The sequence below is a fragment of the Myxococcus eversor genome (assembly GCF_010894455.1).
GTDB lineage: Bacteria > Myxococcota > Myxococcia > Myxococcales > Myxococcaceae > Myxococcus > Myxococcus eversor.
Genome location: NZ_JAAIXY010000002.1, coordinates 610,633 through 667,073 on the forward strand (window position 1 = coordinate 610,633; position 56,441 = coordinate 667,073).

General features: G+C 69.5%; 51 protein-coding genes (2 of these 51 only partly in view). 26 read left to right on the plus strand and 25 right to left on the minus strand.

Features of this window, described 5'->3' with window-relative positions:
* The 5 genes from G4D83_RS05925 to G4D83_RS05945 all read right to left on the minus strand — a co-directional run.
* A protein-coding gene (locus G4D83_RS05925) for an ADYC domain-containing protein (RefSeq protein WP_163863631.1) crosses the window boundary here: on the minus strand, positions 1 to 683 show its 5' portion. Its footprint begins 298 nt before the window's first position; the window shows 683 of its 981 coding nt (coding positions 1-683); it begins with the start codon at positions 681 to 683; its stop codon lies off the left edge, out of view.
* Between the two features lie 197 nt (positions 684 to 880).
* Entirely contained in the window at positions 881 to 4,687 is a 3,807-nt protein-coding gene (locus tag G4D83_RS05930; protein WP_163863633.1) for an nSTAND1 domain-containing NTPase, read from the minus strand.
* Between the two features lie 120 nt (positions 4,688 to 4,807).
* On the minus strand, positions 4,808 to 5,278 hold the full coding sequence (locus tag G4D83_RS05935) for a response regulator (protein ID WP_163863636.1): 471 nt from the start codon (positions 5,276 to 5,278) through the stop codon (positions 4,808 to 4,810).
* 155 nt (positions 5,279 to 5,433) lie between these two features.
* The gene (locus G4D83_RS05940; protein WP_163863638.1) at positions 5,434 to 7,230 is read right to left on the minus strand and encodes an Ig-like domain-containing domain; all 1,797 of its coding nucleotides are present in this window, start codon (positions 7,228 to 7,230) and stop codon (positions 5,434 to 5,436) included.
* Positions 7,231 to 7,467: 237 nt separating this feature from the next.
* A complete protein-coding gene (locus G4D83_RS05945; RefSeq protein ID WP_163863640.1) occupies positions 7,468 to 9,132 on the minus strand; it encodes a carboxypeptidase-like regulatory domain-containing protein in 1,665 nt (554 codons plus the stop codon).
* A 266-nt stretch (positions 9,133 to 9,398) separates the two neighbouring features.
* On the opposite strand from G4D83_RS05945, the gene G4D83_RS05950 reads away from it, so the two are divergent.
* Both G4D83_RS05950 and G4D83_RS05955 read left to right on the plus strand, forming a co-directional pair.
* On the plus strand, positions 9,399 to 9,842 hold the full coding sequence (locus G4D83_RS05950; RefSeq protein ID WP_163863642.1) for an HIT family protein: 444 nt from the start codon (positions 9,399 to 9,401) through the stop codon (positions 9,840 to 9,842).
* Between the two features lie 60 nt (positions 9,843 to 9,902).
* Positions 9,903 to 14,426, plus strand: a complete 4,524-nt coding sequence (locus G4D83_RS05955) for an AAA domain-containing protein (RefSeq protein WP_163863644.1) — start codon at positions 9,903 to 9,905, stop codon at positions 14,424 to 14,426.
* 3 nt (positions 14,427 to 14,429) lie between these two features.
* On the opposite strand, the gene G4D83_RS05960 is transcribed toward G4D83_RS05955, so the two are convergent.
* On the minus strand, positions 14,430 to 15,011 hold the full coding sequence (locus G4D83_RS05960; protein ID WP_163863646.1) for a Uma2 family endonuclease: 582 nt from the start codon (positions 15,009 to 15,011) through the stop codon (positions 14,430 to 14,432).
* A gap of 181 nt (positions 15,012 to 15,192) precedes the next feature.
* On the opposite strand from G4D83_RS05960, the gene G4D83_RS05965 reads away from it, so the two are divergent.
* The 9 genes from G4D83_RS05965 (at position 15,193) to G4D83_RS06005 (ending at position 26,023) form a co-directional block, all read left to right on the plus strand.
* The gene (locus tag G4D83_RS05965) at positions 15,193 to 18,042 is read left to right on the plus strand and encodes a TonB-dependent receptor domain-containing protein (RefSeq protein ID WP_163863648.1); all 2,850 of its coding nucleotides are present in this window, start codon (positions 15,193 to 15,195) and stop codon (positions 18,040 to 18,042) included.
* A 3-nt stretch (positions 18,043 to 18,045) separates the two neighbouring features.
* Positions 18,046 to 18,495, plus strand: coding sequence for a GNAT family N-acetyltransferase (locus G4D83_RS05970; RefSeq protein WP_163863650.1), 450 nt, complete (start codon positions 18,046 to 18,048; stop codon positions 18,493 to 18,495).
* A gap of 146 nt (positions 18,496 to 18,641) precedes the next feature.
* The gene (locus G4D83_RS05975) at positions 18,642 to 19,868 is read left to right on the plus strand and encodes an NAD(P)H-dependent flavin oxidoreductase (protein WP_240356181.1); all 1,227 of its coding nucleotides are present in this window, start codon (positions 18,642 to 18,644) and stop codon (positions 19,866 to 19,868) included.
* Between the two features lie 115 nt (positions 19,869 to 19,983).
* A complete protein-coding gene (locus G4D83_RS05980) occupies positions 19,984 to 20,394 on the plus strand; it encodes a hypothetical protein (RefSeq protein WP_163863652.1) in 411 nt (136 codons plus the stop codon).
* A 40-nt stretch (positions 20,395 to 20,434) separates the two neighbouring features.
* A complete protein-coding gene (locus tag G4D83_RS05985) occupies positions 20,435 to 22,759 on the plus strand; it encodes a hypothetical protein (RefSeq protein ID WP_163863654.1) in 2,325 nt (774 codons plus the stop codon).
* 56 nt (positions 22,760 to 22,815) lie between these two features.
* Positions 22,816 to 23,202, plus strand: a complete 387-nt coding sequence (gene gloA, locus G4D83_RS05990; RefSeq protein ID WP_163863655.1) for a lactoylglutathione lyase — start codon at positions 22,816 to 22,818, stop codon at positions 23,200 to 23,202.
* A 98-nt stretch (positions 23,203 to 23,300) separates the two neighbouring features.
* The gene (nudC, locus tag G4D83_RS05995) at positions 23,301 to 24,140 is read left to right on the plus strand and encodes an NAD(+) diphosphatase (RefSeq protein ID WP_163863657.1); all 840 of its coding nucleotides are present in this window, start codon (positions 23,301 to 23,303) and stop codon (positions 24,138 to 24,140) included.
* Between the two features lie 81 nt (positions 24,141 to 24,221).
* Positions 24,222 to 25,154, plus strand: coding sequence for an oxygenase MpaB family protein (locus G4D83_RS06000; protein WP_163863659.1), 933 nt, complete (start codon positions 24,222 to 24,224; stop codon positions 25,152 to 25,154).
* Positions 25,155 to 25,330: 176 nt separating this feature from the next.
* Complete coding sequence (locus G4D83_RS06005; protein WP_163863661.1) at positions 25,331 to 26,023, plus strand: radical SAM protein; 693 nt, start codon at positions 25,331 to 25,333, stop codon at positions 26,021 to 26,023.
* Positions 26,024 to 26,034: 11 nt separating this feature from the next.
* Here G4D83_RS06005 and G4D83_RS06010 read toward each other — a convergent pair whose 3' ends face one another.
* Positions 26,035 to 26,481 (minus strand): hypothetical protein, encoded by a 447-nt coding sequence (locus G4D83_RS06010; protein WP_240356182.1) that lies wholly within the window; start codon positions 26,479 to 26,481, stop codon positions 26,035 to 26,037.
* Positions 26,482 to 26,524: 43 nt separating this feature from the next.
* Complete coding sequence (locus tag G4D83_RS06015) at positions 26,525 to 26,797, minus strand: hypothetical protein (protein WP_163863663.1); 273 nt, start codon at positions 26,795 to 26,797, stop codon at positions 26,525 to 26,527.
* Between the two features lie 88 nt (positions 26,798 to 26,885).
* On the opposite strand from G4D83_RS06015, the gene G4D83_RS06020 reads away from it, so the two are divergent.
* Positions 26,886 to 27,203: a hypothetical protein gene (locus G4D83_RS06020; RefSeq protein WP_163863665.1), complete on the plus strand. Its 318-nt coding sequence runs from the start codon at positions 26,886 to 26,888 to the stop codon at positions 27,201 to 27,203.
* A gap of 21 nt (positions 27,204 to 27,224) precedes the next feature.
* Here the strand turns inward: G4D83_RS06020 and G4D83_RS06025 are convergent, their stop codons facing one another.
* The 3 genes from G4D83_RS06025 to G4D83_RS06035 all read right to left on the minus strand — a co-directional run bounded on the left by G4D83_RS06025 (position 27,225) and on the right by G4D83_RS06035 (position 28,410).
* On the minus strand, positions 27,225 to 27,596 hold the full coding sequence (locus tag G4D83_RS06025) for a hypothetical protein (protein ID WP_176438174.1): 372 nt from the start codon (positions 27,594 to 27,596) through the stop codon (positions 27,225 to 27,227).
* Positions 27,597 to 27,762: 166 nt separating this feature from the next.
* Entirely contained in the window at positions 27,763 to 28,014 is a 252-nt protein-coding gene (locus tag G4D83_RS06030; RefSeq protein WP_163863667.1) for a GIY-YIG nuclease family protein, read from the minus strand.
* Between the two features lie 84 nt (positions 28,015 to 28,098).
* Entirely contained in the window at positions 28,099 to 28,410 is a 312-nt protein-coding gene (locus G4D83_RS06035; protein ID WP_163863669.1) for a CBS domain-containing protein, read from the minus strand.
* A gap of 146 nt (positions 28,411 to 28,556) precedes the next feature.
* On the opposite strand from G4D83_RS06035, the gene G4D83_RS06040 reads away from it, so the two are divergent.
* The 5 genes from G4D83_RS06040 (at position 28,557) to pdxA (ending at position 33,818) form a co-directional block, all read left to right on the plus strand.
* Positions 28,557 to 29,576 (plus strand): alpha/beta fold hydrolase, encoded by a 1,020-nt coding sequence (locus tag G4D83_RS06040; RefSeq protein ID WP_163863852.1) that lies wholly within the window; start codon positions 28,557 to 28,559, stop codon positions 29,574 to 29,576.
* Between the two features lie 70 nt (positions 29,577 to 29,646).
* Complete coding sequence (locus G4D83_RS06045; RefSeq protein ID WP_163863671.1) at positions 29,647 to 30,663, plus strand: peptidylprolyl isomerase; 1,017 nt, start codon at positions 29,647 to 29,649, stop codon at positions 30,661 to 30,663.
* A gap of 74 nt (positions 30,664 to 30,737) precedes the next feature.
* Positions 30,738 to 31,727 (plus strand): peptidylprolyl isomerase, encoded by a 990-nt coding sequence (locus G4D83_RS06050; RefSeq protein WP_163863673.1) that lies wholly within the window; start codon positions 30,738 to 30,740, stop codon positions 31,725 to 31,727.
* A 66-nt stretch (positions 31,728 to 31,793) separates the two neighbouring features.
* Positions 31,794 to 32,762 carry a peptidylprolyl isomerase gene (locus G4D83_RS06055; protein WP_176437312.1) on the plus strand — a complete coding sequence of 323 codons (969 nt, stop codon included), beginning with the start codon at positions 31,794 to 31,796 and terminating at the stop codon, positions 32,760 to 32,762.
* A gap of 33 nt (positions 32,763 to 32,795) precedes the next feature.
* Positions 32,796 to 33,818, plus strand: a complete 1,023-nt coding sequence (gene pdxA, locus G4D83_RS06060) for a 4-hydroxythreonine-4-phosphate dehydrogenase PdxA (protein WP_163863677.1) — start codon at positions 32,796 to 32,798, stop codon at positions 33,816 to 33,818.
* Here the strand turns inward: pdxA and G4D83_RS06065 are convergent.
* Complete coding sequence (locus G4D83_RS06065; protein WP_163863679.1) at positions 33,742 to 34,074, minus strand: hypothetical protein; 333 nt, start codon at positions 34,072 to 34,074, stop codon at positions 33,742 to 33,744. The genes pdxA and G4D83_RS06065 overlap by 77 nt on opposite strands.
* Positions 34,075 to 34,283: 209 nt before the next feature.
* On the opposite strand from G4D83_RS06065, the gene G4D83_RS06070 reads away from it, so the two are divergent.
* Positions 34,284 to 35,708 carry an MATE family efflux transporter gene (locus G4D83_RS06070; protein ID WP_163863681.1) on the plus strand — a complete coding sequence of 475 codons (1,425 nt, stop codon included), beginning with the start codon at positions 34,284 to 34,286 and terminating at the stop codon, positions 35,706 to 35,708.
* Between the two features lie 26 nt (positions 35,709 to 35,734).
* Here G4D83_RS06070 and G4D83_RS06075 read toward each other — a convergent pair whose 3' ends face one another.
* Complete coding sequence (locus G4D83_RS06075; protein ID WP_163863682.1) at positions 35,735 to 37,450, minus strand: AgmX/PglI C-terminal domain-containing protein; 1,716 nt, start codon at positions 37,448 to 37,450, stop codon at positions 35,735 to 35,737.
* Positions 37,451 to 37,799: 349 nt separating this feature from the next.
* Positions 37,800 to 38,885, minus strand: coding sequence for an aldo/keto reductase (locus G4D83_RS06080; RefSeq protein ID WP_163863683.1), 1,086 nt, complete (start codon positions 38,883 to 38,885; stop codon positions 37,800 to 37,802).
* A 191-nt stretch (positions 38,886 to 39,076) separates the two neighbouring features.
* On the opposite strand from G4D83_RS06080, the gene G4D83_RS06085 reads away from it, so the two are divergent.
* Positions 39,077 to 39,496, plus strand: coding sequence for a nuclear transport factor 2 family protein (locus tag G4D83_RS06085; RefSeq protein ID WP_163863684.1), 420 nt, complete (start codon positions 39,077 to 39,079; stop codon positions 39,494 to 39,496).
* Between the two features lie 124 nt (positions 39,497 to 39,620).
* The gene (locus G4D83_RS06090) at positions 39,621 to 40,199 is read left to right on the plus strand and encodes a carboxypeptidase-like regulatory domain-containing protein (protein WP_163863688.1); all 579 of its coding nucleotides are present in this window, start codon (positions 39,621 to 39,623) and stop codon (positions 40,197 to 40,199) included.
* Between the two features lie 7 nt (positions 40,200 to 40,206).
* Here G4D83_RS06090 and G4D83_RS06095 read toward each other — a convergent pair whose 3' ends face one another.
* From G4D83_RS06095 to G4D83_RS06140, 10 genes are all read right to left on the minus strand, one after another.
* Positions 40,207 to 40,617, minus strand: coding sequence for a response regulator (locus G4D83_RS06095; protein ID WP_174456961.1), 411 nt, complete (start codon positions 40,615 to 40,617; stop codon positions 40,207 to 40,209).
* Positions 40,617 to 41,366 carry an ATP-binding protein gene (locus G4D83_RS06100; RefSeq protein ID WP_163863690.1) on the minus strand — a complete coding sequence of 250 codons (750 nt, stop codon included), beginning with the start codon at positions 41,364 to 41,366 and terminating at the stop codon, positions 40,617 to 40,619. The genes G4D83_RS06095 and G4D83_RS06100 overlap by 1 nt, the downstream gene beginning before the upstream one ends.
* A 3-nt stretch (positions 41,367 to 41,369) precedes the next feature.
* Positions 41,370 to 42,146 carry a response regulator gene (locus tag G4D83_RS06105; RefSeq protein ID WP_240356194.1) on the minus strand — a complete coding sequence of 259 codons (777 nt, stop codon included), beginning with the start codon at positions 42,144 to 42,146 and terminating at the stop codon, positions 41,370 to 41,372.
* Positions 42,146 to 43,567, minus strand: coding sequence for a sensor histidine kinase (locus G4D83_RS06110; RefSeq protein WP_163863692.1), 1,422 nt, complete (start codon positions 43,565 to 43,567; stop codon positions 42,146 to 42,148). The genes G4D83_RS06105 and G4D83_RS06110 overlap by 1 nt, the downstream gene beginning before the upstream one ends.
* On the minus strand, positions 43,564 to 44,193 hold the full coding sequence (locus G4D83_RS06115; protein ID WP_163863693.1) for a thioredoxin domain-containing protein: 630 nt from the start codon (positions 44,191 to 44,193) through the stop codon (positions 43,564 to 43,566). Before G4D83_RS06115 ends, G4D83_RS06110 begins: the two co-directional genes overlap by 4 nt.
* On the minus strand, positions 44,190 to 44,627 hold the full coding sequence (locus G4D83_RS06120; RefSeq protein ID WP_163863694.1) for a response regulator: 438 nt from the start codon (positions 44,625 to 44,627) through the stop codon (positions 44,190 to 44,192). The genes G4D83_RS06115 and G4D83_RS06120 overlap by 4 nt, the downstream gene beginning before the upstream one ends.
* Before the next feature lie 284 nt (positions 44,628 to 44,911).
* Positions 44,912 to 46,300 (minus strand): DUF2079 domain-containing protein, encoded by a 1,389-nt coding sequence (locus tag G4D83_RS06125; RefSeq protein WP_240356183.1) that lies wholly within the window; start codon positions 46,298 to 46,300, stop codon positions 44,912 to 44,914.
* A 218-nt stretch (positions 46,301 to 46,518) separates the two neighbouring features.
* Positions 46,519 to 46,857: an HPF/RaiA family ribosome-associated protein gene (locus tag G4D83_RS06130; RefSeq protein WP_163863695.1), complete on the minus strand. Its 339-nt coding sequence runs from the start codon at positions 46,855 to 46,857 to the stop codon at positions 46,519 to 46,521.
* Between the two features lie 176 nt (positions 46,858 to 47,033).
* Positions 47,034 to 48,035 (minus strand): zinc-dependent alcohol dehydrogenase family protein, encoded by a 1,002-nt coding sequence (locus G4D83_RS06135; RefSeq protein WP_163863696.1) that lies wholly within the window; start codon positions 48,033 to 48,035, stop codon positions 47,034 to 47,036.
* Between the two features lie 101 nt (positions 48,036 to 48,136).
* Positions 48,137 to 49,630, minus strand: a complete 1,494-nt coding sequence (locus tag G4D83_RS06140; protein WP_176437961.1) for an LA_2272 family surface repeat-containing protein — start codon at positions 49,628 to 49,630, stop codon at positions 48,137 to 48,139.
* Between the two features lie 165 nt (positions 49,631 to 49,795).
* On the opposite strand from G4D83_RS06140, the gene G4D83_RS06145 reads away from it, so the two are divergent.
* Positions 49,796 to 50,755, plus strand: a complete 960-nt coding sequence (locus tag G4D83_RS06145; RefSeq protein WP_240356184.1) for an aldo/keto reductase — start codon at positions 49,796 to 49,798, stop codon at positions 50,753 to 50,755.
* Between the two features lie 22 nt (positions 50,756 to 50,777).
* Here G4D83_RS06145 and G4D83_RS06150 read toward each other — a convergent pair whose 3' ends face one another.
* A complete protein-coding gene (locus tag G4D83_RS06150; protein ID WP_163863698.1) occupies positions 50,778 to 51,272 on the minus strand; it encodes a hypothetical protein in 495 nt (164 codons plus the stop codon).
* A gap of 124 nt (positions 51,273 to 51,396) precedes the next feature.
* On the opposite strand from G4D83_RS06150, the gene G4D83_RS06155 reads away from it, so the two are divergent.
* The 5 genes from G4D83_RS06155 to G4D83_RS06175 form a co-directional block, all read left to right on the plus strand.
* Positions 51,397 to 51,936 (plus strand): pyridoxamine 5'-phosphate oxidase family protein, encoded by a 540-nt coding sequence (locus tag G4D83_RS06155; protein ID WP_163863699.1) that lies wholly within the window; start codon positions 51,397 to 51,399, stop codon positions 51,934 to 51,936.
* 488 nt (positions 51,937 to 52,424) lie between these two features.
* A complete protein-coding gene (locus G4D83_RS06160; RefSeq protein WP_163863700.1) occupies positions 52,425 to 53,759 on the plus strand; it encodes an inositol-3-phosphate synthase in 1,335 nt (444 codons plus the stop codon).
* Positions 53,737 to 54,663, plus strand: coding sequence for a phosphatase PAP2 family protein (locus tag G4D83_RS06165; protein WP_163863701.1), 927 nt, complete (start codon positions 53,737 to 53,739; stop codon positions 54,661 to 54,663). The genes G4D83_RS06160 and G4D83_RS06165 overlap by 23 nt, the downstream gene beginning before the upstream one ends.
* Positions 54,656 to 55,900: a GtrA family protein gene (locus G4D83_RS06170; protein WP_163863702.1), complete on the plus strand. Its 1,245-nt coding sequence runs from the start codon at positions 54,656 to 54,658 to the stop codon at positions 55,898 to 55,900. Before G4D83_RS06165 ends, G4D83_RS06170 begins: the two co-directional genes overlap by 8 nt.
* Positions 55,890 to 56,441, plus strand: partial view of a hypothetical protein gene (locus G4D83_RS06175; protein ID WP_163863703.1) — the 5' portion only. Its footprint extends 438 nt past the window's final position; only the first 552 of its 990 coding nucleotides appear in the window; the start codon lies at positions 55,890 to 55,892; its stop codon lies off the right edge, out of view. Before G4D83_RS06170 ends, G4D83_RS06175 begins: the two co-directional genes overlap by 11 nt.

Genomic DNA, 56,441 nt, shown 5'->3' on the forward strand with positions numbered 1-56,441 from the left:
CAGGCCTGGTGCAGCGGCGCCATGCTGTGTCCCGTCGTCGTGGTGGCCCACGGGCGGTAGCCGAAGCGCACGCACTTGGCGATGGCCGCGCCCTCGCACGCGAAGGTGAAGGTCTGCGTGTCCTCGATTTTCGCGCCGCCGCCCGCGACCCCCTCGCGGTAGTCCCAGCGCCCCACCATCGGAATGGCGTTGAGCGCGGAGCCATCCGCGGCCTGACACGCGGGCTTCCACGTGTTGTCCGCCAGCGAGTAGTACGAGACGCGGTAGGTCCAGACGTCGTCGCTCCCCGGCTGGATGTCGTCCACGCGCAGCGCGACGGTGTCGCCACTGCCCAGCTCACCGACGAAGCGCGCGCCCACGAAGTCCACGCCGGACAGCACCGAGCCGTCCTGCGCATCGGCGCGGAACACGCTGCCGTCCAGCCACGTCCGCATCAGTGAGGGAGCGCCCGGGTCCGCGCGCTCGACGCCCGCGAAGCGCACCGCCACCAGCATCTGCCCCAGCTCGTCTCCGTTGAGATTGCGCCCGTTGAGATTGCGTCCATTCAGGTTGCGCCCGTTTGGAGAGGACAGCTCGGCCACCTGGGTTCCCAGCGTGTCCTGTGCGCCCTCATCCACCGAGTTCCCACACCCCACCAGCCCGCAGGCGATGACCATCGCCCCCACCATCCGCCACGCCACCATGCCCCGTACCTCCCCGACCCCGCCCGACTCCGACTGGACTCAAGGTTCGCAGGAGCCTGCCCGCTCGCAAGCCGGAGTGATGACCGAACGACACACGCATCGTCCGCGGGGAGCCAGCGTGCAAGCACGCTTGGACAGTCGGGCGGTTCCAACGTCCGGTAGCTGGGATGCTCCCTCTGCGTGCGAGCGAGCATCCCTCAGGGTGCGGGCGAGGGCAGGTCCGCGCACACGCGCAGGCCCATCGTCACGTCGCGCAGCGAGGGCTCTGGCAGCTCCCGGTTCGTCGCGCGCGCGGAGGTCGCCGCGAAGGAGAAGCTCCCACCGCGCGCCACCGCACGGCCTGGCTCCAGCCATGAGCGCGTCCACTCCCAGACATTGCCGGCCATGTCGTCCACGCCGAAGGGACTGCGCGACGCGGGGTGACTGCCCACCTCGTCCGGGCCGAAGCCTCCCGGCTGCTTGCCGTACGTGGCGTCGATGTTGGCGTCGTCCGCGCCCAGCCGGTCGCCATGAGGGAACTCGCGTCCGTCCACGCCGCGCGCCGCGCGCTCCCACTCCAGCTCCGAGCACAACCTCGCGCCCGGCACCCGGTCGCTGAACGACAGCCACGACACGTACTTCTCCGCGTCCGCGAAGGAGATGCCGCTCACCGGGAAGCGGCGCCAGTCCTGCTCGCCCCGCCGCGTGCGATTCGCATAGCGCACGGGCTCTCCCGCGCGCGCCTCGTATGGCACGTTGCCGGGCTGGAAGCGCAGCCGCCAGACCCCGTCCACCTGGTCGAGCGAGAGGTGTCCCGCGTACCCGCCCGTGCCCACGTGGGGCCGGTGCGAGGCGCGCGGCTCGACAGACATCGACTCCAGGAAGGCGAGCCAGTCGGCATACGTCACCTCATGGCGCGCGATGAGGAAGCCGGGCACCTGCACCGCGTGCTGCGGCACCGCGTTGAAGAACTCGCGGACGCTCGCATCTGCGGCGCTGCCGAAGCGCACCTCTCCCGGCGGCACGAAGACGTAGTCCGTGGGAATCGCACCCACGCGAGGCAGCCGAAGCTCCAGCCGCCGAGCCTCTCCGCGTCTCAGCAACAAGGGCTGCGTCACCGGCTCGTGGTCCGGCGCGCGCAACGTGAGCTGGTAGAGCCCGGGCGGGACGGAGACGTCCATCCACGGCTCCGACTCCAGCGGCAGCGGAGCACCTGGCTGCTCGTCGCCGAGCGCATCGCGCATCAACGGACGCAGCTCCACCTCGACGTCGTGCGCGGCGACGTCCAGGGTGAGGCGCGCGGGCGCGGTCCACCGCGTCCAGCGCTCGCCCCGCGAGTCATAGAGCCGCAGGCGTTGCAGGAGCGTGGGCAGCGCCGAGACTTCGCCTTCCTGCTCGGCCCACAGGGCCCGCTCGAAGAGGAAGTCCGCGAGCGCGTCGCGAACGTCCGGTCGCTCCGGCGCCAGGGCCAGGGCCCGCTCCAGTCGACCGGAGACTCCGTCGAAGCGGTGCCGCAGTTGCGCGGCCCGGGCCACGCTCTTGCTCCACAGCCGGTCCGCGTCGGGCTTCTGGCCGCTGCCATAGAGACGGAAGGCCTCGGCGCGCTCGGAGTGGAGCAGGTCCTTCGTCTCCACCACCGTCTCCAGGGAGTGCTGGGCTTCGTCCAGTTCGGCGCGCACCTGACGCTCCAGGCTCCAGCGCTCGCGCAGCTTCAGGCCGCCGTAGACCAGGCCCAGCGACAGGATGAAGCCCACGGTCAGCGCATGTCGCACGCCCCGGCTGCGCACGAGCGTGCGTCGCGAGGCGCGCAGGAAGTCCTGCTCGCGGCGCGTCAGCTCGCCCGAGTCCAGCACCGCCGCCTCGGCGAGCTGGCGCGGCCCCCACAGCAGCTCGCGCGAGTGGTTCAGCTTCTCCCAGTGCGCGGCGGCGGTCTCCAGCAGGGCCTGCACCTCCCGGCGCTCGGCGGCCTCCGCGAGCCAGCGCGCCAGGGAGTTCCAACCGGACAGCAGCGCCTCGTGGGCGAGCTCGTAGGACGTTCCTTCCGGCGCCTCGCGCGCCACCAGCAGCCGGGCCCGGACGAGTGCCTCCAGCGCGGCGCGATAGCGCACGTCCTCTCCCGCGAGCTCCCGGTCCGTCTTGCGCGCGCGGGTGCCGTCGGCGGTGACGAGCCGCAGCAGCACGCCTCTCGCCGCGACGCGCTGGTCTGGCAGGAGCCGCTCCACCGCGGCGTCCGCGTGTTTCGCCAGCGCGCCCGCCACGCCGCCCAGCGAGTCCAGCGCGGCCTGGGTAATCACCTGCGCCTTCGCGTCGCGAGCCTCCCACAGCTCCGCGAGCGCGAACTGGAGCAGCGGGAGCCCGCCCTCGGCCGCGGCCGTGACGAGCGAGTCCACCAGCGCCTCCGACTCGAAGCGCACGCCCTTCACGCGCGCGGGGCCGGTGACGGCCTCCCGGGTCTCCTCGGCGGTGAGCGCGCGCAGCAGGTACAGCGCGCGAGGGACTTCCGCGCCCAGGCCCGGCACGGAGGTGAGCCGGGTGAGGAAGTCGCTGCGACTGGAGGCCAGCAGGCGCACGCCACTGGCGCCTTCCGCGAGCCCGCCCAGGGCCTGTCCCGCCAGCGCAGCTTCGAGGGGCTCGGCCAGGGTCGCCAGTTCCTCGAGTTGATCCACGTAGACGAGCAGGCCCTCGCGCGCGCCCAGGCGGGCCCGGAGCCTGCGCACCAGGCCCGAGGGCTCCGAGCGGAGTGCCTCGGCCAGCGGCTCCTCTTCCATCGACAGGAGAGGCGCGAGCGCCGCGGCGAGGGCGGCGACGGGCTTGCGGCCCGGCACCAGTCGGACGGAGTGCCAGCGCCGCCCGTCCTCCAGTCCGCCTTCGGCCACGGAGGGGAGGATGCCGGCCAGACAGAGGGAGGACTTGCCCACGCCGGAGTCACCGGTGATGAGCAGGAAGGACTCGGAGCGCAGCCGCTCCAGGACGGCGCGGCACTCGCGGCGACGGCCGAAGAAGAGGGCGCGGTGCTCGGCTTCGAAGGCACGCAGGCCCCGGTAGGGATTGCCCTCGGGCACGTGCGTGGGGGCGTCCTCGCGCGACAGGGCCTCGAGCGCCTCCAGCAGCAGCGCGGCGGAGCCGAAGCGCTCGGAGGGCTCGCGACGCAGGCACCGGTCGATGACCCCGGCGAAGGTGGCGTCGACATGGGGCGCGACGGTGGCCAGGGGCAGCGCGTCCTGGGTGCGGACCACGTGGGGCAGCTCGCGCCAGACGACGTCGCGGAAGGGCCCGCGGCCGACGCACAGCTCGTAGAGGACGACGCCCAGCGAGTACACGTCGCTGCGCGCCGTCAGGTCCTCGCCCGCCCAGGCCTCGGGGGACATGTAGTAGGGCGTGCCCACCAGCGCGCCCTGCGGCAGCGAGGGCAGGAAGACACCGTCCAGCGAGCGCGCGGAGAAGTGCGGGTTGGCCTCCGGGTCCAGGTCCGCCGGCAGTTCTGGCGGGGGAGCGTTCCGGGGCGGCGCGGCGTCGTCCGGGCCGGCGGCGCTGTCCAGGAGCTTGGCGAGCCCGAAGTCGAGCAGCTTCACGGCGCCGCTCTCGGTGAGCACGGCGTTGCCGGGTTTGATATCGCGGTGGAGCACGCCTCGACGGTGGGCGGCGCTCAGGCCCCTAGCCAAATCCCGGCCGATGGTGAGCACGCGCTCCCAGCGCAGGGGCTTCACCAACCGGTCCAGGCTCACGCCCCGGATGAACTCCGAGACGAGGTAGGGCTGCTCGTCGAGCTGTCCCACCCGGTAGAGCGTGACGACATTGGGGTGCTGGATGCGCGCGGCGGCACGGGCCTCGACGAGGAAGCGGGCCAGGGCATTGGGGCCGAGCGAGGGGATGAACTTCACCGCCACCGGGCGTTCGAGGAGCGTGTCCTGGGCCAGGTACACGCGGCCGGTCCGCCCTCGACCGATGGGCCGCACGATTCGGTACTCGTCGAACTCCAGGGGCGGCGCCCACGCGTCTGGCGGCGAGGCTGCAGGGATTCCCACCAGGAGGGCGTATGCATCCCCGCTGGGAACGGCAACCCTCCCCGGCGTGGAACACCTCCGGGCGCGGTAGAGGGGCTCTGGGAAGTGTCAGGTGGTGGGCATTCACCCTTCGCTACGGACTCAGCCCTCCTGGCCTTCCCGCTTACGCGCCTTGCTCGGCTTGAGCATGTTGCGGATCTTGTTTTCCAGGTCCTGAGGCAGGCACGGCTTGGCGACGAACTCGTCGGCGCCGGCTTCACGTGCGTGCTCCGCGTTGCCGGCGAGGACGTGTCCCGTCAGGGCCATCACTGGGATGTCGCGAGTACGCAGGTCCTGCTTGATGCGCCGGGTGGCTTCCCAGCCGTCCATGACGGGCAGGGACAGGTCCATGAGGATGATGTCCGGCTCGTTCGACTGGGCCTTCTCCACCGCCTCCATGCCATCGCGGGCGGTATCCACCTCGAAGCCGACGAACTCCAGATACTCCGCATACATCTCGCGGGCATCGTCGAAGTCATCGACGACCAGGACCCGCCTGCGTCCCCCCTGGGACGCGTCCGGGCTTGTGCCCGGCACCAGCTCTTCGGAAGTGGGGGTGGCCGTGCGCGTCATGGAACAGGCGCCTCGTGTGTAGGGGAACAGCGGTGGACAATCTATGCACGCATCCACCCTGGCGCCCACCCCACCGCGACTCGGGAACCCCCTGCCCACCGTTCAATGGAGAACGGTGGGGGACACATCACCACCGCACAGGCACGCGGATCAGCTCACTCGTTGGAGATGTAGACCCGGATGGGCCACACGTTCGGCGCGGTGGATTCGGCCCGAACCATGAGGACGCGGCCCGAAGGCATGACCGCGAACAAGGGATACTTGCTTCGGGCTCCCTCAGGAAGGGGCCGGAGCAGCCCTCCCCAATCCTCCCAGGCCCCATCACGCAAGCGGCGGACATAAAACGACTCTGCCTGCTCCGGGACTTCCGCCTCTCGCAACAGGACCACCGGGTTTCCTGCCGGGTCCAAGGACAATCCCAAGGCGGCAACCTGCGTCGCTCCCGCGAAGCGGCCCGCCATCGGTGCCCCAAGCTGAACCCAATCCAATCCATCCCATGCGCGAAGCCGGACCTCATCCCCAGAAGAAGCCAGGAGGTTGAGGGGACGCTCCAAGGCATCCAACCCCCATACACCCCCGGGATTCTGGGAAGGAAGGGGAATGGCCTGCCAGCTTCCCGCCTGCCACCGTCGCATGTATCCCCAATCATCTCCCGTGGTGCTCCACTCGGTCCACCTCACGAGAGGGCCCTGCGCACCACGAAAGTCCATGCGCGGCCCTATCATCGACGCTGTCGGGACCACCTTGAGCGCCGCTCCCAACTGAGACCAGTGGTCGCTCTCCCATCTCCAGACCAAGAGCTGAGATCCCTCAAAGTTCCCCGAGGCGAAGCCCAGATACCACTGCCCTGCCGCGCTCCTACCCAGGGCGACACTCCAGGGATTGAGTGGGCTTGGAACGGGCGCACCCATGGCTTCCCAACCTGTTCCGTTCCAACGATGCACATAGACCACCGAGCCGTGAAATTCGCTCCAGGCCACGACGGGCTCATCGTTGGCATCCAATGCAAGGGCAAGGCCCGTAGGAAGCTGAGAGGGAGAGTCCGTGCGCAACCCGGCTCCCAACAACTCCCAGGTCTCTCCGGTCCACCGGCGCACGTACACCCCGTTTCGGAGCTCATCGACCCAGGCCACGACCGGCCGTCCAGCAGTGTCCAACTGGAGCGCCTCATAGAGCGCTGACGTGTCTGTCCTCGACTCCGTGAACAAGAAATCGCCGAGCGGCAAGAAGCCAGGCAGGGACCAACTCCACGCCTCCCCGGCCGGCACTGAGTTGCCCGCCACGTCCGTCACCGAGTCAGCGAACATCACCTTCACGAGCACATCGAGTGGAGGACGTGAAAGCGGACTCACGGTCACCGTCGTTCCATCGACGGAGAGGGACACGTCCGCGGCGATGATGTTCGCGCCCGCGAACATCCGAACGGAAGTCGAATGGACGGTCGCCGAATCCAACCGCTCCGAGAAGACGGCCTGGACCACATGATTCACGGGAACCAAGGCAGCACCTGTCGAAGGAGTGCGCGAAACCCATGACGGAGCAGACCGGTCCACGGTGAGCGGTTGCGGCGCGCTAAGAAACACCTTGGAACCAAGAGTCGCGCGAATGTGCAGCACGTGTTGTCCCTCCGCGAGGCCTTGGGTATCCAACTGCTTCATGTACGGGGGGAGGAGCGTCGCCACGCTCTCGCCATCGACCAACAGCTCCACCAACTCTGGAGTGGGGCCATTCAACTCAACCGACACACCGAGGGAACCATTCGTGGCGGTCCTCGACGTGACGAGCACCAACTGCAGAGAGGGCACACCTGAATCGGGCGTCGAGGCATCTCCTGGCGCGACAGGCCCTGCGTCCGTGTCTTCAGCGACGGGTTGGACTTCAGGAATGTCGATGCAGGCTCCCGCCATGAGCCCCAGGAAGATGAAAGAGACGCGAAGAAAGGAAAGGGACATGGTGTGAAGCCGTGGCAAGCCCTGTTCCAGCTCAAGGCAGGCGCCGAAAGCCCCTCATGCCAGGAAGCAGGTGCGCGCCTGGGTGTGGAGCGCCAGGAATGCGTATCCCGGAACATGGACTCGCGTCTACGCACCAGGATTTGGACCCAGAAACACCAACGCCTCCGTGAGCAAGCTCACGGAGGCGCGGTCATGATTCATTGAAGCAATGTCGAAGGGCTCAAGCCCTGTCGGATGTTACGGAGCAGGCACCGGAACCGGCTGGGTCGCGATGCTATTGACCGTCAGGTCCACGGTGAGCGGCTGGCCCCAGATGCTCTGGTAGGTCTCGGTGACACCACGCTCCGCCAGCTTCGAGAACGCGACCTGCATCGACGTGGTGCTCGGGATGATTCCCACGCCAGAGTAGACGAACGAGTAACGGGTGCTGTACCCCGAGGTGGTGATGGGGAAGACAGGCAACTCGGGCTGCTGCACACGAGTCTGGTAGGGAGCCGTGGGCTCGTTGATGCTCAGCACGAAACCCTGACCACTGTAGTTGCCCACTTCGCCAAACGACCCACGACCCACGGTCCCGTTGTTGTCGATGTCGACGTTGAAGAAGACCTGCACCTTCGAACCGTCAGCGAACACGGGCGGAGTGAAGAGGGGGGAGCTGAAGTTGATGTAGACGAGCTCACCCGTGTTGAGCTGCTGCGAGGTGGGCGCCGTCAACGACGTCTCCTGATAACGCGCCTCCGCGATGGTCACCGGCGTCACGGTGCCGGTCTCGCCACCGAAGAAGAAGCCGGTGCGGGAGTAGAGGTTGCCGGTCTCCGCGGAGACAGCGCGCAGGTCCAGGTTGTACTCCTTGCCCGTCTGCACCACGCCGTTGCCCGGCGTGACAGTGGCGCTGTAGCCACCATTGCCCAGAGCCACGGTGACGGGCAGCGCCTCCTTGGCGTACTCGTCCGTCAGACGCACCAGCAAGGAGCTCGGCTGCACGGGGTGGTTGAAGTACAGGTAGATGGGCTCGCCCGGCCGCACCATGTTGCGCAGCGGATGCGGATCCGCGGCACCCCGCAGCATCGCCACGTTGCTGCCCTCGACGGTCAGCGTCGCGTTCGTCGGCCGCGAGTTGGGCAGGTTGATGAGGCGCGTGGTCCCAGAGGCCACCACGTCGCTGGCGAAGTAGCTGCTCACGTAGCCGTTGGTCTCCGGCACGCCGTCACTGTTGGAGTCCACCGCGGACACCCACAGCCGGTACTGGCCCTGGTTCAGGCGCGCCAGTTCCTGCGCGGCCGGGATGCCCTGGAACACCAGCGCGCCCTGGTCGTCGGACGTCGCCTCGACGACCACCGTGCTCACCACGCGCGTGGTGCTGTCGTTGTTCGCCAGGATGATGGTGCCCGCGGGCGAGGCCTCGAGCGTCGCGCGCACGTTCGCCGCGGGACGGCCCTGCGGCGTCACCAGCAGGAAGCGCAGCGAGCCGTCGAGTCGCGTCAGCGTCACGGGGCCGAAGCTCACGTTCGCGTTGTTGATGGGCACGTTGCCCGCCGACGACGGAATCGTCGACGTGGCCCGCAGCGTGGCATAGCCCGCCTTGGTGAAGGTCAGCAGCACCTGGGAGCCGGCCGGGACGTCCTTGAACTCGAAGTTGCCCTTCGCATCCGTCGTCCCAGCGAGCGGATCCGCGGAGCTGCCGATGGTGATTTCCACCGAGGCCTCGGCGAGCGGCTTCAGGTCCGTGCTCAACACCTGGCCCGACACCGTCCCCTTCGGCGTCGCGGGCGTCACCACCGTCACGCTGTCCGGCTCACGGATACCGTCGGCGATGCCGTCACCGTTCTCGTCCTTGAAATCATCACCGCACCCCAGCGCCAAGAACGGCACCACGGCCATGACCAGATGCTTCTTCATCATCCCCACCTTGAAAAGATTTGCTTGAGCTCTCACGCCCCCAACCATGAAAGAGCGTGGGGCGGACACTCTCCGACCCGGCCCCTTCACGTCAAGCAGGCGACAGTCGCACTCCCCCTCGCCCCAAACCGCGAACACCACGCCCTGGGGCGATCACAACACACCCCTCCCATTCTCTTAGTTTCCAGAGGGTCTGACGAGACCCTCCCTTGCGCGATGCGTCTTCAGAGCGCCCTGCCCTGGCGAAAAACGACTGCTACGGTGGCCCCATGGTGGATGTGAATGAGCCGTGTCTCGGCTGTGCCATCACACGCGGCGAGCACCGCCCCGTGGGGGGCATCCTGGCCCGGGCTCCAGGGCTGGTGCTGCATGGCGTCGCGGGCCCCAGTCCCGTTCCCGGCTGGGTCGTCATCTCCAGCGAGCAACATGCACGTGCCTGGTACGAGTTGGATGACGCCACGGCGCGGGAGCTGGGTGGGTTCGCCGCTCGGGTGATGCGCGCCCAACGCGAGGTGCTGGGCGCCGAGCACGCATACGCCTTCGCCATCGGCGACGTGCTCCGCCACTGCCACCTGCACCTGGTGCCGCGCTTCCGGGAGACTCCGCGGCGACTGTGGGGCCGCGCGGTGTTCGACGCGGCCCCGGTGGATCATCTCCCCTCGGAGGCGCTGGAGGCCGCCGCTCGCTCGCTCGCCGCCGCACTGGCGGACTGAGGTCACCCTCCAGGCCCCATGGTAGACAGCGACCTCCCTCCCCTGGAGAGAGGTACCGCCGTGTCGTCCGAGTCCCGCAGCCGCGTCCTCGCGAAGATGCTCGAGCGGCTCTACGCCGCGCTCGCGTCCGGACCCAGCCTCAACTGCCGCCCCCACCACAGTCGCCAGCGCCTGGACCTCTCCGTGCTGAGCCGACTGGACGGCACTCCACCTCACGCGGTGCTGGCCGCGCTGCTCGGAGACAAGGCCTCGGCCCGGCTCACCGTGAAGCCGCTCCCCAAGTCGGGCTCGTCCGGACTCTCGACGTCACTCGAAGGCACTCGGGCCAGCGCGGACGACATGCGCGCGCCTCGCGTGGAACTCGAGGCCGACGACGATGAAACAGTCTCAACGTCGACGCGAGCCGAGGAGGAACAACAGGCCCTGCTGCGCAAGCTCGCGGCCATCGTCGAGGACGCCCGCATCTTCGAGCAGGACACCGGCGCGCATGTCCTCCACGTCGGCTTCCCCTTGCTGCACCTGCCCCCGAGCACCAAGGACAAGCGCGGCTTCGGCACCCGGCGCATCCTCGCGCCCATCGCCTTCGTCCCCGTGCGCATCACCGTGAAGAAGGGACGCGCGACGGCGGTCGAGCTGGAAGGCGCCGAAGAAGGCGTGGACCGCGTCGCACCCAACACCGCGTTGCTCGCGTGGCTCGAACAACAGACGGGGGAGCGCTTCGGCGAGCTGTTCGCCGATGAGGAGGGTGTAGACCCCTGGCGCGAGGTCAACGAACTGGCGGCCCTCGTCTCCAAGGCGTTGGAGCTGCCTGCTCCAGCGACCTTCTCGCCCGAGACGCTCCTGGCTCCCGTGCCCCGCTCGGACGAGGAAGGCGCCACGGCCTCCATCATCCCCAGCGCCGTGCTCGGCTTGTATCCGTTGTCGAATCAGAGCCTCGTGGATGACATGCGCGCGCTCGTGGACGGCGAGCCCATCTCCGGTCCGCTGGAGAGCTTCCTGCGAGTGGATGTGTCGCTCGGGCAGGTCGCTCACTCGGGCGGCGGTGAGCGGAACCTGGAGGGGCTCAAGCTCGCCGCCGAGGAACGGCTCGTCACCATCGCGGACCCTTGTCAGGCCCGTGCGGTGCGACTGGCGCGCAGCCGTCGAGGGCTCGTCATCCATGGGCCTCCTGGCACCGGCAAGTCGCAGACCATCGCCAATGCCATCGGCGACCACCTCGCCCGAGGTGAGCGGGTGCTGTTCGTCTGCGACAAACGCACGGCGCTCGACGTCGTGAAGCACCGGCTGGACCACCTGGGCCTGGGCAATCTGTGCGCCGTCGTGCACGACGCACAGAGAGATCAGCGGGACCTCTATATGGGCATCCGCGAACAGCTCGACACCCTGCCCGAAGCGCGGACCCACGCCGCCGTGACGAAGGAGCTGTCCAGCGTGGACGAGGAGATCCAAACCCTCCACGACGAGCTCAGCACCGCCGAGCGCGCCCTCTCCGAGCGCCCCGCCGGCGGCACCGCTCCCTCCTTCCACGAGTTGGTGGGCCAGTGGCTCTCCCTGGAGACTCCCGCCGCGCTCAGTCCCGCCACGTCGTCCCTCGCCTCCGCGCGGCTGGGTGATGTCATCCCGCGCGAGCGCGAGACACGCGAAGTCCTGGAGCGCGCGCTCAAGGAAGGCTACCCGGACAATCCCTGGCGCGAAGCCCTGGGCGTGGACCTGGCCACGTACCTCGCCACGCCGCTGGCCACCTGGCGCGAGCGCCTGAGCACCACGGTCGACGCGGCCCGTGACGCCGACTCCCTCGCATCCCCGAACATCCCCTCCTTTGGCGCGGAGCCCGAAGCCGAGGGCACCGCTCGCGCCCACTTCGCCGGGCAGCTTGCTCCGTTGCTGGAGACCGCGAGCCCTGAAGCGCTCGCGCGCTGGAGCGTCGCTTCCACGGACGCCGTGCGGACCGCGAAGGCCCAGCTCGATGGGCTCGCGCCCCAGGTGAAGGTGCTCTCCGAGGGGCCACTCGATACGGAACTCGCGTTGATTCAGCGTGAGCAGCCCCAGTCACTGGGCGCGCTGTCCACGGCGCTCGCCACGCTGGGCGCGTATCTGGGCATCGCCAGCAAGTGGTACGCCTTCTTCTGCTTTGCTCGGAAGGCGGGCGCTCGCAAGGTGCTCCAGCAGTTCGGCCTCACGCTGGGTGCCGCCGCCGCTGACCGTGTCAGTCGATTCCTCACTGGCGCTCGTGCCCGCGCGCTGCTGAGCGAGTTCCACCGCTCCACGCTGGCTCCGATTTCCACCAGGACGCAGAGCTCGGCCGTGGGCCTGACCTACCCCGGTGAGGCTCCGAGCTCCGCCGGAGGCCTCTCCACCTTCGCGAGCCTTCCCGATGAGCTGCTGTCGCGGGACCTGCGCACTCACAGCGCCCTCTTCGACGTACTGGGCACGCTGGACAACACGCCTCTGCTCGCCTCGTGCCGCGACGCCGTGCGCCGGGCCCTGACGGGAGACGCCTCCGCTCGCGCCGCGCTGCTCACGGCCCTCCGTCAATCTCCCGCCCGAGGCGCGGCGGTGGCGAAACTGGAGAAGCGCCTCTCCGAAACAGGACTCCTCTCCTCGACGTGGCTCGCCACCCGCTCGCGCGAGCTGCGCGCTGGCGCCCAACTGCTCCCCATCACCTCCGCTTTCCATGCACGTCTGTCCACCGTGGAGGGAATGCTGCGCCTGCGCTCGTTGCTGTCCGGCATGCCGCCCACGCTGGAGACCGCGGTGGAAGCCCTGGCACGCCAGGGCGTGGACGCGGACACGGGATGGACGTCCGTCCTCAAGGCCACGCTCGCCGCGGAGGCGTCCTCACGCCTGCGTGAAGACCCCGCCCTCCAGCACGTCGACGCCGAGCGCGCCCAGGCCACCCAGGCCCGATACCGCGTGCTCGAGGAGAAGAAGCGCGGACTCGTCCGCGACGCCATCCTCCACCGGTGGACGCAGCGCCAGCGCGAGCGCCTGCTCGCCAGCACCGGAGGACGACTCAACACCCAGGGCGCGGAGCTGCGCCGCCGCCTCATGCTCCGAGGCGAGCGCGCCATGCGCGTGCGGCAGGTCATCGCCACCGGCCTCGAACTCGAAGGCGGAGACCCGCTCTTCGACGCCCGCCCCGTGTGGATGGCCAGCCCCCAGACGGTGGCGCAAATCTTCCCGCGCCGCCCCATCTTCGATGTCGTCATCTTCGACGAGTCCTCCCAGTGCCGACTCGAGGAGGCCCTGCCCGTCCTCACCCGCGCCAGGCGCGTCGTCATCGCCGGAGACCCGAAGCAACTCCCGCCCACCCGCTTCTTCGAGTCCGCCGTGGTGCAGAGCCAGGACACCGAAGCTGAAACGGAGCAGGGCCTCTTCGAGGACCAGCAGTCCGAGGTGGAAGACCTGCTCTCCGCCGCGCTCAATCTGGACATCGACCAGTGCTACCTCGACGTCCACTACCGCTCGCGGGATGCGGACCTCATCGCCTTCAGCAACGAGCACTTCTACGACAAGCGGCTCCAGGCCATCCCCGCGCATCCCTCGCACCGCGCACCCCACGCGCCCCTGAGCCTGCTCCCCGTGGGCGGCACCTACGAGAAGCGGGTGAATCTCACCGAGGCCCGCGCCGTGGGCCAGCTCGTGAAGGAACTGCTCGCCCGCCCCGAGCCTCCCTCCATCGGCATCGCCTGCTTCAACCTCTCACAGCGCGACGCCATCACCGACGTCCTCGATGAACTGTCCGCGGAGGACTCCATCTTCGCCGCCCGGCTCGCCGCCGCTCGCACCCGCCGTGGCGCCGGCTCCTTCGAGGGCCTCTTCGTCAAGAACCTCGAGAACGTCCAGGGCGACGAGCGAGACCACCTCATCATCAGCACCACCTACGGGCCCGACCGACAGGGACGTTTCTACCGACGCTTCGGCCCGCTCGGCAGCGCGGGCGGAGGGCGGCGCCTCAACGTGCTCGTCACCCGCGCCCGCCAGCAGGTGCACCTGGTCACCTCCATTCCTCGCGACGCGTACACCGCCCTGCCGCCCGTGGAGTCCGGCCGCCAACCCAACGGAGGCTGGCTCCTCTTCGCCTACCTCCAGTTCGCTGAACGCATCGCCCACGCCCACGCGGAGGCCACTCGCGACGACGCGCTCCCCATCTCCGAGCCCTCCACTCCGCGCGAACTCGTCGTGCGCGAGCGGGAGACCGAGGCGGACTCCGTGTTCGCCCGCGCACTGGCGTCACACCTCGCGCGACGCCACCACGTGTCCTCCGACGTGAACTGGGGCAATGACGGCTTCTGCGTGGACCTCGCCCTGCACCACCCCACCGTCCCGGGCGACGTCACCGTCGGCCTGCTCTGCGACGGCACGCGCTACCCCAAGGCCGCCGACCGTGTGGAGTGGGACCTCTTCCGCACCGCCGTGCTCGAAGGCCAGGGCTGGAAGCTCGTCCGACTCTGGACGCCCCACTTCTTCAGGGACCCGGAAGGAGCCACCACCCACGTGCTCCAGACGGTGGGCGACCTCCTCATGCGCCAGCCCGCGACGGCGCAGGCCACGGAGACCTCCGGCAAGCGCGTCATGCACTGAGCTTCAGGGCGTCTTCGGCGTCGACTCCGGAAGCCACAGGATGCCCAGCTCCAGCTCCACCGCCTCGAAGGGCTCGGCACGCACACGCTCGTCCCCTGTATACGTGCCCAGCTCCACCCAGCGGCCGCCCTCCAGGCGAAACACCTCCAGCGTCCGCTCCTTGGGGTCCACCAGCCAGACATGGCGCACGCCTTCTCGGGCGTAGATGCGCTTCTTCCGCACCCGGTCCAGTGACGCCGTGGACGGAGAGAGCACCTCGCAGACCCAGTCCGGCGCCAGGGTGAAGTACGGCGCGTTCGGCATCTCCGGCATCCGCTCCCGACGCCAGCCCGCCAGGTCCGGCACCAGCACGTCCTGACCGAAGTGCAGCTCCGGCTCCACCAGCAACAGCCAACCTCCAGGCCCTCCCCGGCCCCGCTCGAAGGGTCCGTAGAGCTCGCCCTGAAGGCGGGAATTCGCTCTCGCATGCGGGCTCGCCGGCCGGGGCATGGCGATGAGCTCCCCGTCGATTATCTGCCCGACCATGTTCTCCGGCAGTGCGAGCAGGTCCTCGTACGTCGCCGGCCGCTTCGGTCCCTCACCCATTCCCTCGCTCCTCTCCCCTCTGACTTCCCACCCCTCCAACATCCCCGCCACCTCCCCGAAGTGGAACCCCACCCCATACCGCGTGTCCACTCCTTCCTACCCAGAGGGTCTGACATTCGGCGGCCCACCCAAAGGCCCCCATGGACCTGCCATTCCATAGAAGGAAGAATGTCACCGCCCCATGCTTCCTTCTCGCTCTGGCCTTCTCGTCTTGTCACTCCTGCTCCTGTCCGTGCCCGCGTACGCGGACAACAACGCCGACGAGGCGGACATCGCCTTCGAGCTGGGCAACGACGCCTACGCCAAGGGCCAGTACACCGAGGCCCTGCGCTCCTACTTCACCAGCTACCGGCTGGTGCCCAACCGCAACGTGCTCTTCAACATCGCCCGCTGCTTCGAGGCGCTGGGCAAGTTCAACGAGGCGTACCGCTACTACAACGACCTGCTCACCGAGGACCTGCCCACGGAGGACGCCTCGGAAGTCTCGCGCTCGTTGGACCGACTGCGCCCCAAGGTGGCGCTCGTCAAGGTCACCACCGTCCCCAAGGGCGCGGACGTCTACGTGGACCGCATGGACCTGGGCAGCCGGGGCCGCTCGCCACAGACGCTCGCGCTGTCACCCGGCCGTCACAAAATCATGGTGAAGAAGGACGGCTACCGTCCCACCGAGGCCACCGTCACCGTGGCGCGCGGCCGTGAGACGGAGCAGACCTTCGACCTGTTCCTCATCACCGGCGGCGTCGAACTGACCGGCACCCCCGAGGGAGCCGAGGTGCGCGACGCCCCCAACGGCCCCGTCATCACCAGGCTGCCCGGCCGCGCCCGCCTCCCTCCCGGTCAGCGCATCCTCTACGTGCGCGCCCCCGGCTACTCCCCCGGCCAGTACGTGGTGGACGTGCCCGCCGACGGCAGCGTCCCGCTCTCCGTGGCCCTGCGCGTCCAGGACCGTCCCTCCGGCCGGCTCGTCGTCACCGCCAACCGCGACGGCGCCACCGTGCGCGTGGACGGCAAGCCCGCCGGCTTCACTCCCACCGTCGTCACCCTGCCCGAGGGCGAGCACGCGCTGGAGGTGGAGAGCCGCGAGGTGCGTCCGCTGCGCCAGAAGGTGACCGTCGTGGCCGACCAGGAAGTGAAGATTCACGCGGAGCTGCGCTACGCGCCCCCGCCCGTGCGCGCCGCGTCCAAGAGCCTGGTCGCCGTGGACGACGCTCCCGCCTCCACCACCGTGCTCACCCAGGAGGAACTGCGCGCGTTCGGCTGGCGCACCCTCGCGGAGGCGCTCGCCGGCGTGCGCGGCTTCTACCTCACCGACGACCGGACCTATACGTACCTGGGCGTGCGCGGCTTCTCGCCCCCCGGAGACCTCAACACCCGCGTCCTCATCCTCTGGGACGGCCACGCCATGAACGACGTGTGGGCCGGCCAGGGCTACGCCGCCCACGACCTCAACGTGGACCTGATGGAGGTCGAGCGCATCGAAGTCGTGCGCGGCCCGGGCAGCGCCCTGTACGGCACCGGCGCCTTCTTCGCCGTCATCAACGTGGTGCCCCGCGAGTCGCTCGGCCCGGACAACCACCTGGAAGTCACCGGCGCGGTGGGCGCGCTGAACACCACGCGCGGACACGCCACCGCGTCCTGGGAGGACGGCAATCGCTCCATCCTGGTGAGCGCCGCGGCGCTGACGGCCTCCGGCGCGGACACCACGCTGCTGCGACGCGCGGACCCCGCGCTGGGCGACCTGCTCGTCACCGGGCTGGACGCGGAGCGGGCCGCCACCGCCTCCGTGCGCGCCCGGCTGGGAGACTTCTCCTTCCAGGGCCAGCTCAACGTCCGCTCGAAGGAGCTGCCCACCGCCCCCTACGGCACCGTGCCGGGCGCGGAGGGCAACACCGTGGAGGACCTGCGCGCCTTCGTCGAAGCGCGCTACGAGCGTGAGTTCACCGAGCGCTTCAGCCTGTCCGGGCGCGCCTCGTTCGACCTCAGTCGCTACGAGGGCCTCTATGTGTACCCGGAGAGCGCCGGCGGCTCCAACAAGGAGGGCGGCGCGGCGGACTGGGTCAGCGGCGAGCTTCGCGCGCGCGTGGGCATCTTCGAGGGCAACCGCCTCACGCTCGGCGTGGAGGCGCAAGGGCAGCTCAGCGTGCGCCAGACGGCGAGCGACATCCCCCTGGAGACGAAGGCGCGCACGCTCCTGTCCGCGTACCTGCTCGACGAGTGGAAGGTGCACCCGCGCCTGAGCCTCTCCGCGGGCCTGCGTCTGGACAAGTACCTGGACCTGGACACCACCCCCATCACCCCGCGACTGGCCATCATCGCGAGGCCCTACGACGCGGGCCTCACCAAGCTGGTCGCCGGCCGGGCCTTCCGCGCGCCCAACGTCTACGAACTCTACTACGCGGACGGCATCACCCAGGCGCCGCCCGCGTCCCTGGAGCCGGAGACCATCACCACCTTCGAGCTGGAGCACTCGCACGACCTCACGGACGAGCTGCGCCTGTCGGTGGCCGGCTACCACAACCGCATCTCCAGCCTGGTGCAGCTGCGCACGGACGACGCCCCCTCGGCGGATTGCGGCGGCTCTCCGTGTCTGCGCTTCGTCAACGACGGCGGCACCACGCTGGCGTGGGGCGCGGAGGCGGGCGTGCACTGGCAGCCGGGACGCTGGCTGCTGGTGGACGTGAGCTACTCATACGTGACGCTTCGCAACGCCGCGGACGTGGTGGCCTCCGCGTCACCCGCGCACCTGGTCTCCGGGCGACTGCTGATGCCCGTGGGCAACGGCGACATGCGGCTGGCCACCCAGGCCACCTACCAGAGCGCTCGGCCCACCGGCGCCGGCGGCGCGGACAGCGGCGAGGCCCTGCTCGTCGGCTTCGGCCTCTCCGGTGACTACGGCCCGCTGCGCTACTTCGCCGGCGTCCACAACCTGCTCGACTCCGACTACCAGATTCCCGTGTCGGACGAGAATTCCATCGCCCCCGTGCCCCAGTACGGACGCACCTTCACCCTCCAGCTCACGGGGACCTTCTGACGCATGAGCGAGCCCGAGCTCGAGTTCACCTTCATCCAGCCCGGACACGCGCTCTACGAGGCGGAGCTGGAGCTGCGCTTCCGCGTGCTGCGTGAGCCCCTGGGCCACACGCGGGACGCGGTGAAGTTTCCATTCGAGGCACAGAGCCTCCACCTGGTCGCCCACCGGGGTGACAGCGTGCTCGGCTGCGTCCTCTTCAACCCCGAGGACTCGCACGGAGGACGTCTGTTCCAGATGGCGGTGACGCCCCACCTGCAGGGGCAGCGCCTGGGTGCCCGTCTGGTCGAAACGTTGGAGGCGGAGCTGGTGCGACGGGGCATCACCCACGTCCACCTCCACGCCCGGCAGCCGGTCGTGCCGTTCTACGAACGCCTGGGCTATTCCGTGTATGCGGAAGCGTTCACGGAAGTGGGGATACCCCACCGACACATGAAGAAGTCACTCGCGACGTAGACGCGGCCCGGGTGCTCACCACCCGACACCGGCGAATGTCTTCGAGCACCCGGGGGGCCCTCCGCCACCTCGTCCCCTGACCTCAACGGCCAGGGGATGCTGGTAACCTTTGCGAGAGGTCAGCGGGCCAGCGACACCGAGGAGACATGATGAACGGAACGAACGACGGACGCGCCGCGCCCCCTTCCCACCGGGCCGGCCCCTCGGGGGGTCCTGGGGACAGCGAGCTGGATGACGAGGGCTCTCCTTCCGAGTCGGACGAAAGCCGCGCGCCTCGACGTCCTCCCATCCACGTCCTCGAGGACAACACGCTGCACACGCGGCTGACGCGGGACCTGGGCGTGCACTACCCCTTCGTCAGCGCGGGCATGGCCTTCGTGGCGCTGCCGCCGCTGGTCATCGCCGTGTCGGAAGCGGGAGGCATCGGCATGCTCGGCTCCGCGCCGGAGCCCGCGCCCTTCCTGCGCTCGCGCATCCAGGCCATCCGCGCCGGCACGCAGCGCCCGTTCGGCGTGGACTTCATCCTCGACCGCGCGCGGGCGGGGGACTTCACCACGCGCGAGCACATCGACACGTGCATCGCCGAGCGTGTTCCGGTGGTCGCCTTCCACTGGGCCCTGCCGCCCGCGGAGTGGGTGAAGGACCTGAGGGCCGCGGGGACGAAGGTCTGGGTGCAGGCCAGCTCGGTGGAGTTCGCGAAGGAGGCGCTGGCGCTGGGCATCAACGGGCTCATCGCGCAGGGCCGCCAGGCGGCGGGCTACAACAAGGGCACCACGCCCACGCTGCAGCTCGTGCGGGAGCTGCGCGCGCTGGTGGGGGAATTGCCGCTGCTCGCCGCCGGTGGCATCGCGGACGGGTTGAGCGCGGCGCGGGCGCTGTTCCACGGCGCCGACGGCGTCTGGGTGGGAACGCGCATGGTGGCCTCCGTGGAGGCGTACGCGCACCCGGGCTACAAGCAGCGCCTGGTGGACGGCGACGCGCGCGACTCCGACTTCACCACCCTCTTCGGCCCCGAGTGGTCCGGTCCGCGTCAGCGCGTGCTGCGCAACCGCGTGGTGCGTGAGTGGGCGGGCCGTGAGGCACGCGCGCCGACGAACTCCACCGACTCCATTGGAACCACGCGGCTGTACCCGGGGCTGACGGGCGGCGATGCGCTCTACACGATGCCGCGCTTCAGCGCCTTCGTGCCCACGCCCGACACGCAGGGCGACCTGGAGGAGATGGTGCTGCCCGCCAGCGGCTCCAGCATGGCGCGCATCGAGAGCGTGCAGCCCGCCGGACAAATCGTGGTGGAGATGATGGAGGGCGCGCATCGGCTGCTGGCGAACCCGTACGAGTTGGAAGCCGACGCCGACGAGAACGACCGCTCCTGAGTCGAGGTGCCCGGCGGACGGCGCCCTGGTGCTCCGCCCGCCGCCCTTCCGGCTGAATCGGGTGAAGCGCTCGGGGAAGTTGGAGTAGGAACCCACGGCAGGACAGGTGGGTGCCATGACGATGACGACGACACAGGCGCGCTGGAAGCGCGTGGCGGTTTCGGGCTGGGTGGCCCTCGCGCTGTGTGGCGGAGTGGCGGTGGCGCGGGCGGTGACTTCGGAGGTGAGGACGCCCTCGCGGCGCCTGTCCGCCGACGAGCGCGTCCTGCTGGGCCGGGCCGCCGCCGAGGCGGAGCCCCACTGGCGTCGGCGTTCCATGCACTCATTCCCCGGAGACCACTGGTCCCAGGACGACGACTTCGGCGCATCGGAGCGTGGCTGGGTGATGAGCGAGGCGCGCAGGCGCGACGTGCCGGTGACGGACGTGTTCGACGCCATCGACTCCGAGCTGCGCTCTTCGGCCCCCATCCTCCCGCCGCGCAAGGCCTCCGCCAGCCCGTGCAAGCCCCGTCCGTTCTACGACTGATGCCCGGCACCCTCCCGCCTCCCCGCGCGCGCCCTCCCGTATGACGACCTCCTCCCACGGACTGCTCCGCGCCGCCCACCGCGCCGCCTCGCTCACCAGCGTGCGCCTGGCCCTCTTCGGCGTCCTCGCGCTCGCCGCGTGCTGGCACTCCCTGTCGCTCGCTGGAGGGATGAACGACTTCCGCGACTCGCACCTGCTCGACTCGTACGAGGACGCGGGCACGCGCAGCGTGACGCACTACGGACAGCTCCCGCTGTGGAACCCCTGGTCCTGCGGTGGCCAGTACGCGCTGGGCAGTCCGCAGACGCGGGTCTTCTCTCCCACCGTGGTGCTGTCCTCGCTCGTCGGCCCACGCCGCGCGGAGCCGCTGTTGCTGTGGGTCTTCCTCGTGCTCGGCATGGAGGGCTTCTTCCACTACGCCCGACGACGCACGGGCTCCGCGCTGGGCGCGCTGGGTGCGGCTCCCCTCTTCGGGCTGATGGGCTTCACCGCGCTGTCCTGGGCCATCGGCTGGCTCAACTTCGCGGGCTTCCTCCTGCTGCCGTGGCTGCTCGTCGGCACCCGGCGCGTCATCGAAGGGAAGCTGTCCGGCGTGGCGCTCGTGGGCGGCGTCTTCGCGCTGCTCTTGAGCTTCGGCGGCACCTACCCCGTGCCCATGGGCGCCCTCTTCGTCGCGCTGGAGACCGGCCGCGCGCTGTATGGACTGCGCGGCCCGCGCGACATGGCCAGACGGAACAGGGCGCTGTGGGCCCTGGGCGCCACCGCCTGCTTCACCCTGGCCGCGTGCGCCTTCCGGCTGTGGCCGCTCATCGAGACGATGCGCTCCTCACCGCGCGTCATGGCGGGCACGCCGGGCAACGCCCTGGAGCCGCTGGCGAAGATGCTGCTCCAGCTCCCCGCGCGCTCCGGCTACAGCGACCCGGGCAACTTCTACTTCGCGCCCGTGGCCCTCGCCCTCGCGCTGCCCGCCCTCGCCTTCGCCCGACGCCGCGCGCTCTACCCAGCAATCATGGCGGGCCTGTGCGCGTGGATGGCGGCGGGCTACTCGGCGAAGCCTTCGCTGTTCGCGGGGCTGCGCACGCTCCCCATCTTCGAGACGTTCCGCTACCCCGAGCGCTTCCTTGTCCCCACCAGCTTCTTCCTCGCGGAGCTGGCCGCGCTGGGGCTCGCCGTGTTGCTCACGCGCACGTGGCGCTCGCCCTCGAAGTGGACCTGGGCCGCGGTGGCCGCGTGCGCCGTGGCCTTCGCGAGCTGGGGCTTGCAGCTTCGCGCCTTCGACAACCTGTCGCGCTGGGCGCAGATGACGGCGATGCCCGCCGAGCGAGAGCAGCCCTTCGCCCAGGCGCGCGGCAATCGCTGGTCCCAGGGACACCTGCTCGCGCTCAACCGGGGCTCCATCGCCTGTGGCGAGGCGTGGCCCGTGCCCATGTCCGCCAGCCTTCGTGGAGACTTGAGCGCCGAGGAGTACCTGGAGGAGCCAAGCGCGGGCACCGCGAAGCGCGTGGAGTGGACGCCCAACCGCGTGTCCGTGGACGTGGAGGCGACGCGGCCCACCGTGCTGCTCGTCAACCAGAACTGGCACCCGGGCTGGAAGTCGTCCCAGGGCGAGGTCGTCTCGCGGGATGGCCTGCTCGGCGTGCGCGTGCCGGAAGGTCGCCACCAGGTGGTGCTGAGCTTCCTGCCTCGCTCGGGAATCGGCGGCTCGCTGGTGTCCGGGCTCGCGTGGGCGGGGCTCGCGTTCCTCGGGTGGCGCGGGCGCCGTGGGCACGCGCTCCGATGGCCCGTCGCGATGAGCGTGTTCTCCGTGCCCATCGTCACGTGGCTCGTGCTCGGCATGGCGTGGCACGAGCCCGTGGCGAAGGCGGAGCCGCGCAATGCGGATGGCTCGCCGCTGACGGTGCCGGCGCTGCCTCCCCAGGCCAAAGCCGTGGACACGCGCTTCGAAGTCCCGGTGGAGCTGGTGGGCGCGGAGGTTCCCGCGGAGCCGGACGCGGAGGGAATCCTCCCCCTGGTGCTCCACTGGCGCACGTCCGCGCCAGTGCCCCGCTCGGTGGGCGTCTTCGTGCACGTGGTGTCGGCGGAGGGCCAGCGCATGGGCTCGGACCACGCGGTGGTGGGCGGCACGTGGTTCTTCGCGGACGCACCCCGGGACACGCTGCTGCGCGACGCCTTCTCCCTCTCCACCCGAGGCTGGAGGCCCGGCGAGTGGAAGGTGCTGGTGGGCCTGTGGCACGCGGGAGGCGACCAGTCCCGCGTCAACGTGCTGGAGCCGAGCGGACAGCCCGTGTCCGAAGGCCGCGTGTACGTGGGGACGTTCACCGTTCCACGGAACGTCCGGGCGAATGAGTCCTCCGTGAACCCGTAGTCCGGGAGCCGACAACGCGCCGAGACGCGAGGCGCTCCCGGGGTTATGAAGCGCGCATGCGAATCCTGCACACCATGTTGCGCGTTGGAGACCTGGAGAAGTCGCTCGACTTCTACACGCGGGTCATCGGAATGAAGCTGCTGCGCCGCCACGACTACCCCGACGGCAAGTTCACCCTGGCCTTCGTCGGCTTCGGCCCCGAGGACACCCACCCCGCGCTGGAGCTGACGCACAACTGGGGCGTGGAGAAGTACGAGCTGGGCACGGCCTACGGCCACGTGGCGCTCGGCGTGCCGGACATCCGCGCGACGTGCGATGCGATTCGGCAGGCCGGTGGCAAGGTGGTCCGCGAGCCGGGGCCGATGAAGCACGGCACCACCGTCATCGCCTTCGTCGAGGACCCGGACGGCTACCGCGTGGAGCTCATCGAAAAGGGCAGCTAGCCCCCACGCCGGAGAGCGCCACGGGTGCGCGCCGCCCCTCCCCGGCGCTCATCACAACGAAGCCTGCGTGGCCCGTCGCGGGCCATTAAGGTGGCCGGGTGAGCCCCAGCCCTTCTTCGTTCCTCCCCAGCCACGAGCCCCCCGGCCGACCGCGCGACGGCGCCCTGCTCTTCCTCTCGCGCGGCATGGAGCTGCTCATCACCGAGCAGGAGGGCGCAATCAACCTGCCCACCGGCTCCGCGTTCCCCCAGCTCGCCGAGGCGGCCCACTACCTGGGCGCGCTGGATGGCGTGGACTGCTACGCCGCCCCGCTGCCTCGGGACTTCGCGGCGCCGGAGGGCATGACGCTGGTGCCCGCGCGCTCGCTCTACAAGCGGCTGGACGAGGTGCGCTTCGCCGTCGCCGGCCGCGCGCTCGCCATCGCCGAGTGGGACATCCAGCACCGCTTCTGCGGACGCTGTGGCCAGCCCACCCAACTGGTCGCCGGAGAGCGCGCCCGTCGTTGCACGGTGGACAACACGCCGTTCTACCCGCGCATCTCCCCCGCGATGATTGTGCTCGTCACGAAGGGCGACACCATGCTGCTCGCGCGCAACTCCACCCTGCCGGAGCCCATGTTCAGCACGCTCGCGGGCTTCGTGGATGCGGGCGAGTCGCTGGAGGAGTGCGTCGCGCGCGAGGTGAAGGAAGAGGTCAACATCGAGGTGAAGAACATCCGCTACTTCGGCTCGCAGCCGTGGCCCTTCGGGCGCTCGCTCATGGTGGGCTTCACCGCCGAGTACGCGGGCGGCGACATCCAGGTGGACGGCAAGGAGATCGCCGAGGCGCACTGGTTCCACCCCGACCAGTTGCCCCGCGTCCCGCCGCGCCTGAGCATCGCCCGGCACCTCATCGACGCCTTCATCGAGCGCGTGAAGGGCCCGGCGCACAAAGGCTGACAGCGGCCCAGGGGTGCCAATAAGCAGGCCTTCGCGCCATCAGTTAGCGTCCCTCCCGCCTTCTCCGCAGGAGGGACCCGGATGAATCGCTTCGCGCTGCGCGACCGTACCGACAGCCTCGATGCCGTGACTCAGTACGAGGACATCGTTCGCATCCTCACCACCCAGGAGTTCCCCTGGGACATCACCCAGGCGCTCAGCTTCGCGCTGTTCCGCACCTACGCGGTGCCGAGCATCGGCGTGCTCCTGCACGAGACGCGGGAGTTCAACGAGCGCACCCAGAAGCGCTACGACGACACCGTGCTCGTCCTCGACGCCATCCTCGAGCACGGCATCGCCAGCCCCGTTGGACACAGCGCCTTCCGCCGGATGAACCAGATGCACGGCGCCTATGCCATCTCCAACGATGACATGCGCTACGTGCTCTCCACCTTCGCGGTGTGCCCCATCCGCTGGGTGGGCGAGTTCGGCTGGCGGCCCTTCACCTCCAACGAAGTGGAGGCGTGGACCCACTACTACCGTGAGATGGGCCGCCACATGGGCATCCAGGACATCCCCAAGACGCACGCGGACTTCGTCGCGTACCTGGACGGCTATGAAGCGAAGCACTTCGCCTTCGATGCGCGCGGTCAGGCCGTGGCCGACTCCACGCTCGAGCTGCTCACCACCTTCCCGCCGTCCCACCTGGCGCCCAAGAAGCTCGTGAAGCTGTTCGCGCGCACCCTCATGGAGGACGCGTTGCTGGACGCGTTCCACTACCCGCGCCCCTCCGCGCTCACCCGGAAGGTGTTCCGCTCCGCGCTCCAATTGCGCGGGAAGTTCGTGCGCTACGCCCTGCCCCCACGCGAGGTCCCCAAGTTCGGCCGCGAGAGCGTCAACCTGCGCACCTACCCGAAGGGCTACGTCGTCGAAGAGCTCGGCACCTTCCCCAAGACGTGCCCCGTGCACCACCACCGCCCGGCTCCAGCCGAGGACGTGGCGCCCGCCAGCGCCCAGGGGGCAGGCGGTTCCTGAGCCCGGACGGCCGCAAGTCCCCCAGATTCCACGCACTTCGCCGCACGCCGGGGCGGGTGCGCGGACCCGGGAATCCCCGGCCGCCCCCGAAACGTTGGCTCCGGATTGGGGTGGCGGCTTGACCTCCCGGGCTGACTGGGGTTGAAGCGCCGCTCCCTTCGCCTCACGAAGAAGCCATGCCCGCCGCGCGCCCCCACATCGAGCCCCGCCTCGTCCCCACCGCCGACTCCGTGGTGGTGAAGGAGATCTACCTCTCTCTCCAGGGCGAGTCCTCGCACGCCGGCCTGCTGTGCGCCTTCATCCGCCTCACCGGCTGCCACCTGCGCTGCACCTATTGCGACAGCGAGTTCTCCTTCCACGGCGGCGCGCGCCGGAAGAACGCGGACGTCCTCGAGGAAATCAAGGCGCTGCGCACCCCGCGCGTGGAAATCACCGGCGGCGAGCCCCTGCTCCAGCCCGGCGTCTACCCGCTGATGCAGTCGCTGCTCGACGAGGGCTACACCGTGCTGCTGGAGACCAGCGGCGCCATCGACGTGCGGCTGGTGCCCGCCGCCGTGCACAAAATCGTCGACATGAAGACGCCGTCCTCGGGCGAGGCCTCGCGCAATGACCTGCGCAACTTCGCGTCGATGAACGCCAACGACGAGCTGAAGTTCGTCATCGGCTCACGCGAGGACTACGACTGGTCCAAGGCCCTCATCACCGAGCACCGGCTGGCCCAGAAGCCCTTCGCGCTCTTGTTCTCCACCGTGTTCGACAAGCTCCACCCGCGCGAGCTGGCCGAGTGGACCATCGAGGACCGGCTCCCCGTCCGCTTCCAGCTCCAGATGCACAAGTACCTCTGGGAGCCGAACGCGCGCGGCGTCTGAAGCCCGCCGCCTCAGCCTCGGTCGCCGGACGCGGCGAAGTACAGCCAGCCCCAGAACAGCAGCCACGCGGACAGGACCCCCAGGGTCAGCCAGCCCAGCACGTACGCCACCCGCGCGGGAACCCGTCCCTTCGCGGGGCTCTCCCCCCGGCGGATGCGCCCCGCCTCCCGCATCCCCAGCACCACGCCGCCCACGCCCGCCACCAGCGGAGGCAGCGGCATCGCCAGGGTGCACGGCAGGACCACCAGCCCCATCACCCCGAGCCACAGCGCACCCCAGGCCGCGCGCGACGCGGGCCCCTCGCTCCGCCGCAACGACACACACGGCGCGCAGAAGGCGGACTCGCCCAGGAGCTCCAGGCACTCGCCGCACAGGAAGCTTCCGCAGCGCGCGCAGGTGGCCACCGCGGAGGCGTCCGCGTGGCGCGCGCACAGGGCGGCCGTGCTCTCCACCGTCACCGGGGCACCCTGGCGTCGGGCGAGCGCACGGCGAAGCGGGCCCTCAGAAGCCCGGCGGAGGAACGCGCGCCGTCAGCGAGTGGGCGCCCAGGCCCAGGAACACCGCCGCGAGCACCGTGCAGGACACGAAGCCCGCGACGATGAGCCCCTTGTGGCGGTGCTCGAACTGGCTGAACGCGTAGAAGAGCGCGTAGCAGGGGATGAGCAACACCATCACTCCCGTGCCCACGCTGCGACGGAAGGCATGGACGAGGAGGAAGGCGGCGCACACCAGGGCGACGAGACTGGACAGGATGGCGAGCGGGAGCAGCGGCACTCCCTCCCCTTAACACGTTCCACCCCTGGCCAGGGCGTCGTGCACATACTAAGGACGGCTCGCCGTCCTCCTGCCGAGGTGATTGCGCATGAACGCCGCCAAGACGCTGCTCAACTTCGTCCTAGGGGGAGCCCTGCTGGGCATCCTCATCGCGTCCTGGGCCGGTCCGCACTTCATCGGCTGGTACAACGAGACGCCCCTGGCGACCCAGACGATGTGCAACCTGCCCCAGGTGATTCGTCACGTCAGCTCGGAACTGCTCACCTGGCAGACCATTGGCGCGGGCGTGGGCGCCACGGTCTTCCTGGTGCTGGGCATCCTCTTCACCATCCGCTCCAACCGGAAGGCCCGCGAGCAGGAGACCCGGACTCCGCCCCCGGCCGCTCCGGCCGAGACGGCGCCCTGAGCCACGGGCGCTGTCCCGACTCTACGGCGTGCGGACCAGTACGGAGGGCGCGGTGCCCAACACGCCGCCGCCCTCGGTGTCCATGACGTTGACCTGCAAGAGGAAGTGGATGGGCCCCTCCACGTCCTCCGGCGCCGTCCACGTCGGAGTGCGCGAGTGGATGTCGCTGAAGTGGCCCGCGGGCTCCGCCGGCATCTGCGTCCAGTAGAACTCCATGTCGTCCCCGTCGGGGTCCTGCACCTCGAACACGAGCTGCACCACGCCACCGGGGCCCACCGTCTTCGGACTCGGAATGGGGCCTGCCCGCACATCCGGCGGATGGTTGACCACCCGGCCACAGCCCAAGGTCGTGATGATCAACGCGGCGAAGACTCCTGAAAGCGACCGAAGCATGGACTGCCCCCTGTGAAGAGTGGTCCCACGGTAACGCGCGAGCCCTCGCTCGGGTATCGAGCGACCCGAGAACAAAGACCCGGATTCCCGGATGACGACACATGGTGGCGCGAAGGGTCTCCCACCAACGGTCATCCCCGCACCCCGGTATGACGTGGGAACCGGCTCAGCGCGCGCGGCGTCGCGGGGGCTTTTTCGCGGACACGAGCAGCAGCTTGTCGCCCCGGGTGAGGCGCTTGATGGCGGCCTCCCGTCGCAGGGCGGCGCCGCGGTCCTCGGCGGGCTCACTCCAGACGAGCGTGACGGGCAGCCGCGCTCGGGTATACGCCGCGCCGCGCCCTCGCCCGTGGGTGGCCACCCGACGCTCCAAATCATTGGTGGCGCCCGTGTAGAGCGAGCCGTCACGGCAACGCAGCATGTAGACAGTCCAGCGGGGAGGGTCGTCCGGCACGGGGGGCGCGACTGTACCGCGTACCCGCCCCCGCGCACCCTGGCCGACGCCTCACGTCGCCAGACGCATCCGCCCTCCACGCCTCAGGCAGAAGCGGGGCAGGCGAAGCGAGACCCGCCTCCTTCCGCCCGGCAGCCCCACCCGCGCCATGACCTCCGACACGGGCGCCAGCGGATCTCCCCACGCCGCCAGGATGTGCGCCTCGCTCACCAGCCCCATCAACCCGCCCCCCTCGCCCACCACGCCCAGCAGCTGCACCTGGTGCCGCTCCATCTCTCTCAGGGCACGCAGGAGGGTGTCTGTGGGAAAAACGGTGGCGATGAAGGACGACAACGTTTCCTTGATTGCCCTGTTTTGCCGCATCCAGTTTCCTCCAGACCGATATGCCTACATCTCCTTGCAACGGCCCTGCCGGCAGGGATGACCGCTCAGCATTGGACACGGCAACGGGCGGCGGACCGGCTTAGAGTGGGGGGGTGACACGGAGACAGGTGGCGCGGCTGGGGCGGATGGCGGACCTCTTCTCGCGGACGATGAGCCGGGGAAAAGAGGGGTTGCTGACGCTGACGTTCCGCCCGGACGAGCTGTACCGGGTGCCCACGGACGACGGCGCGGCCATTGCCCTGGGGCGCTATCACGCCCGAGGAGAGCGGCGGTACGCGGAGCCCGTCATCCTCTGCCACGGGCTGGGCGCCAACCGCTTCCACCTGGACTTCGACGAGCAGTACAGCATGGCGCGCTACCTGGCGCGCGCGGGCTTCGAGACCTGGGTGATGGAGCTGCGCGGGCGGGGGCTCGCGGGCGACTGCTCGGACTTCAACTTCGACGACCAGGCGGAGCACGACGTGCGCACCGCGCTGCGCACCGTGGTGTCCACGGGGGCCAAGGAAGTGCTCTGGGTGGGGCATTCCAAGGGCGGGTTGATGCTCTACGCGCACCTGGCCCGCAATCCGCAAGCGCCGGTGCGGGCCGCGGCGATTCTGGGCAGCCCGTTCACCTTCGCCGTGCAACCGGGGTTGCGCACCTTCATCCAGCGCGTGGAGCCGCTGCTGCGGCTGAAGGTCATCCCCACCGGCCGAGTCACCAGCATCGCGCTGTTGGGCGCGCCGCCGGGCCCGCTGAGCCGGTACATGATGCTGGCGGAGAACATGGAGCCGGAAGTGGTGCGGCGCGCGCTGGCCAACGTTCCGGCCAATATCGCCGGAGGAGTGGCACGCCAGTTCGCCCGCTGGATTTCCACCAACCGCTTCACCACCTATGACGGGGGCTTCGACTACCGCGAGTCCCTGGCGGGGGTGAAGATTCCCGTCCTGCTGCTGGCGGGCAGCAAGGATTTGCTGGCGCCGCCCATGTCGGTGGCGCGGGCGAAGGAGGCCCTGGGAGGCCCGGTGAAGTTCCTCGTGGCCGGGCGAGGGCACGGCTTCGGAGCGGACTACGGGCACGCCGACCTGGTGCTGGGCCGCCGGGCACCGGACGAAATCTTCCCCCTGGTGGAGGCGTTCCTGTCCGCGCACGCCACCCGGGCGTGAGACGGCACACAGGGGACGGGACTCCGGGTTGTCCGGGCCCCCTTGGCGTGCTACCCGGAAGCCCCTCCCCATGAGTCTGTCCCCCCGCCTCCTCACCCTCGCCCTGCTGGCGCCCGCCGCGTGCGGGAAGGCCCCTGCGGAGCTGCCCGCCGCCGGGCAGGCGGTGATGGACCTGCGCCACACGCGACGGGCGGGTGGACGGGCGGTGGCGCGCTGGAGCGGCGATGCCGTGACGGCGGAGGAGTTGACCGAGCGCTTCCTGGAGATGAGCCCCGCCTTGCGCGAGCGCTACGTGGAGCCCCGCGCCCGCCGCGAGTACGTGGAGTCGCTGGCCCGGTTTGATTTGCTGGTGCGCGACGCGCTCGCCCAGGGACTCCAGGACGACCCCGAGGTGGTGGAGGCCACGCGGCGCGCGCTGGTGGGCCGGTTGATGCGCTCACGGCTGGAAGAGGCGTCGGTGACTGTCACCGACGCGGAGCTGGCGGAGGCGTACGCGGCGCGCAAGGACGACTTCGTGCGCCCGGAGGCCGTGCGCCTGTCCCATGTCTTCCTCGCCTATCCCCAGCCCTCTATCGATGCCACCGCCAAGCACACGGTGGACATGGCGGCGAACACGCTGCTGGCCCAGGCGAAGACCCTGCCGATGGACGACTTCGAAGGCTTTGGGAGGCTCGCGCGTGAGCGCAGCCAGGAGCCGCGCACGGCGCCGCTGGATGGCGACATGCGCTTCCTCTCCGACGAGGTCCTGGCCCGCGAGTACGGGCCGGAGGTCGCCCAGGCGGCCCGCGCGCTGAAGACCGAGGGCGAGCTGAGCAACCCGGTGACGACGAGCAAGGGTGTACACGTGCTCAAGCTGCGCGCACGCCAGCCGGCGCTGAACCTCTCGCTGGACGACGTGCGCGAGGAGCTGCGCGTGCGGTTGGAGGGCGAGAAGCGCACCCGCGCGTGGGGCGAGTACCTGGCGCGCGTGGAGAAGCAGCTCTCGTTGTCGGTCGACACGGACGCGCTGGCCGGTGTGCCGGTGGACGTCCAGGCCCCCATGCGCAAGCCGTCGAGCCCGCTGCCGGGAACGGTGCCCGCGCCATGAGGGCCCGCTTGCCAGCTTGGGGGGCCATCCCCACCTTTGGGAGTCGCCCCCACCCTTCCCCCAGGACTCCGCGCATGCGTCTTTCTCCCACCCGCGCTCCCTTGCTGTCCCTGGTGCTCGCCCTGGCGCTGAGTCAGGGGTGCAACACGCCCGTCAAATCGGCGCCCGACGACACGGTGGTGGCCACCGTGAATGGCGAGGTCCTCTCTCGCGTGGACTTCGAGCAGGAGCTGGGCCGGGAGCTGGCCTCCACGGAGGCCTCCCAGCGCACGCCGGAGGAGATTGAACCCTTCAAGCGCACGCTGTTGGACACGTACATCCACCGGATGCTGCTGCTCCAGGCGGCGCGGAAGAACAACGTCACCGTCACCCCGGAAGAGGTGGACCGGGGCGTGCTGCGGCTGTCGGGCGACTATCCGGCCGGCAACTTCAACGAGGTGCTCGCCCAGGGCCAGCTCTCCATGTCGGAGCTGCGCGCGCGCGAGGCCAGCCGGCTCACCATCGAGAAGCTCTTCGCCGGCCACGTCTACTCGCGCGTGGGGGTGACGGAGGAGGAGCTGCGCGCGTACTACGCGGCGCACGAGGGCGAGCTGAACGAGAGCGAGCAGGTGCACGCCGCTCAAATCGTGGTGAAGGGCCTGGACGAGGCCCGCCGGCTCCAGACGCAGCTCAAGTCGGGCAAGAAGTTCTCGGACCTGGCGCGCAGGTACTCGCTGAGCGCGGACGCCAAGGTGGGAGGCGACCTGGGGTTCTTCCCCCGAGGACAGATGCCGCCGGCCTTCGACGAGGTGGTATTCAAGCTCGGGGTCGGGCAGGTTTCGGACGTGGTGTCCACCGAGTACGGCTACCACCTGTTCAAGGTGCTGGAGCGCAAGCCCGCGCGGAAGCGGGACTTCGCCGAGGCGCGTCAGTGGGTGGAAGCGAAGTTGATGGAGCAGAAGCGCACGGAGGCGCAGGACGCCTTCGAGAAGGAACTGCGGGAGAAGGCGCAGGTCCAGGTGAACGAGGCCACGCTGCAGGCCATCCGCGGACAGCCCGCGGCGCTCCCGCAGGCAGCGAAGTGACATGACGGAATCGAGGGCCTGGCGGACAGTTGGACGGGCCCGGTGTGGTGCGGAAGGATGCACGGAATGAAGAAGCTGGTGGCATTCGTCGCTGCGGCGGCGCTCCTGGGGGGCGCCACGTCGGCGCGCGCGGAGCTGGTGGACAAGGTGGCGGCGGTGGTGAACCGCGACGTCATCGCGCTGTCGGAGGTTCAGCAGCGCGCGGCGCCGGAGCTGTCGCGCCTCAATGATCCAGACCCGAGCAAGCGCTCCGAGCAGCGCGCGCAGCTCATGAAGACGGCGCTCGACACCCTCATCGGCGAGAAGCTGATGGAGGCCGAAATCACGGAGATGGGCATCTCCGCGACCGAGGGCGAGGTGGACGAGCTGGTCAACGACGTGCGCAAGCAGAACAACATCACGGACCCGGCGCAGTTCGAGCAGGTGCTCACCGCCGAGGGCCTGACGATGACCACGTACCGGGACATGCTGCGCAAGCGCATCCTCCGGGACCGGCTCCTGCGCATGAAGGTGGGCCCCAAGGTGAAGGTCACCGAGGAGGACCTCAAGGCCGCGTACAACCAGTACGCCCGCGTGGAGGGCGAGGACTCGGAGGTCCACGCGCGCCACATCCTCGTCGCCGTCGACCCGAAGGCCACCGAGGAGCAGGTGGCCGCCGCGCGCAAGAAGGCGGAGGGCATCGCCACCGAGGCCCGTCGCGAGGGCATGGACTTCTCCGCCCTGGCGCGCGCCCGCAGCGAGGGCCCCAGCGCCGCGGACGGTGGCGACCTCGGCTGGTTCAAGCGTGGCGTCATGGTGCAGGCCTTCGAGAAGGTCGCCTTCAACCTCAAGGAGGGCGAGGTGAGCGAGCCGGTGCGCACCAACTTCGGCTGGCACATCCTGAAGGTGGAGGAGCGCCGCTCCGTCGCCGCGACGTCCTACGAGGAGATGCGTCCGAAGCTGGAGAACAAGATCCTCCAGGAGAAGACGGACAAGTTCCTGGAGCAGTACGTCGCGGAGTTGAAGCAGAAGGCCAGCATCGACGTGAAGATGTAGCCTGTCGTCCCCACGCGGGGGATGCTCGCCACCGTGAGCCTCCCCCTCGTCGGTATCTCCCTGGGTGATGTGTCGGGAATCGGTCCGGAGGTGACGGCCGCGGCCCTGGCGCTCCCCGCCGTGCGTCGCGCGCTGGTCCCCGTCGTCTTCGGAGACGGGCCCACGCTGGAGCGCTTCCCCTTCTTCCGTCGCCATGCGCGCGTGGTGCCCTCCACGCTCTCCCGCGTCGAGTCCCCCACCGTGGTGGAGGTGACGCACCTCGCCGCCAAGGACCGCGTCCCGGGCAAGCCCTCGCGCGAGGGAGGCCGGGCGCAGTACGCCTACGTGACGGCGGCGATTGAGGCCATGCGCGCGGGACACGTGGACGCGCTGTGCACGGCGCCGGTGTCGAAGGAGCAGATTTCGCGCGCGGGCATCCCCTTCATGGGCCACACGGAGGTGCTGGCGGAGGCCTTCGGTGTGGAGGTGATGATGATGATGGACGGGCCGCGCGTGCGCATCGCCCTGGCCACCAACCACGTCCCCCTCTCCGCGCTGTCGAAGCTGCTCACGGTGGACGGGCTCACCGCGCAGCTCAAGCTCCTCTCACGCAGCCTGACGCCCGTGGTGGGACGCAGGCCTCGCATCGCCGTGCTGGGACTGAATCCGCACGCTGGCGAAGGGGGATTGTTGGGACGCGAGGAGGTGGAGGTGATTGGCCCCGCCATCCGCAAGGCGCGCGCGGCGCGGGTGGATGCGCATGGGCCCATCGCGGCGGATGGCCTCTTCGCCAGGCCCGATGAAGTGGGCAAGCAGTACGACGCGGTGCTGGCCATGTACCACGACCAGGGACTCATCCCCGCGAAGGCGCTCGACTTCGAGCGCACCGTCAACGTGACGCTGGGGCTGCCGGTGCCACGCACGTCGCCGGACCACGGCACCGCCTATGCGATTGCAGGCAAGGGGCAGGCGAGCTGCGTGCCCATGGCGGAGGCGCTGCTCAAGGCCGCTCAGCTCGCTCGGCCGCCCGCGCGAGGTGCTCGGCCAGGTCCTCGCCGTCCTTCTCCGCGTCGATGAGCTTCACCTCCGAGCCCGTGCCGCTCGGGGGAATCACCAGCACGGTGACTTTGTCGAGCGGGCACTCGCCCAGACAGCCCGAGGAGAACACGCGGGTGCTGGGGCCCAGGCCGCGCGCCGCCACGGCTTCCCGGATGCGGCGCGGCAGGTCCACGCCCCCAAGGCGAGGGTCCAGACGCACCGTGCAGTTGTGGCACACGTGCAGCTCGGTCGGCTGGGAACCTGGAGCGGCCTCGATGGGAGGGGGCTTGCGCATCGCCTGGAAACATAAGGCGGATGGGCCGTGAGCGCCGTAAGCTCCCGCGCGGGTGCCGAGGGGCGCCCACACCCGGAAAGACGACGTCACCCTCCTGGAATCACCTGGAGCATCAGGTTCCTGGCGAGTTCCTTCCATGGCCCATGCGCGGGTGAGGGCTGGTACCGAGGGACTTTTCAGATGGGAATCCGGAACACGAGGCGCGGGACATGAAAGCGCCTTTCGGCAGGGATTTGACGACGGGCAGCATCCCCCGTCACCTGGTGGCCTTCTCCATCCCGATGTTGATGGGGAGCTTCCTGCAGACGGCGTACAGCTTCATCAACGCCATCTGGGTGGGGCGGTTCCTGGGCACCGAGGCGCTGGCGGTGGTGACGGTGAGCTTCCCCGTCGTCTTCGTCCTGTTCTCCATCGGCATGGGCCTCACCATGGCGACGAGCATCCTGGTGTCGCAGAACTACGGCGCCCGGAAGATGGACGAGCTGCGCAAGGTGGTCGACAGCTCCACGGTGCTCATCTACTCGCTGGGCGTGGTGCTCACGCTGCTGGGCGAGTGGCTGGCGCCGAGCATCCTCACGTTGATGGACACGCCAAAGGAGATCCACGCGGAGTCCGTCAGCTACCTGCGCATCTTCCTCTTGTCGATGCCGCTGGGCTTCGGGCTGTTCCTCACGCGCAGCCTGTTGCAGGGCGTGGGTGACTCGAAGACGCCGCTGTATTTCCAGGCGGGCTCCGTCCTGCTCACCACCGCGCTGGACCCGGTGTTGATGTTCGGGTGGCTGGGATTGCCCAAGCTGGGCTTGAACGGCACGGCGTGGGCCACGGTCATCTCGCAGCTCCTGGCGCTCATCACGCTGCTCATCTACCTGCGCGTGAAGGACGTGCCCGTGGCGCCGCGCAGGCCTCGGCTGGCCCACCTGGGGCCCATCACCTTGAAGACGCTGCGCATCGGCGTGCCGGCCGCGGTGCAGCAGTCGCTCGTGTCCATCGGCATGGTGTTCGTGACGGGGCTCGTGAACGGCTTCGGCGAGGTGGCCACGGCGGCGTTCGGCGCGGCGTCGCGCATCGACCAGATTGCGTTCATGCCGGCGATGACGTTCGGCATGGCCATCTCCACGCTGGCGGGACAGAACCTGGGCGCGGGCCGCTACGACCGCGTGCAGGAGATCTTCAAGTGGGGCTGCCTGTTCAGCGGCGGCATCACCCTGGTCATCTCGGCGGTGGCGGTGACATTCCCGGAGGCGCTGCTGCGCATCTTCGTCTCGGACCCGGCGGTCATCGGGCCGGGCGTCACGTACCTGCACATCGTGGGAGGAACGTACGTCCTGTTCGCGCTCATCTTCGTGAGCAACGGCATCATCAACGGCGCGGGACGCACGTTGATGACGACGGCGTTCTCCCTGTTGAGCCTCTGGGTGGTGCGGGTGCCGGTGGCGTACTGGCTGTCGCGCCGCATGGGCAGCGTGACGGGCGTGTGGATTGCGATGGCGCTGAGCTTCGGCGTGTCGCTGGTGGTGAGCATGGCCTACTACTTCTCCGGCCGGTGGCGGCGCCCCCTGGTCAAGAAGCCGCCCGAGGGCCCCACCACGCCCAACCCGGGCGAGGTCTTCGGACACGAGACGGGCGAGGCCTGAGCGGCCTCGCCCCTTCGGGCCACGGACTAGAAGACGAACGGGAAGCGGATGGGCTCCTGCATGCGGACCGTGTGCACGGGGAACTTCCAGCCGCGCACCACGCCCTCGATGCAACCGGCGAGCGGCGTGGCGCGCAGCGCTTCCGTGTCCATGGCGACGCCCGTCGTCTCGCCGCTCGGCTGCACGGACCAGCGCACCACGAAGCGCCCGCTCTTCTCCGTGGACGTGTCAGCGGCGTGCTGGCGCAGACACGCGGCGATGGCGGGCTGGTTGGACACGACGACCTGCTTCACGTCCTCCGACGTGAGGTGCTCCTTGGCGTTGAGCGCGGGCGGGACGTAGACGGTCCGCGTGGCGGTGGGAGCGGACGCGGCACGCTCCTCGTCCGCTTCGTCCGTGAAGCCCAGCTCGCGCGCGAACTCCTCATCCAGCTCGGACTCGGTGCTGTTCGCGCCGTCCGGGTCGTCCGTGGTGTCCACCGGGACGGACGTGGCCTGCTCGGTGGAGTCCGGCTCCTCGAAAGTCATCTCCATCACCGCGCCCGCGGAGGCCGCAGCGACGCTCTGGGGCGGAGTGGGGCTCGCGGGAGCGCGGGTCGGCGCGCTCTCGGTGCGCGTGCGCCGCTCGCCGGACTTCACGGCCAGGGTGTCGCGACGGGCCATCAGGTCCGCGCCGCTCGGGCTCGAGAAGGAGGTGAGCGCCCGCGTCGGGTCCGTCGACGCGCCTTGCGCATGCAGCCCGTTCGCGACGTCGCTGATATTTCCGGGCGAGGTCGTGACGAAGGGCCCCGTGTACTGGGGCGCGGTGGGGTTCATCGCGTGGGTGTCGGCCACGCCCGTGGGGACACCTGGAATGGCCCAGTAGCCGATGGCACCCGAAGACACCGTGCTTCCGGTCTGGCCCGACGTGTTCGTACCCATCTGCGCTCCCGTGTTGTTCGCACCGTTGAGCTGCGCTGAGGCGCTGACGCCGCTGAGCTGGCCCGAGGCGCCGACGTGTCCGGTGGAACCCTGCACGGGGCTCCCCGAGGCACTCACACCACCGAGCACCGAGGGAGCGCTCGCGCCTTGCTCCCAGAAGCGCACGCTCGCGACCACGAGCATGCCCGCCGCCAGCGCGCCCACCGCCGCGACGCCCAGCAGAACGCCAGACACCACATCCCGACGACGATTCGGCACCGTCGAAGCAGCCACCGGGCCGCCCCAAGCCTGCTGCTGACCCGGCGCCATCGGCCCGCCCCACTGCTGCGCGGGCGGAACCATGGGAATGCCCCAGGGCTGCTGCTGGAGATTGAGCGGGCCCTGAACCTCGTTCACGGTGTTCTTCTGGGACATCGCACGCGAGGCCGCGACACGACGGGCCACCTCCGGAGGCACCACCTTGGAGTGCTCCCACGGCAGGCGCACGGCCTCGGCGACGGGCACCTCCGGGTTCGCGCGCATCCACTCCGGAATCACCACGGGCGCGGACTCGGACACCGTCTCGTCGGACTCCGCGTCGGAGAACGCGGGCCGAGGAGACTCCGCAATCCAGCGCGTCTCCTCTTCCGCCAGGTCGAGCAACGCGCGCATGTCCTCCGCGGCTTCGCGCGTCGACGCGGAGGCCGCATCGCCATCGACCTCCGGCTCCAGGGCGAGCTCCCGGTCCAGGTATGCGTCGAGGTCGCCATCCAGCGCCTCCATCACACTCAGCGACTCATCCGACTCCTCGTGCTCGAAGCCATTCGCCTCGGGATGATTCATGCCCCGCGTACGCCGTGTTTCGTCTCCTCCTGACAGAAGCTCGCCCACACACCCTCCCCTTCAACCGCGCAGCCATTCCCGCGCCAGGGCTCGCAACGTAGGGACGGGGCCCGCTCACGCCAGCGTGACTGTCTCGCGCACGACGTTTCATCGCCGTGGCACGCGTTCGCTGTCCGATGCCTCACCGCTCACGCCTGAAACACGGAGCCACGCCACTCCTGCGCACCGACACCGCACGACGCGTGGCCACCCGCATCCCCACTCCACGCGAGTGCAAGGTGCACGCACGCGCTCACCCCGAACGCGCACGTACACCCCACGACGCTCACGACACGTGAGTGCACAGCAACTACCACCGCTCCTCGTCCGCCTTCGGAGCCAGGGGCCACACGGGCGGGGAGACACCATTCACGGAGACGCCACCGTGCATGAACACGGGCGCGCCCTTGATGAACTCCGCCGGGAAGTCGAGCTTCGGCTTGGACGCCTCATCCAGCGCCTTCAGTTGCTCCGGCTTCAGCACCACGTCCAGCGCGCCCAGGTTGTTGTCGAGCTGCTCCAACGTGCGCGCCCCCAGGATGGTGGACGTCACGCCCGGCCGTCCCTGCACCCACGCCAGCGCCACGCGAGCCACCGTGGTGTCCTGCTCCTTCGCCACGCGCTGAAGCACGTCGAGGAGCGCATATGTCTTCTCGTTCAGCGAATTCTCCGCCCACGCGCCCCGGTCCGCCTTCAGCTTCCCCGCGTTCTCCCGCGTGTACTTGCCACTGAGCACCCCGCTCTTCAGCGGCGACCACGGCGTCACCCCCAGCCCCAGCTCCCGAGCCATCGGCACCAGCTCCCCCTCCACCGTCCGCTCCACGAGCGAGTACTCCACCTGCAACGCCACCAGCGGTGCCCAGCCCCGGAACAGCGCGATCATCTGCGCCTGCGCCACCTTCCAGGCCGGCGTATCCGAGATACCGATGTAACGGACCTTCCCGGAGCGGACCAGGTCCTCGAACCCGCGCATCGTCTCCTCGATGGGCGTGTTCTCGTCCCAGCAGTGCATCCAATACAAATCGATGTAGCCCGTCTGGAGCCGACGCAGCGACTCCTCGCACTGCGCCATCATCGACTTGCGCCCCGCGCCTCCACCATTCGGGTCCCCGGGGAAGAGGTTGCTGATGAACTTGGTCGCAATCACCACCCTGTCGCGCTTGCTCGGATATCGGCCCAGGTGGTCGCCGATGATTTTCTCCGAGTGCCCTCGCGTGTACGCATTGGCCGTGTCGATGAAGTTGCCGCCCCGCTCCAGGAAGCGGTCCATGATGGCGTTGGACGTCTCGACGCTGCTGCCCCAACCCAGGTCGGTGCCGAAGGTCATCGCGCCCAGACAAAACGGACTGACCCGCAGACCGGAACGACCCAGCGTGACGTAGTGGTTCAACGACATGGAGGACTCCCAAAGACGACGAGGACACGCCTCACGGCCCGGAGATGGAGACTCGACGAGCAGGCGCGGACGAGAGGGAGCGCTGGCCTAACGCGACGAGAGACACCCGCGCCACAGCAGCCGGCCGCATCTGACGACCAGCGGACGCCACTGTCTGGCTTCACCCGCTGGAACATGCTCAAACGCGAACCATGACGACCTCACACACCGACGCGTCAGAGGACGTCCGTGCCCTCCTCGCCCTCGAGGAGTCCATCGTCCGCGCCATCCAGGCCCGCGACACCCAGGCGCTCCAGGGGTTGATGGCCAAGGACCTCGTCTTCCGCGGCGTGGGCGACGTGGAGACGGACCTGACGGCCTTCCTCGCCAACATCGCCGCCATCCCTGGCACCCTCCTCTCCGTCGAATCAGAGACGGTGAGAGCCCACGTCTTCGGCGACACCGGAGTCCTCACCGGCACCCAACGGGCCCGCGTGCGGCTCCCCGACGGCACCGAAGTCACGGACGTGGGCCACTTCACCGACGTGTGCCAGCGTCGCGACGGTCGCTGGTGGGTCGTCCTCGCGCACAGCCTCCCCGCACCCGCACCGCCTCCCTCCACTCCCGACTGAGCCCGAGCCAGCCCCCCAACCCACACCGCCCCCGTCCTCCGGCGCACAGCCAGACGAAAAATCCCGCAGCGCCGGACATGCAGTGTCCTTTGGTGATACACTGTGTCCTACGGGGGTGGTCAGGATGCCGCTCAATCGCGGTGAACGTCGGTGGACGCTGCCAGCACGAAACGCGGACTGGCTCGTCGTCTCATCCGTGGACGCCGAGGCGAAGGAGCGCCACCGCCACCCCGTACCCGAGGTGTTCGTCACGTCCGCCCTGGAGCGGTGGCTGTCCACGCCCTCGGCGCGCACGCTGTATGGCATCTACGAGTCGCTCGGCGGTGGCAGCCCCTTCGGCCTGACGGGCCCGGAGCGCACGCGCTACGAGGAGCGCCTCAAGCAGCGCCTCTCCGACGCCTTCTCACGCGGAGAGCTCGTCGCGCTGGAGGTGGCCCGCCCCAGGAGCGTGCCCGCGCCGTGGACGCCCCAGCCCGAGGACCCGGGCGAAGAGGCCGTGGTGGAGGAGATGACCTGGCTGGCCATCGAGCTGAAGGACGAGGCGGGCAAGCCCGTCCCCAACGCCCGCTACGTGGTGACCCTGCCCGACGGCAGCACCCGCGAAGGCACCCTCAACGCCAATGGCTACGCGCGCGTGGAGGGAGTCAATCCCGGCGAATGCCAGGTCACCTTCCCGGAGTTGGACGGCCAGAGCTGGAGCTGACCTTTGCTCAGGGCCTGCGCGGACCCGGAGCGGACGACGACATCCCCAGAGGTCTCTGGGGCAACAGCTTGAAGAGGAAGGCCAGGAGCGCCTCGAAATGGTCACCCTTGCGGAAGACGGCATCCACCGGCATGTCGATGGCACTGTCCGCGCCGGTGACGAAGACCACCTTCGCGCCCGGCATGTGGTGACGCACCAGCGGAATCAACCCGGTGCCGAAGCCATCACCCAGGCTCTGGTCCAGCAGCACCGCGTCGATGGGCCGCGGGTGGTTGAGCCACTTCTCCGCTTCCGCGTAGGAGCCCGCTGTCACGACCGCGAAGCCCGCCTCCTCCAGCAGCGCCGCGAGCGTCATCCGGTTGGACGGGTCATCTTCCACCAGCAGCAGGCAGCGCCCGAAGGTCCAGCTCGTCTCCATCACTTGCTCCCCCGTATCTCGTCATGGCCCGCGAGCCGCATCCTGGCCCCCGCCTCCGGGCGGTGCAGGAAGAGGACCTCGACGTGCGTGCCCCCTGAAGGGCCTCCGTCCAGTGCCACCTTCCCCCCATTGCGCAACACCAACCGCTGCACGATGTTCAAACCCAACCCCGCATGGCCGGGACGTGTCGAATAGAAGGGCTCGAAGGCACGCGAATACGCCTCCGCCGCCAGACCCTCTCCCACGTCCTCCACGCGAATGCCCACGCCGCCCTCACCTTCCTCAACGTCCCACGTCCGCACCGTGAGCATTCCGCCGCGCGGCATCGCCTCCACGGCGTTGTCCACCAGACAGCGCACCAGGAGCGCCAGGTCCTCCAAGTCGAGCGGCACCGTGCCCCGGGCCTTGAAGTCGCGCTCCACGCGCACCTGCTCCGGTATCCGCGCCTCCCGCAGCCCGTGCTCCATCGCCTCGCTCGCGTGGCACAGGGGCTTGTCGCTGCTGGCCACGGGAGCCCGGCGCGTCAGCACCTCCTCGGCGGCCGCCAGCTCCCGGTCGATGAGCTGGAAGAAGGCCTCGACGCGGGCATCCGTGCCCCACACGTCCGTCTTCTGCATCTTCCGCATCAGGTAGAACGAAGCATTGCGGACACTGGCCAGCTTGTTGCGGAGGTCATGCCGCAGCGTGGAGGCGACGACGTCCGCCACCGCGGCCCGTTCCCGCGCTTGGAGATCTGCGCGCGCGCCCATCCGTCAATTCCTCGCACCCTGGGGCCCTTGGGGCCCCTGCGCCCGGGGTTGGCCTCTCACCCGGGCAATCGCTTGCACCAATTCCCGCAGCGGCACCGGCTTGGTCATACACACCACCGCGCCCTGCGCCGCCACCTTTCGTAACAATTCGGGCACCACGTGCCCCGACATGGCGATGACGGCCACGGACAGGTCCGCCGCCTTCACCTTGGCCACCAGCTCCGGCCCGCTCATCTCCGGCATCACCAAATCCAACACGCACACGTCGAAGTCGCCCGAGCGCAGGTAGTTCAGCGCTTCCTCGCCGCTGTACACCGCGCGAGCACGCAGCCCCACCGTGCTCAGCGCGCGCACCATGGCGCGAGCCACCGGCTCCGTGTCGTCCACCACCAGGACCTGAGGGGCCCGGGCCGCGCGCAGAATCGTGTCCAGCGCGTGCGCCACGTCGAAGGGCTTGGGCAGCACGGTGAAGGCGCCCTCCGCGAGCGCGTCCTCCACCAGCTCCTCCGCCGTGAAGGCGGTCATCAACACCACGGGCATGTCCGGACGCGCCTGTTTGATACGGCGCAACAGGTCCACTCCGTGCAGCCCGGGCATGCGCATGTCGCTGAGCACCACGTCCACCGGATGCTCACCCAGGAGGCGCAGCGCTTCCTCTCCGTTGGCGGCCTCCAGAACGGTGTGGCCCTCCAACTCAAGGTTCGCCGCGAGCGTGATGCGCAGCCCCTCCTCGTCGTCGACCAAAAGGATGCGAGCGGGGCCCAAAGCCACGTCCTCCATCATGCGGCCTGCGCCGCCGCGGTTGCCGGGAGATGAATGTGGAATTCACTACCCCGGCCGGCTTCGCTTCGCACAGAGATTGTGCCTCCGTGACGTTGCACCATGTTGGCCACAATGGCCAGCCCCAAGCCGGTGCCACGCGTCTTGGTTGTGAAAAGCGGTTCGAAAATCTTGGGCAGCACGTCCGGAGGGATGCCCGTCCCGTCATCTACCACGCGAATGGCCCACGGCCCCGTGTCGCCGCCTTCCGCCAGCACTGAAACCTGACCCGCTCTGCCCTGGGGCATGGCCTCCACCGCGTTCTGCACCAGGTTCACCAGCACCTGACGGAACTGCTCCTTGTCCAGGCTCGGCACGGGGAGCGATTCGGGGACTTCGTTGAGGATGCGGACACCGTCCCGAGAGGGAACCACGCCAATGGCCTCGTCCACCAGAGGTCGCAACGGACACGGCTGCAGCGCCGGTGGCCGCTCGCGCGCGAAGTCGAGCAGGTCGGAGATGATTTTCGCGCACGCGCCCAGCTCGCGCTCCATCACCCCGAGGAACTGGGGGACCCGTGGGTCATCCGCGGCCCCGATGGCATCTCGACTCAGTCGTCGGGAGAGGTAGGCGTGCGCGTTGCGCACAGCGGCCAGGGGGTTGCGCAATTCATGACCCACGCTGGCGGCGAGTTGACCCACCGCGGCCAGCTTCTCCACGCGGATGAGGTGCTCCTGGAAGCCACTCAGCTCGCGCAGCGCGCGGTCCAGCTCCGCGGACTTGTCCTCTTCGCGCTCGCGCGCCAGCTCCAGCTCCGCGCGGCGCACGGCGACTTCGCGCATCTCCCGCCGCATCACCCGGCCCGCGTGCAGGAGCACCAGGTTCAGGAAGCCCACCCAGAGGGCGTGCTCCAGGAAGCGCCACCACTCCACGTGGGGCAGGCCGTACACCGACTCCGGCCACACCAGGCCCCGGATGATGTGGTCCGCGACGGTGGCGACCGTGGCCGTCAGGAGCACCCACGGGTCCCGATACAAGGAGAGGAACGCGAGCGAGACGAAGATGTGGAAGTGCGTCTCGATGCGGCCACCCGTCAGGTGGATGAGCAGCGAGGACCACAACATCTGCGCCAGGGCCACGCCGTGGCGGGTGGGGATGGCCCCGGGGCGCCAGCGCGCCAGCGCGATGGGGAACACGGTGAGGGCCGCGCCGATGAAGAGCGCGGCATACACGTGGGCATGGAGGGCGCGGTCCTTGCCCTCCCAGCCATAGGGCGAGACGAAGAGGGCCACGAGGATGCCGAAGGCCCATTGGGCCAGCATGAGGCCCGCGAACAGGCGGTCCGTGCGGCGTCGCACCGTGGTCAGGTGCTCGTGGAACAGCAGAACGGCGCGTTCCTTCAGTGCCACCGTCGGGCCGCTGGCATCCTCCGTGGGCTTCATGGGGTGTTCGTGGCCCGGGCCTCGGGCGGTTCCTCCAGTGCGCAACCGTAGACAGCGTGCTCCGACGACCCGCCCACCCGACCCGCCTCCCGCAGCAGCGCCTCCACGGCGTCCCGCCCCGGGTTGTCACCTCGATGTCCCCGCGCCCCGGTGAGTCCACCGCTGAAGCGGAGCCGACCGGCGGCATCATAGAACAAGGAATGTCCGGAAGTAGCGACTCCAAACCCGCGAGCTTGCTCGCCTCCCATATCCGCGAGCACGGTGACGCCCGGAATCGCGGCGGCGGCACGCCACAGGGGCCCTTGCGTCCAGTCGCTGGAAGTGCCCTCGGGCTGGAGGAACAGGACGCGCGCGTCGAGCTGGCCCCGGGCGTGCTCCATCAGGACGGACAGCTCCCCCAGGCTCGCGCGAGTGCAGGGGCAGCGCGGGTGGGCGAGCATCACCAGCGTGGGCCGCCCCTCCGCGCGAGGAGGGTGCGCGGACGAGGGCCAGGAGGAAGGGGCCTCGCGCGTCTCGCCCGGGGTGAGGGCATGTCGGGCCAGGAGCGCGAAGCCCGCCGCCGTGGCGACCAGCCACAGCAGACCTCCCAAGAGCCACGCCCCCCGCGACAGGGCGGGAACCTTCATCGGGGACCCCACTTGTGCTCGGCCAGGCCGGAGGTCAGCCGGCTCATGTCGCGCTTGAGGCGCGCGGACTCGGCGGCCCGGCGGATCATCGCGATGAGGTCCGAGGGCTGGTAGGGCTTGAGCACCAGATAGAAGAGGCCCTGCGCATCCAGGCGGTCCCTCCAGTCGAGGTACTCGCGAGAGCCCGTCACCAGCACGCCCGCGAGGTGAGGGTACTGAGTCACGGCCTCGCGCAGCAGTTGGATGCCGCTGGGCCCGGGCATGTGGAGGTCGGTGCACAGGACGTCGAAGGGGCGCAGTCCGAGCAGCCGTCGCGCGGTGAGCGCATCGGGCGCGGTCTGGACCTCGAAGTCCTCGGAGAGCACGGCCGAGGTGGTGGCGAGGACAGCGGCCTCGTCATCCACCAGCAGAACCTGGAGCCTCGGAGCAGTCATTGGCGGGACCTCCCGAGGATAACGTCGTCCGAGCCAGACCGTGAGCAGTCGCGGTGGATTGTTCGCCACCGGCGGACGCACGGTACGCGAGCGCTAGAGGGCGGGCACCTACACCCGCGTGCGGGCCTCGCGCGGACGGGGACACCTGCGCTTGCTCCTCTGTCTACCGTCTCGCATGTCCACGGGTTGGAGCGAGCGGATCCCCCTGCGGGCTCTCGGGCCTGGCTCGCGCGCTGACTCACGAACTGCTCACTCTGAGCCATGAGCCGCTCGTGCTGAGCCGCTCACTGGTGGGCGGTGAAGCGGCCTTTCGCCAGGAAGACGTTCGCGTCGTCGATGAGGACCTCCGTGCCCGCGTCGGCGCGCCAGACGTCGATGAGCGCCGTCACGCGCTCGTACGTGAGGGGATAGACGTCGCCATGAGGAGGCTTCTCCACCAGCACCCACTCGTACACCTGACCGTCAGGGGGCTGCGGTCCACCCACCGCGTGGATGTCGTCGCGGTCCGCGAGCAAGGAGACAAAGTTGCTGCCGAGCAGCGCCGGGCCCTCGCGATGCTGGGCAAGCACCTCCACGCCGCGCGCGATGCTGTCCAGCCGCGCCGGGTCTCCGGGACACTGTCGCGGGTACGTCCGGGAGGAGGTCAGCGTGCGCGTGAACTGGCGCAGGTTGAGCTCGTTGCTGAAGAGGAGGATGAGCCCCGTGGACACCAGGACCCATGCGGGCACCTTCCGAGCGCGCAGCAAGGGCAGGAAACCCATCAGCGCCGCCGCCAGCAGCGGCACGCCGTAATGGAAGCGCCAGGCCATGCCGAGGAAGCGGATGCCGAGCATCGGCAACAGCACCAGCAGCCACGCCCAGTCCGGCTTCACGCGCTCGCGCCAGGCCCAGACTCCCAGCGGAACCAGCAGCAACACCAGCGTGCCCACGCGCGACAGGTGGACCGGAGCCAGCCTGAGCGAGATGTAGTGGAGGAGCCCGCCGTCCATGCCCTGCTTGAGCCGGATGCTGTAGTCCTCCGACGGCCCCAGCCACCACGGCCGCAACCCATAGACGCCCGCGAGCCACACCAGCGACAGCACGCCCACGCCCACCGCGAAGCGCCGCTCGCCGCGCAGCCACAGCGCGACGGTCAGCATGATGCCCCCGAAGGCGAACTCCTCCTTGCAGGCGAACAGCAGCACCAGCGACACGAGCAGCCAGCCGTTGCGGCGCAGGTGCCACGCCACGCCCGCCATCACCCACGGCAGCGCGGACCACGTCGTGGGGTGGATGGGGAACTTCAGCGCCTCCACCGCGCTGGGAGACAGCAGCAGGAACGCCGCCAGCAGCCCCGTGGCCGCGCGACTCAGCAGCCCGCGTGCCTGGAGCCAGAGCAGCGGCGCCACCGCGAGCAGCACGAAGAGCGCCTCGCCCACCAGCGCGGCCCACATCGGAGGCAGCACCGCCACCAGCGGGCGCGCCAGCACCAGGATGGGGTCGAAGTGGTCGTTGAAGATGTAGACCTGTCGCGCGCTGAGCCAGGGGTTCGGGTCCTCGAGCGACATGCGCGCCAGGGCCTGCGTGTAGATGCCCAGGTCGAAGTGCGCGAAGCAGGCGTGCGCGGCCTGAATCCACACCGGCGCGACGACGAGCACCGCCCAGACGAGGACCACGAGCGGCAGGGCCAGCATGCCCGGCCATCGCCGTGCGTGTCCGGGGCTCGAATCGTCGGCGGAAGGAGTCATGAGGTCGCGAAGCGAGGCGCCACCGGCCACGGCCCCGAAGCCGCGTCGTCTAGCGCACTCTCGTGACGCATGTCATCCGACTCGACAGACCGTCCGGCCCCCCGGGGCCCGCCGCACCCGAACGAAGGATGCGAGGCCCCGAGGCACGAGGTCCTCCATGCACTTCAGTGTCGATGATGCGCGTGCAGCCCATCCGTGTAGTGCTGGAGCTGCCGGCGCGCGGCGTCGAACGCATCCGATACGGCCTGGTAGGGGTCCTCGTGCGCGGCGTCGTGCTCCGGGTCCCTGCCCGCGACGATGTCCTTTCCGGGCACGTGCAGGTCCACGCGCACCCGGAAGTGGTGGCTGTGCGCGTTGTGTCGGTGAGGCTCATCCACCACGACGTGGCATCCGACAATGCCGTCGAAGAACTGCTCCAGCTTCGCTGCGTGGTCGCGGATGTGCTCGTTCAGGGCCTCGCTGGTCGCCATGCCCCGGTAGGTAATCTGCAACGCTCGCTTCATCGTCGGCCTCGGGTCGGGCCCCGCCATTCGCGGGGCTTCAGGGTGCACCCCTCTCCATTGCATCACCCTGGCCAGCGCCAACCCCTTGGAATGCCTGGGCACCCCGCGCGCGCTTGCGCGGGCTTTGCGGCGAAATGGGGCGGCGCGCAGCCCCTGCGGGGCGCAATGCCCCACGCCTACCTGCTCGTGTCGAGCACGGCCGCGCCGCGCACCCGTCCCTCGCGCAGCGCGGTGAGCGCCTCGTTGGCCTCGGACAGGGGGAACACGCGCACCTCGGTGCGCACCGGCACGCTGGGCGCGAGCACCAGGAAGTCCATCGCATCCGAGCGCGTCAGGTTCGCCACCGAGCGCACCACCTTCTCCTCCCAGAGCAGCGAATACGGGAACGAAGGGACATCGCTCATGTGGATGCCGCCACACACCACCACTCCGCCCTTGTCCACGGCGCGCAGCGCGGCGGGCACCAGCGCTCCCACGGGCGCGAACAGGATGGCCGCATCCAACGGCTCCGGAGGAAGCACATCCGAGCCACCCGCCCACACCGCGCCCAGCTCCCGGGCGAAGCGCTGCCCCTCCTCGTCCCCGGGACGCGTGAAGGCAAACACGCGGCGCTTGCGATGACGCGCCACCTGGATGAGCACGTGCGCGGCGGCGCCAAAGCCATACAATCCCAGCCGTTCACCCTCTCCCGACAGGCGCAGGCTGCGAAAGCCGATGAGCCCCGCGCACATCAACGGCGCGGCGTGGACGTCCGAGTAGTTCGCGGGCAGCGGGAAGCAGAAGCGGTGGTGCGCCACGGCGTACTCCGCGTAGCCGCCGTCCACCTGGTAGCCGGTGAAGCGCGCGAAGTCGCAGAGGTTCTCCCGGCCGGACACGCAGAAGCGGCACTGTCCGCAGGTCCAGCCGAGCCAGGGCACGCCGACCCGCGTCCCCTCCTCCACCCCGAGCACCTCGTCGCCCGCCTCCACGACGGTGGCCACGATTTCATGGCCTGGGATGAGCGGCAGCTTGGGCCTCGGCAGCTCACCGTCCACCACGTGCAGGTCCGTGCGGCACACCGCGCAGGCGTGCACGCGGAGCAGCACCTCCTGCGGGCCCGGTCGGGGGATGGGCCTCGTCTCCGCTCTCAGTGGCTGCCCCGGCGCGTGGAGAACCATCGCGCGCATGGTGCCTTCCATGGGGTCGCTCCCTCTGTCGTCCGCCCTTCAGCGGGCGCATCCGTCCGAGGGAAACATGGGGGGCGACTGCTCCAGCGGGAAGCGCGTCCGAGCTTCCTGCCTCAAATCTGGATGCCCGCGAGGAGGCCCGGCCAGGTGCGCACGGTGGTGCGTCCGCTGTCGCTGACCTCCTTCCACTCCGGCCCGATGCCCAATTCCTTCCACGGGTCACTCCCGTTCCAGGTGACGAGCGTGTTGGAGCTGACCCCGCCGAACACGGCGAAGCGGCTCGACAACTGCCAGCCCGCCATCACCCGGAGCTGCCCGAGCACGTGGTTCGTGTCGTCGTCGAAGTCGAAGAGGCGGTTGGCGTGCAGGCTGGAGCCCAGCACGTCCACGTCGACATAGAACCGGCCCATGGGGATGTGGCCGCCCAGTCCCGCGCCCACCGTGTAGCGACGGCGGTCTCCGTCCATCGGCGGAGAGAGCCCCACGGTGAGCAGCGTGTAGAGGTGTCGTCCGCCCAGCTTCAAGCCGATGTTCGTCAGCGCCACGTCACTGGCCCACGCCTGCACATGGGCCTGACCGTTGCCCACGAAGCTCAGCAGGCCCACCGACTCGCCCTCCGTCTCGCCCGCCACGTTCACCAGGCCCACCTGCGCGCCGTCCACATGGCCGGCCACGTTCACCAGGCCCACCTGCGCGCCGTCCACGTCGCCGCCCACGTTGATGAGGGAGAGCTGCGCGCCGGCCAGCTTGCCCGCGTAGCTGACGCCCGAGGACATCTGCAGGCCCGTCAGGTCGGACGCGACGTTGACTCCCGCCGCCATCTGGACCCCGCGCGAGACACCGCGCGCCACGTTGCCACCCACCGCCATCTGGATGCCGTTCAACGTCCCCGCCGCCAGGTTGCCACCCACCGTGAGCTGCGCGCCCCGCACGTTGGCGCCCGCGATGTTCGCGCCCACGGAGAGCTGCGCGCCCTCCATCTCCCCCGTCGTCACGTTGGCGCCCACCGTGAGCTGTCCGCCGCCCATCGTTCCTCGCACCACGTTGGTGCCCACCGAGGCCAGCACGCCCTCCGAATCCCCGCCCACCAGGTTGCCACCCACCGCGAGCAGCGTGCCGTCCACCGGACCGCCCGACACGTTGGCGCCCACCGTGGCCAGCACACCCGTCGCGCCATGCGTCACCCAGTTGCCGCCCAACGACAGGCCCAGCGCCGTCACCCGCCGGGCATGCGTGGCGATGAGCCCGATGGACACGTCATGCACCAGGTTCTGGCGAGCGAAGCCCGACGTGCTCAGCCCCGGCAGAATCGACAGGTTGAAGGGCACATGGACCTCCTGCTCCGCGGCCTCGGACTTCGCCGTCGCCACCGCCACGGGAGCATCCGTCGCCGTCACCGCGCCCACCGTCGTCGCCTCGACGAGGGGCGGCGGCACCATCGCCCGCTCCACGCCCGGACCTTCGACGGTCGGCACGGACGCCGGACCCGCGTCACCGCCCACCGAGGCGCCAGGTGCCGGGTCCACGCCCTTCGCCTCCTCGGCGCCGGCGGACATCGCCACCATCGCCGCCATGACTCCCGCACACACCGAGACCTTGCGCTTCATCGCTGGACCTTCCTGAGCTTATATCCGAGAGGGCTCCTCCCACGCGTGACGCGGGCACCGGAGCCGGGGTTGTTTCGCGGGAGACGTCGCCGCCTCCCCTCGCGCAACAGAACACCGGGCCCGCGAAATACTGTCACCGGACCTCCACGCCAGGATTTCCCCACCATGGCCCAGACACCCCAGCGCCCCAGGCCCGCTTCCCCGCCCTCGCGGCGGGACGTGCTCGCCGCGGGGCTCGGCGCCGCGCTGCTCCCGGGCCTGACGCACGCGGCCCCGAAACCCCCACCCACCGCGAAAGCCACCATGCTCACCCGTCCCATCCCCAAGTCAGGCGAGGCCCTGCCCGTCATCGGCCTCGGCACCTGGCAGACCTTCGACGTGGGGACCTCCGCCGACGAGCGCGCCCCCTTGAAGCAGGTGCTCCAGCGCTTCCTCGACTCCGGCGCGCGCCTCATCGACTCGTCGCCCATGTACGGCCGGGCGGAGCGCGTCGTGGGAGACGTGCTCGCCTCGCTCGGCGACGTGCCCAAGCCCTTCCTCGCCACGAAGGTGTGGACGACGGGCCGTGAAGCGGGCCTCGCTCAAATGGAGACCTCCGTGAAGGACATGGGGCGCGGACGGATGGACCTGCTCCAGGTCCACAACCTCGTCGACTGGCGCACCCACCTGCCCGTGCTGCGCGAGTGGAAGGCCCAGGGCCGCGTGCGCTACGTCGGCATCACCCACTATGCGCGCGGCGCCTTCGATGACCTGGAGAAGCTCCTGAAGGAGCAGACGCTCGACTTCATCCAACTGCCCTACTCACTCGCCGAGCGCGACGCCGAGAAGCGCCTGCTCCCGGCCGCCGCCGAGCACGGCGTGGCGGTGCTCGTCATGCAGCCCTTCGCCACCGGCCAGCTCTTCCGTCAGGTGAAGGGCCGCGCGCTGCCGGAGTGGGCCGCGGACTTCGACTGCTCGAGCTGGGCGCAGTTCTTCCTGAAGTTCATCCTCGGCCACCCCGCCGTGCACTGCCCGCTGCCCGCCACGAGCAACCCCGAGCACGTCGCCGACAACCTCCGCGCCGGCTTCGGAAGACTGCCCGACGCGAAGACACGCGAGCGCATGGCCCGCGTGCTCAATCCGTGACGGGGCACGAGGCCCAAGCCGACTACAGCTCCGGGTCGGGCGTGAACTGGACCTCGGCGATGGCGGACAACACCACGCCGGTGCCGGGCTCGCCCGCGTCGTCATCGCGGCCCACCTCCAGCACCTCGTCCTTCGCGTCCCACTGCCCCAGGTAGTACGAGCCGCCGGCCACCATGCACGCGCGGCCCTCGGACACCACCACCTCCACCAACTCCTGCTTGTCGCTGGTGGCCCGCATCAGCGTCCACTTCTTGCCGTCCTGACGGAACTCGTCGACGACCTCCTGGAGCTCCGCGTCGCTCGGCGCGCCACCGTCCTGCACCTGCCGCTCCCACCGGCGCCCGTCCTTCTGCGGCTGGCGGCCCTTCCACGCACGCCCCAGCTCCAGCAACTTCTCCTCCGCCGCGTCCTGCAGCCCGTGCATCTCCTCGGGCAGCTCGATTTCCTCCAGCGCCAGGAGGGCCGTCTCGATTTGCAGCGCCTTCAGGCACCATTCGTTCCACGCGGTCTTCAGCATCGTCGTCGCACTCGCTTTCCGTCCCCCACCTACCACACCGCCCGCCTGCCCAGGCGCCATCCAGGCGGTCGTCCCATGCTCGCTCCCCATCACCCTGCCTACCTTCCAAAGCCAGGAGGAGCGCATGAGCACGAAGAAAAAGGAGCAAGGCACCCGCGACGCCGTCGAACATCTAGGAGACCTCATCCACGGCATCAAGGTCGCGATGATGACCACGGTGGAGGCCGACGGGAGCCTGCACAGCAGACCGATGTGGACCCAGGACCACGACTTCGACGGAGAGCTCTGGTTCTTCACCCGGGAGCACTCCCACAAGGTCGACGAGGTGGAGAAGGACCACCACGTCAACGTGTCCTTCGCCGACCCCTCGCGAGAGCGCTACGTCTCCGTGAGCGGGCGCTGCAAGCTGGTGAAGGACCCCCGCAAGGTCCGCGAGTTGTGGAGCCCCGCCCTCAAGGCCTGGTTCCCCCAGGGCATGGATGATCCAGAGCTGGCCCTCCTGTGCGTACACGTGGAGCGCGCCGAGTACTGGGACGCCCCCTCCAGCCGCATGGTGCAATTGGCCGGCATGCTCAAGGCCGTCCTCTCCGGGAAGACCTACGCCCCCGGCGACCACCAGTCGCTGGAGCTGAACGGCGGCAGCGGGCCCTCCGGCCCCCACTGACGGCCCCGTCCTCTACTCGAGGACCCACTTCCACCGCCCGGCGGGGGGGTGGGGTGGGTCCTTCCGCCTCGACTTGGGGTTGCGCCAGAAACGCGCGGGCGCCATGACTGCGCGGCCGTCCCACACCCCTCGAAGGCACCCTCACCGTGCCACCTTCCCCACACACCACCCCACGGGTCTACATGGACCCCGACCTACCCGTCGTGCCTATGCACGGTCAGGTAGGTGTCACTTTTCTCACGACGTGGTGTTTCTCTGACAGGCGCGTTCGCGTCGCCTTGTACCTGGGGTCGGGGTGATCCATCAGTCCGCCCCGTGGCGTGCTAACCAGCCGCCCCACATGACGTTGAAGTCACGAACGCTTTAGAGTATCAACCATCCGCATTCGGGATTTTCCGCATACCCCACGGCGTCATGTCGGTGCGCAGCGGAAGGTACGAAGAAGACTCACCACAGGGCGGCTCTACCGCCTTTCGAAGGAATCCACGATGGAGAACAAGAAGTCGGTCTCGAAGCCCGAGGGCAAGCTGGCGGTGCTCATCCCCGGCCTGGGCGCGGTGTCCACGACGCTGATGGCGGGTGTGGAGCTGGCGCGGCAGGGCAAGGGCGCGCCCATCGGCTCCCTGACGCAGATGGGCACGGCGCGCCTGGGCAAGCGCACGGATGGGCGCACCGTGAAGCTGGGTGAGCTGGTGCCCCTGGCGGGACTGAACGACGTGGTCTTCGGCGCCTGGGACATCATCAGCGAGGACGCGTACCAGGTCGCGGTGCGCTCCGGCGTGCTGCACGACAAGCACCTGGAGCAGGTGAAGCCCTTCCTCCAGGGCATCAAGCCCAAGAAGGGCGTGCACGACGCGGAGTTCGTCCGCCGCATCGAGGCCAACCACGCCAAGGCCACCAAGACGCACCGCGAGAGCATCGAAGCGCTGCGCCAGGACATCCGCGACTTCAAGAAGGAGCTCAACGCCAAGCGCGCGGTGATGGTGGTGTGCAGCAGCGTGGAGACCTTCCGTCCCCTGCCGGAGTCCTTCAAGACGCTGGCCGCCTTCGAGAAGGCGCTGGACGAGAACAGCACGGACATCAACCCCACCGCGCTCTACACGTACGCCGCCATCAAGGAAGGCGTGCCGTTCGCCAACGCGACGCCCAACGCGAGCGTGGACACGCCCGCGCTGCAGGAACTGGCGAAGCTGGAGGGCATCCCCGTCGCGGGCCGTGACCTCAAGAGCGGCCAGACGATGATGAAGACCGTCATCGCCCCCGCGCTCAAGGCCCGCATGCTCGGCCTCGAGGGGTGGTTCTCCACCAACATCCTCGGCAACCGCGATGGCGAGGTGCTCGACGACCCCGCGGCCTTCAAGGCCAAGGAAGTCACCAAGTCGAGCGTGCTGGACACCATCCTGCAGCCGGACCTCTACCCCGAGCTGTACAGCAAGTACTCGCACAAGGTGTCCATCCACTACTACCCGCCCCGCGGCGACGCGAAGGAGGGTTGGGACAACATCGACATCACCGGGTGGCTCGGCTATCCGATGCAGATCAAGGTCAACTTCCTCTGCCGCGACTCCATCCTGGCGGCGCCGCTGGTATTGGACATCGCGCTGTTCCTGGACCTGGCCAAGCGCCTGGAGTGGCGCGGCATCCAGGAGTGGATGTCCTTCTACTTCAAGAGCCCCATGGCGCAGCCCGGCCTGCCCGTCGAGCACGACCTGTTCATCCAGCTCACCAAGCTGAAGAACACCCTGCGCGTCGTGGCCGGCGAAGAGCCCATCACCCACCTTGGCCTCGACTACTACGGGGATGACCTCCCGCTCGCTCGCTAAGACCACGGCCTTCACGTGGTTCGTCACCCTGATGGGTGTGGGCCACTTGATGCTCGTGACGGCCACCGGACGGCTCCGGTGGGACCACGTCGTCGCGGACGTGGCGCTGGTGGGGGTGGCCTGGGCGGGCCCCCGCACGCGTCGCTTCCTCTTCGGCGGCTTCCCACTGTGGCTGACCGGTATGCTGCTGGACAGCCAGGGACTCTGGCTGTTCCTGCGCGGCACCATCCACACAGGTGACTTGTGGGAGTGGGAGCGCCAATGGTTCCCCGCCCCCGGTGGTGTCAACTGGCCCCTGTGGTGGAGCACCCGCTCGCACGCCGTGTTGGACCTGTTGTGCGGCTTTGCCTACGCCGCCTACCTTTACGAAGTCTTCTTGATGGCCATCTTCTTCTACGTGAAGAAGGACACACGCTTCGAGAAGCTGTGCTGGGCCTTCCTGGTGGTGAACGCCCTGGGCGTGGTCACCTACCTGCTCTATCCGGCCGCGCCACCCTGGTACATCCTCCAATACGGCCCGGGCCCGGCGAACCTCGCCGCGCTGCCCAGCCCCGCGGGCACCGCTCGCTTTGACGCACTGTTGGGTATCAATTACTTCGCGGGCTTCTACGCCCGCAATCCCAACGTGTTCGGGGCCATGCCCTCGTTGCACGCCTCCTATCCCTTCATGGTGATGCTCTTCGTCTGGCGAGACGGCTGGAAGTGGCGTCTGAGCACGGGAGTGTTCGCCTTGCTGGTTGCTTTCTCCGCTGTCTATCTGACGCACCACTACATCCTGGATGTGCTCGCGGGCCTCGTCTTCGCGCTCGTCGCCTTCCTGGCGGTGGAGCTGGCCTTTTCGCGCAAGAGCGCACCCATGTCCGTCACGCTGCCGCTGACTCCTGGAGGGGACACCCGTGCTTGAGAACGTGGTCGCCTGGTTGACCGGAAACCTGTCCCCCTCGGCTCGCATCTGGACGGCGTTGGGTCCCGCCATCCTCGCCTGTGTGTACTTCCTGGGAGGCCTGCTCGTCTTCTGCATCCGCTGCGCCTTCAAGGGCGTGCCTCGCGACGAGGAGACGCTCAAGCGGGGCAACGCGGGGTTCGTGGGCTACTTCCTTCGGCACTACTTCTTCTGGATCATCCAGCCGCTGTGGGCGGTGATTCTGCGCTCGGGCCTTCCGGCCAACGCGCTGTCCATGTTGTCGGGCCTGTTGGGCATCTCCTCCGGCGTGGCGGTGGCGGCGGGCCGCTTCGCGCTGGGTGGCTGGTTGTTCCTGGGCGCGGGCATCCTGGATGTGATGGACGGGCGAATCGCCCGGACGCGCAAGGAGGCCAACCCCGCGGGCGCGGCGCTGGACTCGGTGTTGGACCGGTACGTGGACTCGGCGATGTTGATGGGCCTGGCCTGGTACTACCGGGACACCTGGGTGCTGTTGCCGGCGCTGGGCGCGCTGTTGGGTTCGTCGCTGGTGCCATATGTCCGCGCCAAGGGCGAGGGCCTGGGCGTCAACGTGCGAGACGGCGCGATGCAGCGGCTGGAGCGGGTGCTCTTCCTGGGCGCGGGCACGGCGCTGTCGCCGATTCTGGAGGCGGTGTTCTGGCCCCAGGAGAAGCACCCCATGCACTGGATGGCGGTGGTGGGACTGGTCTTCGTCGCCATCATGAGCAACCTGACGGCCATCTCCCGCTTCAGGAATCTGGTGAAGGCGCTGGCACCCAAGCGGGTGGAGGCGCGCTCCGAGAAGGCGATTATCGGCCTCAACGCGGTGGCGGGCGCGGTGGCCACGCTGGCGGACTTCGCGGTGGTGCTGGCGCTGGTGGAGTTGGCGGGGCTGTTGCCCGCGTGGGCCACGGTGCTGGGCGCGCTGCTCGGCGCGGTGGTGAACTACTCCATCAACCGCGTGTTCACCTTCCGCAGCACGGCGGCGGTGGGACGGCAGGTGATGCGCTACGCGGTGGTGAGCGGGACGAGCGCGCTGCTCAACGCGGGTGGCGTGGCGCTGCTGACCTTGCATCCACAGCTGGCCTACACCTTGGGGTGGTGGCTGGTGCGCGGCGTCGTCTACTTCGCGTGGAACCTGCCCCTGCAGCGCGACTACGTCTTCAACGACACGAACTCGCCGGAAGCGCTCCTGGAGCAGCGCCCCCATGCGGCGTGAGTCGAGGCTCCAGGTCCTGGGCCTCCTCTTGTCGCTCGCGCTGCCCACCGTGGCGGCGGGAGCGACGTTGGAGCCCACGGCCTCCTCGAGTGACAACTACGGGGAGAGCTTCACCTTCATCGGGGACCTGGAGGACAGCACCTTCGTGCTGGTGCAGTTGCAGGTGACGAACATCGGCCCTGGCTCGCGCACGGGCATCTGCCGGGCGACGGTGCTGCGGCCGGGCCAGCGTGCGTGGACGGCGCAGAAGAAGGTGGGCTCGCGCGAGTGGGGTTACGACGCGGCCACCAGCACGCTGCGCGTCGGCACGTGCTCGGCGCGCTCGGCGGACGGGGTGACGCGGGTGGAGGCGCCGCTGGACGGTGGTCGGGTGGTGCTGGAGTACGCGGCGCAGGTGACGCCGCGCTCGCCGGAAGGCTCGGAAGTGGAAGTGGGCAACGCGCGCTACCGGCACGAGATGACGTTGGCCTTCAGCCCGCTGAAGGCGACGGTGCAGCCGCCGAAGAGCGCGGAGCTGGAGCAGTCGGGTGGCGGCTACGCG

Bases quoted from the DNA above. Each gene is read 5' to 3' on its own strand.
- G4D83_RS05935 (WP_163863636.1), bottom strand. From the start codon at position 5,278: ATGACGCGCACGGCCACCCCCACTTCCGAAGAGCTGGTGCCGGGCACA.
- G4D83_RS05940 (WP_163863638.1), bottom strand. From the start codon at position 7,230: ATGTCCCTTTCCTTTCTTCGCGTCTCTTTCATCTTCCTGGGGCTCATG.
- G4D83_RS05945 (WP_163863640.1), bottom strand. From the start codon at position 9,132: ATGATGAAGAAGCATCTGGTCATGGCCGTGGTGCCGTTCTTGGCGCTG.
- G4D83_RS05950 (WP_163863642.1), top strand. From the start codon at position 9,399: ATGGTGGATGTGAATGAGCCGTGTCTCGGCTGTGCCATCACACGCGGC.
- G4D83_RS05960 (WP_163863646.1), bottom strand. From the start codon at position 15,011: ATGGGTGAGGGACCGAAGCGGCCGGCGACGTACGAGGACCTGCTCGCA.
- G4D83_RS05965 (WP_163863648.1), top strand. From the start codon at position 15,193: ATGCTTCCTTCTCGCTCTGGCCTTCTCGTCTTGTCACTCCTGCTCCTG.
- G4D83_RS05970 (WP_163863650.1), top strand. From the start codon at position 18,046: ATGAGCGAGCCCGAGCTCGAGTTCACCTTCATCCAGCCCGGACACGCG.
- G4D83_RS05975 (WP_240356181.1), top strand. From the start codon at position 18,642: ATGATGAACGGAACGAACGACGGACGCGCCGCGCCCCCTTCCCACCGG.
- G4D83_RS05980 (WP_163863652.1), top strand. From the start codon at position 19,984: ATGACGATGACGACGACACAGGCGCGCTGGAAGCGCGTGGCGGTTTCG.
- G4D83_RS05985 (WP_163863654.1), top strand. From the start codon at position 20,435: ATGACGACCTCCTCCCACGGACTGCTCCGCGCCGCCCACCGCGCCGCC.
- gloA (WP_163863655.1), top strand. From the start codon at position 22,816: ATGCGAATCCTGCACACCATGTTGCGCGTTGGAGACCTGGAGAAGTCG.
- G4D83_RS06000 (WP_163863659.1), top strand. From the start codon at position 24,222: ATGAATCGCTTCGCGCTGCGCGACCGTACCGACAGCCTCGATGCCGTG.
- G4D83_RS06005 (WP_163863661.1), top strand. From the start codon at position 25,331: ATGCCCGCCGCGCGCCCCCACATCGAGCCCCGCCTCGTCCCCACCGCC.
- G4D83_RS06020 (WP_163863665.1), top strand. From the start codon at position 26,886: ATGAACGCCGCCAAGACGCTGCTCAACTTCGTCCTAGGGGGAGCCCTG.
- G4D83_RS06025 (WP_176438174.1), bottom strand. From the start codon at position 27,596: ATGCTTCGGTCGCTTTCAGGAGTCTTCGCCGCGTTGATCATCACGACC.
- G4D83_RS06030 (WP_163863667.1), bottom strand. From the start codon at position 28,014: ATGCTGCGTTGCCGTGACGGCTCGCTCTACACGGGCGCCACCAATGAT.
- G4D83_RS06035 (WP_163863669.1), bottom strand. From the start codon at position 28,410: ATGCGGCAAAACAGGGCAATCAAGGAAACGTTGTCGTCCTTCATCGCC.
- G4D83_RS06040 (WP_163863852.1), top strand. From the start codon at position 28,557: ATGGCGGACCTCTTCTCGCGGACGATGAGCCGGGGAAAAGAGGGGTTG.
- G4D83_RS06045 (WP_163863671.1), top strand. From the start codon at position 29,647: ATGAGTCTGTCCCCCCGCCTCCTCACCCTCGCCCTGCTGGCGCCCGCC.
- G4D83_RS06050 (WP_163863673.1), top strand. From the start codon at position 30,738: ATGCGTCTTTCTCCCACCCGCGCTCCCTTGCTGTCCCTGGTGCTCGCC.
- G4D83_RS06055 (WP_176437312.1), top strand. From the start codon at position 31,794: ATGAAGAAGCTGGTGGCATTCGTCGCTGCGGCGGCGCTCCTGGGGGGC.
- G4D83_RS06065 (WP_163863679.1), bottom strand. From the start codon at position 34,074: ATGCGCAAGCCCCCTCCCATCGAGGCCGCTCCAGGTTCCCAGCCGACC.
- G4D83_RS06070 (WP_163863681.1), top strand. From the start codon at position 34,284: ATGAAAGCGCCTTTCGGCAGGGATTTGACGACGGGCAGCATCCCCCGT.
- G4D83_RS06075 (WP_163863682.1), bottom strand. From the start codon at position 37,450: ATGAATCATCCCGAGGCGAATGGCTTCGAGCACGAGGAGTCGGATGAG.
- G4D83_RS06080 (WP_163863683.1), bottom strand. From the start codon at position 38,885: ATGTCGTTGAACCACTACGTCACGCTGGGTCGTTCCGGTCTGCGGGTC.
- G4D83_RS06085 (WP_163863684.1), top strand. From the start codon at position 39,077: ATGACGACCTCACACACCGACGCGTCAGAGGACGTCCGTGCCCTCCTC.
- G4D83_RS06090 (WP_163863688.1), top strand. From the start codon at position 39,621: ATGCCGCTCAATCGCGGTGAACGTCGGTGGACGCTGCCAGCACGAAAC.
- G4D83_RS06095 (WP_174456961.1), bottom strand. From the start codon at position 40,617: ATGGAGACGAGCTGGACCTTCGGGCGCTGCCTGCTGCTGGTGGAAGAT.
- G4D83_RS06100 (WP_163863690.1), bottom strand. From the start codon at position 41,366: ATGGGCGCGCGCGCAGATCTCCAAGCGCGGGAACGGGCCGCGGTGGCG.
- G4D83_RS06105 (WP_240356194.1), bottom strand. From the start codon at position 42,146: ATGGAGGACGTGGCTTTGGGCCCCGCTCGCATCCTTTTGGTCGACGAC.
- G4D83_RS06110 (WP_163863692.1), bottom strand. From the start codon at position 43,567: ATGAAGCCCACGGAGGATGCCAGCGGCCCGACGGTGGCACTGAAGGAA.
- G4D83_RS06115 (WP_163863693.1), bottom strand. From the start codon at position 44,193: ATGAAGGTTCCCGCCCTGTCGCGGGGGGCGTGGCTCTTGGGAGGTCTG.
- G4D83_RS06120 (WP_163863694.1), bottom strand. From the start codon at position 44,627: ATGACTGCTCCGAGGCTCCAGGTTCTGCTGGTGGATGACGAGGCCGCT.
- G4D83_RS06125 (WP_240356183.1), bottom strand. From the start codon at position 46,300: ATGCTGGCCCTGCCGCTCGTGGTCCTCGTCTGGGCGGTGCTCGTCGTC.
- G4D83_RS06130 (WP_163863695.1), bottom strand. From the start codon at position 46,857: ATGAAGCGAGCGTTGCAGATTACCTACCGGGGCATGGCGACCAGCGAG.
- G4D83_RS06135 (WP_163863696.1), bottom strand. From the start codon at position 48,035: ATGGAAGGCACCATGCGCGCGATGGTTCTCCACGCGCCGGGGCAGCCA.
- G4D83_RS06140 (WP_176437961.1), bottom strand. From the start codon at position 49,630: ATGAAGCGCAAGGTCTCGGTGTGTGCGGGAGTCATGGCGGCGATGGTG.
- G4D83_RS06145 (WP_240356184.1), top strand. From the start codon at position 49,796: ATGGCCCAGACACCCCAGCGCCCCAGGCCCGCTTCCCCGCCCTCGCGG.
- G4D83_RS06150 (WP_163863698.1), bottom strand. From the start codon at position 51,272: ATGCTGAAGACCGCGTGGAACGAATGGTGCCTGAAGGCGCTGCAAATC.
- G4D83_RS06155 (WP_163863699.1), top strand. From the start codon at position 51,397: ATGAGCACGAAGAAAAAGGAGCAAGGCACCCGCGACGCCGTCGAACAT.
- G4D83_RS06160 (WP_163863700.1), top strand. From the start codon at position 52,425: ATGGAGAACAAGAAGTCGGTCTCGAAGCCCGAGGGCAAGCTGGCGGTG.
- G4D83_RS06165 (WP_163863701.1), top strand. From the start codon at position 53,737: ATGACCTCCCGCTCGCTCGCTAAGACCACGGCCTTCACGTGGTTCGTC.